Source organism: Streptomyces sp. NPDC050121, assembly GCF_044460385.1.
Lineage (GTDB): Bacteria > Actinomycetota > Actinomycetes > Streptomycetales > Streptomycetaceae > Streptomyces > Streptomyces soliscabiei.
On record NZ_JBITJV010000033.1, the window covers coordinates 1 to 57671 of the forward strand.

General features: G+C 70.1%; 44 protein-coding genes (1 of these 44 running past the window's edge). 19 read left to right on the plus strand and 25 right to left on the minus strand.

Annotated features, from left to right (window positions below):
• Positions 1–65: 65 nt before the first annotated feature.
• Positions 66–497: an ATP-binding protein gene (locus ACIBTS_RS36400; protein WP_399324965.1), complete on the minus strand. Its 432-nt coding sequence runs from the start codon at positions 495–497 to the stop codon at positions 66–68.
• Between the two features lie 153 nt (positions 498–650).
• On the opposite strand from ACIBTS_RS36400, the gene ACIBTS_RS36405 reads away from it, so the two are divergent.
• Complete coding sequence (locus ACIBTS_RS36405) at positions 651–1529, plus strand: helix-turn-helix domain-containing protein (protein ID WP_399324966.1); 879 nt, start codon at positions 651–653, stop codon at positions 1527–1529.
• Positions 1526–1732: a DUF397 domain-containing protein gene (locus ACIBTS_RS36410; RefSeq protein WP_399324967.1), complete on the plus strand. Its 207-nt coding sequence runs from the start codon at positions 1526–1528 to the stop codon at positions 1730–1732. Before ACIBTS_RS36405 ends, ACIBTS_RS36410 begins: the two co-directional genes overlap by 4 nt.
• A gap of 4 nt (positions 1733–1736) precedes the next feature.
• Here the strand turns inward: ACIBTS_RS36410 and ACIBTS_RS36415 are convergent, their stop codons facing one another.
• The 4 genes from ACIBTS_RS36415 to ACIBTS_RS36430 all read right to left on the minus strand — a co-directional run bounded on the left by ACIBTS_RS36415 (position 1737) and on the right by ACIBTS_RS36430 (position 8726).
• A complete protein-coding gene (locus tag ACIBTS_RS36415; RefSeq protein ID WP_399324968.1) occupies positions 1737–3332 on the minus strand; it encodes an N-6 DNA methylase in 1596 nt (531 codons plus the stop codon).
• The gene (locus ACIBTS_RS36420; RefSeq protein WP_399324969.1) at positions 3329–4333 is read right to left on the minus strand and encodes a hypothetical protein; all 1005 of its coding nucleotides are present in this window, start codon (positions 4331–4333) and stop codon (positions 3329–3331) included. The genes ACIBTS_RS36415 and ACIBTS_RS36420 overlap by 4 nt, the downstream gene beginning before the upstream one ends.
• Before the next feature lie 446 nt (positions 4334–4779).
• Positions 4780–8397, minus strand: coding sequence for a DEAD/DEAH box helicase family protein (locus ACIBTS_RS36425; protein ID WP_399324970.1), 3618 nt, complete (start codon positions 8395–8397; stop codon positions 4780–4782).
• Between the two features lie 134 nt (positions 8398–8531).
• On the minus strand, positions 8532–8726 hold the full coding sequence (locus ACIBTS_RS36430; protein ID WP_319342521.1) for a hypothetical protein: 195 nt from the start codon (positions 8724–8726) through the stop codon (positions 8532–8534).
• Between the two features lie 181 nt (positions 8727–8907).
• Between ACIBTS_RS36430 and ACIBTS_RS36435 the strand changes: the two genes are divergently transcribed.
• Complete coding sequence (locus ACIBTS_RS36435; RefSeq protein ID WP_399324971.1) at positions 8908–11043, plus strand: prolyl oligopeptidase family serine peptidase; 2136 nt, start codon at positions 8908–8910, stop codon at positions 11041–11043.
• 169 nt (positions 11044–11212) lie between these two features.
• On the opposite strand, the gene ACIBTS_RS36440 is transcribed toward ACIBTS_RS36435, so the two are convergent.
• Genes ACIBTS_RS36440 through ACIBTS_RS36460 form a run of 5 tightly spaced genes read right to left on the minus strand, consistent with a single transcriptional unit; the run spans position 11213 to position 16825 of the window.
• The gene (locus ACIBTS_RS36440) at positions 11213–12286 is read right to left on the minus strand and encodes an ABC transporter ATP-binding protein (RefSeq protein WP_399324972.1); all 1074 of its coding nucleotides are present in this window, start codon (positions 12284–12286) and stop codon (positions 11213–11215) included.
• Complete coding sequence (locus ACIBTS_RS36445; protein ID WP_399324973.1) at positions 12279–13277, minus strand: ABC transporter ATP-binding protein; 999 nt, start codon at positions 13275–13277, stop codon at positions 12279–12281. Before ACIBTS_RS36445 ends, ACIBTS_RS36440 begins: the two co-directional genes overlap by 8 nt.
• A gap of 7 nt (positions 13278–13284) precedes the next feature.
• Positions 13285–14268, minus strand: coding sequence for an ABC transporter permease (locus tag ACIBTS_RS36450; RefSeq protein WP_399324974.1), 984 nt, complete (start codon positions 14266–14268; stop codon positions 13285–13287).
• On the minus strand, positions 14261–15184 hold the full coding sequence (locus ACIBTS_RS36455; protein WP_399324975.1) for an ABC transporter permease: 924 nt from the start codon (positions 15182–15184) through the stop codon (positions 14261–14263). The genes ACIBTS_RS36450 and ACIBTS_RS36455 overlap by 8 nt, the downstream gene beginning before the upstream one ends.
• 6 nt (positions 15185–15190) lie before the next feature.
• Positions 15191–16825 (minus strand): ABC transporter substrate-binding protein, encoded by a 1635-nt coding sequence (locus ACIBTS_RS36460; RefSeq protein WP_399324976.1) that lies wholly within the window; start codon positions 16823–16825, stop codon positions 15191–15193.
• Between the two features lie 572 nt (positions 16826–17397).
• Between ACIBTS_RS36460 and ACIBTS_RS36465 the strand changes: the two genes are divergently transcribed.
• The 6 genes from ACIBTS_RS36465 to ACIBTS_RS36490 all read left to right on the plus strand — a co-directional run bounded on the left by ACIBTS_RS36465 (position 17398) and on the right by ACIBTS_RS36490 (position 24509).
• The gene (locus ACIBTS_RS36465; protein ID WP_399324977.1) at positions 17398–18426 is read left to right on the plus strand and encodes an ABC transporter permease; all 1029 of its coding nucleotides are present in this window, start codon (positions 17398–17400) and stop codon (positions 18424–18426) included.
• A gap of 82 nt (positions 18427–18508) precedes the next feature.
• Positions 18509–20275, plus strand: coding sequence for an ABC transporter substrate-binding protein (locus tag ACIBTS_RS36470; protein WP_399324978.1), 1767 nt, complete (start codon positions 18509–18511; stop codon positions 20273–20275).
• Positions 20276–20401: 126 nt separating this feature from the next.
• Positions 20402–21382 (plus strand): ABC transporter permease, encoded by a 981-nt coding sequence (locus ACIBTS_RS36475; protein WP_399324979.1) that lies wholly within the window; start codon positions 20402–20404, stop codon positions 21380–21382.
• Between the two features lie 50 nt (positions 21383–21432).
• The gene (locus ACIBTS_RS36480) at positions 21433–22470 is read left to right on the plus strand and encodes an ABC transporter ATP-binding protein (protein WP_319676310.1); all 1038 of its coding nucleotides are present in this window, start codon (positions 21433–21435) and stop codon (positions 22468–22470) included.
• A 26-nt stretch (positions 22471–22496) separates the two neighbouring features.
• The gene (locus tag ACIBTS_RS36485; RefSeq protein WP_399324980.1) at positions 22497–23561 is read left to right on the plus strand and encodes an ABC transporter ATP-binding protein; all 1065 of its coding nucleotides are present in this window, start codon (positions 22497–22499) and stop codon (positions 23559–23561) included.
• Positions 23562–23720: 159 nt separating this feature from the next.
• Entirely contained in the window at positions 23721–24509 is a 789-nt protein-coding gene (locus ACIBTS_RS36490; RefSeq protein ID WP_319676986.1) for a BTAD domain-containing putative transcriptional regulator, read from the plus strand.
• A gap of 53 nt (positions 24510–24562) precedes the next feature.
• Here ACIBTS_RS36490 and ACIBTS_RS36495 read toward each other — a convergent pair whose 3' ends face one another.
• Complete coding sequence (locus tag ACIBTS_RS36495) at positions 24563–27979, minus strand: AfsR/SARP family transcriptional regulator (protein ID WP_399324981.1); 3417 nt, start codon at positions 27977–27979, stop codon at positions 24563–24565.
• A gap of 348 nt (positions 27980–28327) precedes the next feature.
• The gene (locus tag ACIBTS_RS36500; protein WP_399324982.1) at positions 28328–28834 is read right to left on the minus strand and encodes a DinB family protein; all 507 of its coding nucleotides are present in this window, start codon (positions 28832–28834) and stop codon (positions 28328–28330) included.
• Positions 28835–28932: 98 nt separating this feature from the next.
• Here ACIBTS_RS36500 and ACIBTS_RS36505 point away from each other — a divergent pair, with 98 nt between their 5' ends.
• Positions 28933–29745 carry a class I SAM-dependent methyltransferase gene (locus ACIBTS_RS36505; RefSeq protein WP_399324984.1) on the plus strand — a complete coding sequence of 271 codons (813 nt, stop codon included), beginning with the start codon at positions 28933–28935 and terminating at the stop codon, positions 29743–29745.
• Between the two features lie 16 nt (positions 29746–29761).
• Here the strand turns inward: ACIBTS_RS36505 and ACIBTS_RS36510 are convergent, their stop codons facing one another.
• The 3 genes from ACIBTS_RS36510 to ACIBTS_RS36520 all read right to left on the minus strand — a co-directional run bounded on the left by ACIBTS_RS36510 (position 29762) and on the right by ACIBTS_RS36520 (position 35375).
• Complete coding sequence (locus ACIBTS_RS36510) at positions 29762–30835, minus strand: ABC transporter ATP-binding protein (protein WP_399325027.1); 1074 nt, start codon at positions 30833–30835, stop codon at positions 29762–29764.
• 187 nt (positions 30836–31022) lie between these two features.
• Positions 31023–32930 (minus strand): translational GTPase TypA, encoded by a 1908-nt coding sequence (gene typA / locus ACIBTS_RS36515; protein ID WP_319676097.1) that lies wholly within the window; start codon positions 32928–32930, stop codon positions 31023–31025.
• A gap of 162 nt (positions 32931–33092) precedes the next feature.
• Positions 33093–35375 (minus strand): ABC transporter family substrate-binding protein, encoded by a 2283-nt coding sequence (locus ACIBTS_RS36520; RefSeq protein ID WP_399325028.1) that lies wholly within the window; start codon positions 35373–35375, stop codon positions 33093–33095.
• Between the two features lie 284 nt (positions 35376–35659).
• Here ACIBTS_RS36520 and ACIBTS_RS36525 point away from each other — a divergent pair, with 284 nt between their 5' ends.
• From ACIBTS_RS36525 to ACIBTS_RS36540, 4 genes are read left to right on the plus strand one after another with little or no spacing between them, the layout of a single operon-like run.
• A complete protein-coding gene (locus tag ACIBTS_RS36525) occupies positions 35660–35950 on the plus strand; it encodes a hypothetical protein (protein ID WP_319342554.1) in 291 nt (96 codons plus the stop codon).
• A 20-nt stretch (positions 35951–35970) separates the two neighbouring features.
• Entirely contained in the window at positions 35971–36804 is an 834-nt protein-coding gene (locus ACIBTS_RS36530) for a hypothetical protein (protein WP_399324985.1), read from the plus strand.
• A 32-nt stretch (positions 36805–36836) separates the two neighbouring features.
• Positions 36837–38774, plus strand: coding sequence for a fumarate reductase/succinate dehydrogenase flavoprotein subunit (locus tag ACIBTS_RS36535; RefSeq protein WP_399324986.1), 1938 nt, complete (start codon positions 36837–36839; stop codon positions 38772–38774).
• Entirely contained in the window at positions 38771–39541 is a 771-nt protein-coding gene (locus ACIBTS_RS36540) for a succinate dehydrogenase/fumarate reductase iron-sulfur subunit (RefSeq protein WP_319676094.1), read from the plus strand. Before ACIBTS_RS36535 ends, ACIBTS_RS36540 begins: the two co-directional genes overlap by 4 nt.
• Here ACIBTS_RS36540 and ACIBTS_RS36545 read toward each other — a convergent pair.
• Positions 39522–39863, minus strand: a complete 342-nt coding sequence (locus tag ACIBTS_RS36545) for a hypothetical protein (RefSeq protein ID WP_399324988.1) — start codon at positions 39861–39863, stop codon at positions 39522–39524. The two genes, ACIBTS_RS36540 and ACIBTS_RS36545, sit on opposite strands and share 20 nt — an antisense overlap.
• A 92-nt stretch (positions 39864–39955) precedes the next feature.
• Complete coding sequence (locus tag ACIBTS_RS36550) at positions 39956–41197, minus strand: hypothetical protein (RefSeq protein ID WP_399324989.1); 1242 nt, start codon at positions 41195–41197, stop codon at positions 39956–39958.
• A 213-nt stretch (positions 41198–41410) separates the two neighbouring features.
• On the opposite strand from ACIBTS_RS36550, the gene ACIBTS_RS36555 reads away from it, so the two are divergent.
• Positions 41411–42919, plus strand: a complete 1509-nt coding sequence (locus tag ACIBTS_RS36555) for a hypothetical protein (protein ID WP_399324990.1) — start codon at positions 41411–41413, stop codon at positions 42917–42919.
• Between the two features lie 102 nt (positions 42920–43021).
• On the opposite strand, the gene ACIBTS_RS36560 is transcribed toward ACIBTS_RS36555, so the two are convergent.
• The 6 genes from ACIBTS_RS36560 to ACIBTS_RS36585 all read right to left on the minus strand — a co-directional run bounded on the left by ACIBTS_RS36560 (position 43022) and on the right by ACIBTS_RS36585 (position 49937).
• Positions 43022–45670, minus strand: coding sequence for a SpoIIE family protein phosphatase (locus ACIBTS_RS36560; RefSeq protein ID WP_399324991.1), 2649 nt, complete (start codon positions 45668–45670; stop codon positions 43022–43024).
• Positions 45671–45939: 269 nt separating this feature from the next.
• Positions 45940–46368, minus strand: a complete 429-nt coding sequence (locus ACIBTS_RS36565; RefSeq protein ID WP_399324992.1) for an ATP-binding protein — start codon at positions 46366–46368, stop codon at positions 45940–45942.
• Positions 46369–46523: 155 nt separating this feature from the next.
• Complete coding sequence (locus tag ACIBTS_RS36570; RefSeq protein WP_319342567.1) at positions 46524–46934, minus strand: NUDIX domain-containing protein; 411 nt, start codon at positions 46932–46934, stop codon at positions 46524–46526.
• A gap of 30 nt (positions 46935–46964) precedes the next feature.
• Positions 46965–47198, minus strand: a complete 234-nt coding sequence (locus tag ACIBTS_RS36575) for a hypothetical protein (RefSeq protein WP_399324993.1) — start codon at positions 47196–47198, stop codon at positions 46965–46967.
• A gap of 518 nt (positions 47199–47716) precedes the next feature.
• Entirely contained in the window at positions 47717–48469 is a 753-nt protein-coding gene (locus ACIBTS_RS36580) for a GntR family transcriptional regulator (protein WP_334577471.1), read from the minus strand.
• Positions 48470–48674: 205 nt separating this feature from the next.
• Positions 48675–49937: a DUF4190 domain-containing protein gene (locus ACIBTS_RS36585; RefSeq protein ID WP_399324994.1), complete on the minus strand. Its 1263-nt coding sequence runs from the start codon at positions 49935–49937 to the stop codon at positions 48675–48677.
• Positions 49938–50042: 105 nt separating this feature from the next.
• Between ACIBTS_RS36585 and ACIBTS_RS36590 the strand changes: the two genes are divergently transcribed.
• The 4 genes from ACIBTS_RS36590 to ACIBTS_RS36605 all read left to right on the plus strand — a co-directional run bounded on the left by ACIBTS_RS36590 (position 50043) and on the right by ACIBTS_RS36605 (position 53565).
• Complete coding sequence (locus tag ACIBTS_RS36590; RefSeq protein WP_399324995.1) at positions 50043–51218, plus strand: serpin family protein; 1176 nt, start codon at positions 50043–50045, stop codon at positions 51216–51218.
• Positions 51219–51287: 69 nt separating this feature from the next.
• Entirely contained in the window at positions 51288–52232 is a 945-nt protein-coding gene (locus ACIBTS_RS36595; protein ID WP_399324996.1) for a kinase, read from the plus strand.
• Between the two features lie 193 nt (positions 52233–52425).
• On the plus strand, positions 52426–52995 hold the full coding sequence (locus tag ACIBTS_RS36600; RefSeq protein WP_399324997.1) for a TetR/AcrR family transcriptional regulator: 570 nt from the start codon (positions 52426–52428) through the stop codon (positions 52993–52995).
• 33 nt (positions 52996–53028) lie between these two features.
• Positions 53029–53565, plus strand: a complete 537-nt coding sequence (locus ACIBTS_RS36605; RefSeq protein ID WP_399324998.1) for a hypothetical protein — start codon at positions 53029–53031, stop codon at positions 53563–53565.
• A 46-nt stretch (positions 53566–53611) separates the two neighbouring features.
• Here ACIBTS_RS36605 and ACIBTS_RS36610 read toward each other — a convergent pair whose 3' ends face one another.
• Together ACIBTS_RS36610 and ACIBTS_RS36615 are read right to left on the minus strand one after the other, a co-directional pair.
• A complete protein-coding gene (locus ACIBTS_RS36610; protein ID WP_399324999.1) occupies positions 53612–56251 on the minus strand; it encodes a glycosyl hydrolase in 2640 nt (879 codons plus the stop codon).
• Between the two features lie 473 nt (positions 56252–56724).
• Positions 56725–57671 carry the 3' end of an RICIN domain-containing protein gene (locus ACIBTS_RS36615; RefSeq protein WP_399325000.1) on the minus strand. The gene runs 2245 nt beyond the window's last position, so 947 of the gene's 3192 nt are visible here — the last part of the coding sequence; its start codon lies off the right edge, out of view — the gene reads right to left on this strand; the stop codon is at positions 56725–56727.

Genomic DNA, 57671 nt, shown 5'->3' on the forward strand with positions numbered 1-57671 from the left:
GCTCCGGGTAAGTCATTCGGCCCAGGAATACTCTCCGAATTCCTCCCAGCTCAGCCGGGAATACATCAAGGCGCTTCCATGGCGCACTCGGCCCAGACCGTTTTGCGCGGACGCAGTCCGGGGGTCACGCCCCAGCGGTCGGCGAGCGCCTCGACGAGGACCAGCCCTCGGCCGGACTCGGCGTCCGGGGCGAGTTCCTGAGGGCACGGCAGACGATCGCCGTGGGTGTCGGTCACCTCAATACGCAGGGTGCTCGCGATGACGTATAGGTCGAGACGGAAGTCCCGGCCGGGCACACGGCCGTGAATGGCCGCGTTGGCCGCGAGTTCCGCGACGATCTGACGTGCCGGGTCCAACGGGATTCCCCAGGAGCGCAGTTGCTCAGCGGCGAGCAGACGGCCGAGGCGGGCCCCGCGGGGCGTTGGAGACAGCCGCACGCTGAAGTCACGGACGGGGCGGTCGGGTCGGACTTCGGGGGCAGCGGATTCTTGGATCACGTCACCCAGAGTGGCCGCATCCACTTACCGTGAACAGTGACGACGTTGTTGCGTACGGTGACTGTCCGGCGCTGTCCGGACGTGTGCGGGCTGTCTTGGACCACCGTGCGGGCAAGGGCGTCGCGGCACGTTCGTACGACGGAGGGGTGCGGAATGACACAGGTGGACGACGAGGCGGTACACCTCAAGGGCGAGGCGGACGAGCCGGGTTGGGAGGTGGACCCGGACGACGACTGGGGGCTCGCGATCGTCGCCACGGTCGGGCGGCAGTTGAAGCTGCGCCGCGAGGCGGTGGGGATGCGGGCGGGCAAGTTCGGCGAAGCCGTCGGGTACGGCGAGGACATGATCTACAAGCTGGAGAGCGGCAAGCGGATCCCCCGGCCGGAGTTCCTGGACAAGGCGGACGAGGTGCTGGCGGCGGGCGGGCTGCTGGCAGCGATGAAGGAGGACGTGGAGAAGGTCCGGTATCCGAAGAAGGTGCGTGACCTGGCGGAGCTGGAGGCGAAGGCCGTAGAGCTGCTCTCGTACGGCAATCACAACCTGCACGGCCTGCTTCAGACAGAGGAGTACGCATGGGCGTTGCTGAGAACACGGCGCCCTGTCACTCCGGAAGACCAGTTGGAACAAGCAGTGACGGCGCGCATGGCCCGAAAGGCGATCTACGATCGTTCGCCAGCCCCTGAACTCAGCTTCGTCCTGGAAGAGACGACGCTGAGGCGTCCGGTCGGGGGCAAGATGGTGTGGCGCAGGCAGCTCGAACATCTGCTGGTGATGGCGCAGTTGCGGAACGTCGAAATTCAGGTGATGCCGACGGACCGCTGGGACCACCCTGGGACGGGAGGGCGTATCCAGGTGCTGAAGTTCGGGGACGGTACGGCGGTTGGGCGCATGGACGACGAGTTCAACGGCCGTCCCGTCGACGACCCGAGGCAGCTCCGGATCCTTGAACTGCGCTATGGCATCATCCGGGCCGAGGCTCTGACCGCACGGGAGTCACTGGCCTTCATCGAGCGACTGGTGGGAGAAACATGATCCGCAAGGCCTCTGCCGGGGATTCAGAGCTGGTGTGGTTCAAGAGCAGCTACAGCGACAGCAGTAACCCCAACGACTGCGTCGAGATCGCCACGACCCCCGACATCATCCACGTCCGGGACTCCAAACACATCGTCGGCCCCCGCCTCCAGCTCTCGCCGGAGGCCTGGGCCGACTTCGTGCCGTTCGCGTCCCGGGGCTGACGGTCTACTCGACCTCGGTCTCCGGCACGTCGACCTCGCCGCCCAGAGAGCGGGCGATGGCCGTGAACTCGTTCAGGGCGGCCTGGAGGTCGCGGACGATCTCCTCGGCGATCACCTCGGGCGGCAGGCCGCTGTCGGCGTCTTCGAGGGCGGGGTCCTTCATCCACGTGATGTCGAGGTTGACCTTGTCGCGGGCAATCAGTGCCTCGTAGCTGAACTTCTTGAACGGCCCGTTCTCGTCCTCGGACTCCACCCGGGCCGACCGGGGCTCGCCGACTCCGTAGGCCGTCACGAAGTCGTCGAGGTGGGCACGGGTCAGCGGGCGCTGCTTGAGCGTGAAGTGCTGGCCGGTCCGGAAGTCGTAGATCCAGGTCTCGGTGGTGAGTGGCTTGCCGTCGGCGCGCGGGGGCTTCTTGTCGAAGAAGAGGACGTTGGCCTTGACCCCGCCGGCGTAGAAGATGCCGGTGGGCAGCCGCAGGATGGTGTGCAGGTCGAACTCGTCGAGCAGCTTGCGCCGGACCTTCTCACCGGCCCCGCCCTCGAAGAGGACGTTGTCGGGCAGTACTACGGCGGCGCGACCGTTGACCGCCGTGAGCGACATGATGTGCTGGAGGAAGTTCAGCTGCTTGTTCGTGGTCGTCGCCGTGAAGTCGTCGCGGTCGTACTGAATGTCCTCCCGCTCCACCTCGCCGTCCTGGCCGATGACCGTGATCGCCGACTTACGGCCGAAGGGCGGGTTCGCGAGGACGAGCGTGGCGTGCTTGCCGCTGGGCTTATCAGCGAGGGCGTCGCCTACATCGATGAGGCTCGGGCCGTCGCTCTTGCCGATGCCGTGGAGAAGCATGTTCATCGCGGCGAGGCGGGCAGTGGCGGTGACGAGTTCGTTGCCCCAGATCTTGCGACCCTCGTCGTAGGCCTTCCGCTGGTCCAGCGACATCGTCTTCATGTGATGGTCGCGAATGTAGGAGTACGCGGCAATGAGGAAGCCGCCGGTGCCGCAGGCCGGGTCCGTGATGGTGTCGTCCGGGCCGGGCCTAGTGACATCGATCATGGCGTCGATGAGCGCGCGGGGGGTGAAGTACTGGCCGGCGCCGGTCTTGGTGTCCGAGGCACCCTTGTTGAGGAGACCCTCGTAGGCGTCGCCCTTGAGGTCCGTGCCGGTCATGGACCAGTCTTCACGGCCGATCAGCTCGACGACCAGTTTCTCCAGAAGCGCCGGCTTGGTGATCCGGTTCTGGGCGTCGGCGAAGATCGTGCCGATGGTGGTGCCGGGCTTGTTGCGAAGGTGTTCGAGGGTGTCGCGGTAGTGCTTCTCCAGGGCCGCGCCGCGCTTGCCGACGAGTGACTTCCAGTTGTAGTCGGCGGGCACGATGGCGCTCATGTCCTGGCCGTCCCACGGATCGTTCTCGATCTCGTCGACCATCTTGAGGAAGAGCAGGTAGGAAAGCTGCTCGACGTACTCGATGGTGGACATGCCATTGTCACGGAGGACGTTGCAGTAGTTCCAGAGCTTCGAGACGAGCGTGTTCGTCTGCGCAACGGCCTTGGCCGTCTTCGCACCCGACTCGCTCACGGGCTGCTGGTTGTCTGGGGCGGTCACAGGTCGAACTCCTGCTGGACGGCGAGGGAGGGGGCGGGGGTGGGCTCTGGGACAAGGTCGGCGGGGGCAGCGGCTCGCGTTACGCTGGCGTTACTAACCGTGGCCTTTCGGATGCGCTTCGCTTTCGACTGGCCGACACTCTCGGCGACGATGCGGGTCAGAACGGCTTGGGCAGGTTCGTCATCCGGATCCTGGGAGGCCAGTTTGCCGCTGAAGGCCGTACGCAGGAGAGCATTACGGAGGCCGACGGATCGCTGTCGGGCACTGTCGAGTTCACGCGAGATACGAGCAACGCGGTCAAGCTCGTCCCGTACCTCGTCGACCATGCGCGCCTGTTCGTCAAGCGACGGTACGGGGACGGGGAACCCTTCGATCGTCGCCTGGTCGATCTTGGGCATCGAACCGGCCAGCCCCTTCGCACGAGCCTTGAAGTAAGCACGCCCTCTATGGCTCTGTAGGACCAAGGTTGCGAATTCTGGGAGCACTTCTTCGTTTACGCGAACACGGATGAGCAGGTCGGGAAAGATCGCCCAGTCGTCGGGGCCTTCGTACATCGCAGTCGTACCCACGAGATCCGGGGTGTTAGACCTTTGGACGAGAATGTCTCCTCGACTCAACCAAAGGTCACGCACGCGGTACGGGTCGGCGACGGTCAGCTTTGTGTTGCCGTTGCTGAAATCTCCCTGGGTCACCGCGGTGAGATTGAGCGTCCGGATACCGGATGGATCAGTGGTCGCCTTGGCGGAATGCCCATTCCGCAGCGGCTCCCTCAGCAACTCACCGAGAGGTTTCGCTGCAAGATGGTCCACTCTTGACAACACACTGGTCAGCGTCGCTGACTCAAGGCCTTGCGCCCGACGCCACCCGGCATTCACGCTCGCTACGGCAGCATCCAGCCGCGACAACTGCTCTTCGAGAGCCTCTCCGATGCGATGCTGCTCCGCGAGCGGCGGTAGCGCGACCGGCATCCTCTGCAGCGCCTCTTGCGAAAGGTTGCGCATCGCATCCTTTGTGCCGCTAGCCTTGGCTTCGATATAGGCCCTAGCTTCGGGTGAGCGCAAGAAGTGAACGAGCCACCGTCTACTGACATAATCGCCCGGAACAAGCCGCAAGCTTTTATCTGAAAGAAGCAGCCTGGGTCGACAGGCTCCTACAAGAACTGGGGCTCCAACATACGCCTTCGTATTCGCCCTGCTCAGCAGAATGTCACCCGAGCGAATCTCGTAGGCGGGGTCAAATTCTCTACCCTCAGGAACAGCCTTATTCTCGGTAGCGTCAAAACTTCCCCAGGTCATGGCGCTCACCTTGATGATGCCCCACTCATTCGGCTCGGCGGGCCGCGGTTCACAGGTGAACGACTTACCAGCTTCGATGCGCCGGAGTAGGTCTCCTACCTCGGCCCACGCCCACCCCGCCGGAAGTGCCCTCTCCCCGTCCACGCTCACGCTCACGCCAGTTCCTGATTCAGCTCATCCAACAGTTCCAACGCCTTGTCCTTGTCGCCGAACGCCTTCATGAAGCCCCGGCCTCCACCACGCTCAGTGAAAGGTGCGTGTCCAAAGTCCCCCGGCTCGATGCCAATGTCGTTGACAATGGCGTCCTTTATCCGCTCAAGCCACCACACCTGCTCCTCGGTGAACTCCACACCCGCCTGCTCCTGTCGCAGCAGCCAGCCCTCGAAGCGCTCCTCGACCACCGTACGGTACGGGCGCAGCTCGTCGTCCGCGCCGAGCTCGTAGCGGATGAGGCGCATCAGATCGCCAAGGCCAGCCTCCTTGCCGGGGCTCGCCGCCGCCTTGCCGAGCTCGTCGTAGAGGCCCCACAGGACACCCGTCGTCCACGTCCGGTTGGTCGCCCGGATCCTGCCCGCGAGCTCCTTCAGCGCGTCCCTCGCCTCGCGCGGGCTGACACGGACACCGCTACCGAGCGCCACGCGAATCGCCGCGTTCTCGTCCCGCTGCTCCCGCTCCAGCAGCGAGTTCCATTCAGCCAGCTCCTTGCGAGCCCGCTCCGAGCGCGGTATCTCCCGCATCTCGGTGATCCCGACCTCGGTCGTCTCGTCGTACGTCAGGTCCTGCTGGTGACGGATCTCAAGGATCAGCTTGCGCAGTTCCGGGTTGGCGGTCAGCGGGGCCACCGCGTCCTGGACCAGCTTCTTGGCCAGCTCGGGGCCACCCTCGTGGCGAGCTCGGTCCTGGGTGTCCACGTCCACCGCGTCGGTGATCCGGCGCGACAGGTCGGCCAGGCTGACGCCCCCGGAGGTCTGGGCCAGGAGGCCCTTCTCCTCATCGCCGAGCTGCCGCTCGATGCGGGCGAGGCGACGCGCCAGCGTCTCCGCCTCGTCCGCCGTCAGCGACAGCGTTCCCGCCTTATCGAGGAGTTTCGCGAGCGAGACGCTCTTCTCCCCCGCCGGGATGAGCGGCCGGGCGTCCACCAGCGGGGAGTCCGTGACGCCCACCGCGTCGATCAGGACGAAACGGTCCTTCGTCAGGTCGGGCGCAGCGTCCGGCGTCACCGCCTTCAGCTCGTCCGCGTCGATCGAGCGGGCGCCCCGGCCCTTCATCTGCTCGAAGAGGACCGGGCTCTTGATCGACCGGAGGAAGATCACGCATTCCAGCGGCTTCACGTCCGTACCCGTGGCGATCATGTCGACCGTCACCGCCACCCGCAGTCTGGGCGAGTTGCGCAGGTCGTTGATGAGCGCGTCGGGGTCGTCCCCGTTCTGCCGCGATCGGTACGTGATCTTCTTCGCGAAGGCGTCGCCCCGGCCGAAGACCTCCTTGACCTGCTTCAGCACTTCCTCCGCGTGGTCGTCGCCCGCCGCGAAGACCAGGGTCTTGGGGATGTCCGCACGCCCCGGGAACCACCGCTCCCAGTTGTTCCTGTACGTCGTCAGGACAGCCCGGATCTCGTCTGCGGTGATCACCGTGCGGCCGAGCTGCGCAGTCGTGTACTCGAAGTCCTCGTCGAGCTCTTCGTAACGCTGAGCGCGCGTCTGCCGGTCACGGATGCGCACAGTCGTGCCCGCCTCGATCTTCGCGCCACCGTCCTCCCGCAGGGTCGTGTTCAGGCGCACGATGTCGAAGTCGACGTTGACGCCGTCGGCCACGGCCTGCTCGAACGTGTACTTCGACACCATGTTGTTGTCGAAGAAGCCCTTGGTCTGGCGGGTGGGTGTGGCCGTGAGGCCGACCAGATGGGCGTCGAAGTACTCCAGGACGCCGCGCCACAGGCCGTAGATGGAGCGGTGGCACTCGTCGATGACGATCACGTCGAAGGACTCGATCGGTACGTCGGGGTTGTACTCGACCGTGACCGGCTCATCCGCCGCGTAGGTCTCGTCCAGGTTCGAGACCTTCTTTTCCTCACCCGAGTCGGCGGCTGCCTCGTTCGACTCCGGCTCGTCCGTCTCCGGCCCGTCCGCCAGCTCCTCGCCCTTGAGTAGCGCGTACATGCGCTGGATCGTGGAGATCACGACTGCGGACGTGTCCTGGAGCCCGCTGCGGCCCAGCATGTCCACGTTGTAGAGGTCGGTGAGCTTACGGTTCTCGTCGGGCGTGCGGTACTTGTCGAACTCCGCGTGGGCCTGGCGGCCGAGGTTGTTGCGGTCCACGAGGAAGAGGACCCTGCGGGCACCCGCGTGGCGCAGCAGCCGGTACGTCTCTGTGACGGCCGTGAACGTCTTGCCCGCGCCCGTCGCCATCTGGATGAGGGCACGCGGCCGGTCGACGGCCAGAGAGCTCTCCAGGCCCGTGATGGCCTCGACCTGGGCCATGCGCAGGCCGTGGGTCTCCAGAAGCGGCATGCTCGTGCGGAGGGCGGCGCGGAAGGTCGGCGTGCCCGGCTCCTCGTCCGCCCGCTTCATCCACGCGGCGATGGTCTCGGGGCGATGGAAGGCGAAGACCTCGCGGGAGCGCGCTTCGGGGTCGACGCGGTTCAGGAAGTACGTCTCCGCGCCCGTGCTGACGTAGCGGAACGCGAAGGGTTCCTCCCGGCGCCAGACAGCCATCGCGTGCTCCTTGAGCACCCCGGCCGCGTACCGCTCGTTCTGGGCAAGGGCGCCGGCGAGCGCGGTGCCCTCGCGCTTGGCCTCGATGACGCCGACGATCTTCCCGTCGACGTAGAGGACGTAGTCGGCGCGGCCGGTGGCCAACGTGAACTCTTCGATGGCGACGCCCTTGCCCGCCAGCGGGTTGGCCTCGGACTTGCTCTGGATCAGCCAGCCCGCCTTGGTGAGCATCGCGTCGATCTTCTTCCGCGCCTGCACCTCGTTGAGCGGGGCGGGGCGTTGCGCGCGTTCGACGATGGCCTCGCGGGCGGCGGAAGCGACCTTGCGGGGCTGGAGCCGCTCGCGGTCGTACTGCTGCTGGTGAGCTGCACGCAGGTCGGCGACCTGGGCCTGCAGCTCTTCGACCTGGGCGGCATACGCGGACTTCGACTGCTGCGTACTGGCGATGAGCGCTTCGGCCTCGGCCCGCGCACGACGCTCTGCCTCAAGGCGGTCGCTGGTCTCGGAGAGTTTGACGCGCGACTCGGCCAGCGCACGGCGATGCCCTTCCAGCGCTTCCTGAAGCTCCGCGATCTCCTCGGGGTCGACGGACGGCACATCGGCCGGAAGCGTCGGCGGGACGAACGCGGACACTGTGCGCGTACCGCCCATGGCCCGGTCGAAGAGGTCGCCCAACTGCCAGCACAACTTCAGCGCTTCGAGGGCCTTCGTCGTGTCGAAGAGGTGGTTGTGCGCGGCGTCGTTGCGGCCCCGGCGCAACTGGTCGAACGCCTGACGGCTCCAGCCGACGAGTACGCCCGCCCGCGTGAGCGCGTTGAGACGGTCGAACTGGGTCGTGCCCTCGACCCGTGTGCCGGTGCGGGTGACGAACTCCTCGGCCAGCACCTCACCGAACTGCCCCGCGCTCACGTAGGCGGCGTTCGGGTTGGTCAGGACGGTGAGCTCTGCCTGTGAGCCGTAGATGGCGAGGAGGGGCTGGTAGCCGTACAGACGCCCGAAGTTGGGCGAGGCCTTCGCCAGCTCCCGCAGCCGATCGTCAGCGTTGTGTCCGTTCACGTGCCCCCGCTCAAGCCCTGCACTTGTCCCAGATCCGTCAAGCTTACGGATCTGAGCGCGGGGAAGGCGCGGAACATGGCGACCAGCATCGAGCTCCGGTCAACCGACCACCGGAGCCCACGCGTTCGCCCGCGTCAGAACTTGATGCTGCTGATCATGCTCGCCACGCTCGTCGTCAGATCGTTGATCGTCCCCGCCATGGTCGAGGAGGCGAGGTAGAAGCCGAGCAGGATGCAGACAACCGCGTGACCGCCCTTCAGGCCTGACTTCTTGATCAACAAGAAGACGATGATCGCCAGCAGCACCACCGCCGAAATCGAGAGTGCCACGGCGGCTCACCTCCAAGAACCCGGGAACGTGGGGGCAAAAACAGAACAAGGGAACTTGTAAATCCATACATCAGCCAGCAGGTTCATACCCACACAGCGCTAGTGATCATAACTATGTGTGGGTGCGCATCTCGCGGCGCACAGCCGCACAAGGGGGTCGCATGGCCAATATGGTCGGGCCATGACGACCGAGTCCGACTCCTTCCCCCGCCGGCACGCCCGCACCCAGCGTTTCACGCTCGGCGCGCCGCGTTCGTTCACCGTCGCTCCCGACGGCTCCCGTGTCGTGTTCCTGCGCTCCGACTCCGGGACGAAACGGGCGAACTCCCTGTGGGTGCTCGATCCGGCGGACGGGACGGAACGCCCCGCCGCCGACCCGGCCGCCCTCCTCGGTGGCGCCTCCGAGAACCTCTCGCCCGAGGAGCGGGCGCGTCGCGAACGCAGTCGCGAGGGGGGTGCGGGGATCGTCGGCTATGCCACCGACGAGGCCGTCGAGTTGGCGTCTTTCGCCTTGTCAGGGCGGCTTTTCACGGCCGAGCTGCGGGCCGGGACGGCGCGCGAGATCAGCGTTCCGGGGCCGGTGATCGACCCCCGCCCGTCCCCCGACGGACGGCTCGTCGCGTACGTCGCCGGGGGTGCCCTGCGGGTGGTGGGGGCCGAGGGCGAGGACGACCGGGCGGTGGTGGAACCGGAATCGGACACGGTCTCCTATGGATTGGCCGAGTTCATCGCGGCCGAGGAGATGGGGCGTTCGCGCGGGTTCTGGTGGGCTCCGGAGTCGGACCGACTGCTGGTCACGCGTGTGGACGACACGCCGGTGGAGCGGTGGTGGATCTCGGATCCGGCCCAGCCGAAACGTGACCCACAACACGTACCCTATCCGGCTGCCGGGACGGCCAACGCTGACGTACGGCTGTTCGTGCTCGGCCTCGACGGGGTGCGCACGGAGGTCGTCTGGGACCGTGCGCGGTACCCGTATCTGGCGCGAGTGCACTGGTCAGGGGCGGGGGCGCCGCTGTTGCTCGTACAAGCGCGCGACCAGCGGAGTCAGTTGTTCCTGGCGGTGGACACCGACTCCGGGACGACCCGGATGGTGCATGCCGACGAAGATCTGATTTGGCTGGATCTTTTCCCTGGGGTGCCGTGCTGGAGTCCCTCGGGGCAGCTGGTCCGGATCGCCGACGAGGGCGGCGCCCGGGTCCTCACGGTCGGCGAACGCCCGCTCACCGGAGCCCAGTTGCACGTGCGCGCGGTGCTGGACGTCACGGCCGACGACGTGCTGGTCTCCGCCTCGGCCGGGGAGGGCGCGGCCGTGCCGGAGATCGGCGAGGTGCACGTCTACCGGGTGAACGAGCTCGGCGTGGAGCGCCTCTCCCAGGAGCCCGGCGTGCACTCGGCGGTGCGCGCGGGGCACGTGACCGTGCTGGTGTCGGCGACGCCGGACCGGCCGGGGAGCGTGGCGCGAGTGCTGCGGGACGGGAAGCCGGCGGCGACGGTTCGGTCGTTTGCGGACGATCCCGGCCTGACTCCCCGCGTGATCCTCACCGAGGGGGGCGCACGACGGATCCCGTGCGCCGTGCTTATGCCTACGGACTACCCCGGTGACGCCTCGTCCGGCGCCGCCGGCCCCCTGCCCGTCCTCCTGGACCCCTACGGCGGCCCGCACGGGCCCCGCGTCCTCGCCGCGCACAACGCGCATCTGACCTCGCAGTGGTTCGCCGACCAGGGCTTCGCGGTGGTCGTCGCCGACGGGCGGGGCACGCCGGGCCGCTCCCCCGGCTGGGAGAAGGCGATCCACCACGACTTCACGGTCAGCCTCGACGACCAGATCGAGGCGCTTCAGGACCTGGCCAGGAGTCATCCCCTCGACCTGTCCCGGGTGGCGATCCGCGGCTGGTCCTACGGCGGCTGGCTCGCGGGCCTCGCGGTGCTGCGCCGCCCCGACGTGTTCCACGCGGGCATCGCGGGCGCGCCGGTCACCGACTGGCGGCTCTACGACACCCACTACACCGAGCGGTACCTCGGCGACCCGGCCACCTCGCCGGAGGCGTACGCGAAGAGCTCGCTCGTCACCGACGAGGGGCTCTCCTCCCCCGCCGAGCCGCACCGCCCGCTGATGATCGTGCACGGCCTGGCCGACGACAACGTGGTCGTCGCCCACGCGCTGCGGCTGTCCTCCGCGCTGCTGGCGGCGGGCCGCCCGCACGAGGTGCTGCCCCTGTCGGGCGTCACCCACATGACCCCGCAGGAACAGGTCGCGGAGAACCTGCTGCTGCTCCAGGTGGACTTCCTGAAGCGGTCGCTGGGCCTGCATTAGGCATCCAAGGCGCCCGGGGCACGGGCAACGGGCCGGGGCTACATGGCGCGCCCCGGCCCGTTTACGGCACCCGCACGGCCGTACGCTGTTCAGCCTGACGCGTCCGTATATCGGAATCGGGTCAGCCAAGTTGCCTGCGTGTTAACGCGGTTGATGTGGCTTTGTGTGTCTATGGCGCTGCGTCGCCGTGCTCGTCCGTCGTCCCGGCCGGTGCTTCCTCCGGCGGGACCACCCGGATCTCCTCCGCGAAGTGGCACGCCGAGTCGTGTGCGGCGGGGCCGGTGACGAGGCGGAACTCCGCGGGGACCGCGAGGGCCGGCGCCTCCAGGGCGCAGCGTTCCCGCGCCTTCCAGCAGCGGGTGCGAAAGCGGCAGCCGGAGGGGATGTTCGTCGGGGAGGGGACGTCGCCGGTCAGGATGATCCGCGTCCGCTGCTCCCGCGCCGCCGGGTCCGGGACGGGGACCGCGGAGAGCAGGGCCTGGGTGTAGGGGTGGGTCGGATGGTCGTAGATCTCCTCGTCCCTGCCGATCTCCACGATGCGGCCGAGGTACATGACGCCGACCCGGTCGGAGATGTGACGGACGATCGACAGGTTGTGGGCGATGAAGAGGTAGGCGAGGTCGAACTCGCTCTGGAGCCGGTCCAGCAGGTTGATCACCTGCGCCTGGACCGACACGTCCAGCGCGGACACCGGCTCGTCGGCGACGATCACCTCAGGGCGCAGGGCCAGCCCGCGGGCGATGCCGATGCGCTGGCGCTGGCCGCCGGAGAACTGGTGGGGGTAGCGGTTGATGTACTCCGGGTTGAGGCCGACGACGTCGAGGAGGTCCTGGACCCTTCTGCGCCGGTCGCCCTTCGGGGCCACCTCCGGGTGGATCTCGTACGGCTCCCCGATGATGTCGCCGACGGTCATGCGCGGGTTGAGGGAGGTGTACGGGTCCTGGAACACCATCTGGATGTTGCGGCGGACCGCCCGCAGGGCTCTGCCCGACAGCCGGGAGATGTCCTCGCCCTTGTAGCGGATCCGGCCCTCGGTCGGCCGCTCCAGGTTGACCAGCATCTTGGCGACGGTGGACTTGCCGCAGCCGGACTCCCCGACGATGCCGAGGGTTTCGCCCCTGCCGAGGGTGAAGTCGACGCCGTCGACGGCCTTCACCGACCCGACCTGCTTCTTGAACAGGATGCCCCGGGTGAGCGGGTAGTGCTTGTACAGCCCGCTGACCTCGAGAATCGGCTCAGCCATGCAGGCACTCCCGCCAGAAGTGACATGCGCTCGTGCGGTCCGCCCCCGACTCATCGGCCTCCGACCCGTCGACGTCGTACAGGGGCGGTACGTCCGTGCGGCACACGTCCTGGGCCATCGGGCAGCGCGGGTTGAAGGCGCAGCCCGGCGGGATGTGCAGGAGGTTGGGCGGCAGGCCCTTGATGGCGTAGAGCTCCCGGCCCTTCTGGTCCAGGCGCGGGATGGAGTCGAGCAGGCCGCGGGTGTAGGGGTGGGCGGGGGCCTTGTAGATGTCGTGGACGGGGGCCGACTCGACGATCCGGCCGGCGTACATGACGGCGATGCGGTCGGCGACGTCGGCGACCACGCCGAGGTCGTGGGTGATGAGGATGAGGCCCATGCGGTACTCGCGCCGCAACTCCGCGAGCAGGTCCATGACCTGGGCCTGGACCGTGACGTCGAGGGCGGTGGTGGGCTCGTCGGCGATGATGAGCGCCGGTTCGAGGGCGAGCGCCATCGCGATCATGATGCGCTGGCGCATGCCGCCGGAGAACTGGTGCGGGTAGTCCCTGACCCGCTCCTTGGCGGCCGGGATGCGGACGTGGTCCATCAGCTCCACGGCCTTGGCCCGCGCGTCCCTGCGCGACATGCCCCGGTGGACGACGAACATCTCGCCGAGCTGGTCGCCGACCGACAGCACGGGGTTCAGGGAGGACAGGGCGTCCTGGAAGATCATCGCCATCTCGGCGCCCCGGACCTTCCTGCGCTCGTCCTCCTTGAGGGTGAGCAGGTCCCGGCCCTGGAAGTGGATCTCGCCGCCGGTGATCCGTCCCGGCGGCGTGTCCAGGATCCCCATGACGGCCTGCGCGGTGACGGACTTCCCGGACCCCGACTCTCCGAGCACGGCGAGGGTCTCGCCCGCGTCCACGCCGTAGCTGACGCCGTTGACGGCCCGGGCGATCCCGTCCCGGGTACGGAACTCCACGTGCAGGTCGCGTACTTCGAGCAGCATCCGGCGCTCACCTCAGCTTCGGGTCGAGGGCGTCGCGGACCGCGTCGCCGAGCATGATGAAGGCCAGGACGGTGAGGGCGAGGGCGCCCGAGGGCCAGAGCAGGGCGTGCGGGGCGTTGCGGATGTAGGGGGAGGCGGCGGAGATGTCGATGCCCCAGGAGACGGTCGGCGGTTTCAGGCCGACGCCCAGGTAGGACAGGGTCGCCTCCAGTGCGATGTACGTGCCGAGCGCGATGGTCGCGACGACGATCACCGGGGCGACCGCGTTCGGGGTGATGTGACGCAGCAGGAGGCGGGAGTTGGTGGCGCCGAGGGCCCGGGCGGCCTGGACGTAGTCGTTCTGTCTGGCGGTGATCACCGAGCCGCGGGCGATGCGGGAGATCTGCGGCCAGCCGAGCAGGACCATGAAGCCGATCACCGGCCAGACGGTGTTGCTGGTCACCACGGAGAGGAGGACCAGGCCGCCGAGGACGACGGGGATGGCGAAGAAGATGTCGGTGGTCCGGGACAGGAACGAGTCCCAGGTCCCGCCGAAGAAGCCGGCCAGTCCGCCGAGCACGCTGCCGAAGAGGGCGACGCCGAGCGTGGCCAGGACGCCGACCGTGACGGACGTACGGGCGCCGTAGACGGTGCGTGTGTAGACGTCGCAGCCCTGGCCGTCGTAGCCGAAGGGGTGGCCGGGCTGGGAGCCCTCCTGGGCCTTGGCGAGGTCGCACTTGAGGGGGCTGCCGGAGGCGATGGCCGAGGGCCACAGGGAGATGAAGACCAGGAAGAGGATGACCAGGGCGGAGATCAGGAACACCGGGTTGCGGCGCAGGTCGCGCCAGGCGTCCGACCAGAGGGAGCGGGCCTTCTCGGCCGGTCCGGCGTCCCGCGGCCCGCCGCCGGGCGGTCTCTCGAGGGTCTCGCCCTCCGCCGCGGCCAGGTCCATCGCGCCGCCCATGCCGGTGCCGGCGATCGCGCCCTGCGGTTCGTACGGCTGCTCAGGCATAGCGGATCCTCGGGTCGAGTACGGCGTACAGGAGGTCGACGAGCAGGTTGGCGACCAGGAAGACCAGGACGAGGACGGTCACGAAGCCGACGACGGTCTGGGTGTTCTGGCGGAGGATGCCCTGGTAGAGCTGGAAGCCGACGCCGTGGATGTTGAAGATGCGCTCGGTGACGATCGCGCCGCCCATCAGGGCGCCGATGTCGGTGCCGATGAAGGTGATCACGGGGATGAGGGAGTTGCGCAGCAGGTGCCGGATGACGACCCGGCGGCGCGGCAGGCCTTTGGCCACGGCCGTGCGGACGTAGTCGGAGCGCCTGTTCTCGGCGATCGAGGTGCGGGTGAGGCGGGTGACGTAGGCCAGGGAGACGGAGGCCAGCACCAGGCCCGGCACGATCAGCTCGTCGAAGGTGGCCTCGGCGGAGACGGACGGTTTGATCAAGCCCCACTGGACGCCGAGCAGCAGTTGCAGCAGCAGGCCGGTGACGAAGGTGGGGACGGAGATCACGACGAGGGTGAGCAGGAGGACCCCGGTGTCCACGGGGCGGCCGCGGCGCAGGCCCGTGACGACGCCGAGGGCGATGCCGATGACGATCTCGAAGAGGATCGCGACGACCGTCAGCCGGATGGTGACCGGGAACGCCGTCGACATCAGCTCGGTGACCGGCTGGCCGTTGAACGCCGTACCGAAGTCTCCGGTGAAGACGTTCCCCATGTAGGTCAGGTACTGCTGCCAGACCGGCTTGTCGAGGCCGAACTCCTTCTTCAGTTGGGCGGCGGTGGCCGGGTCGCACTGCCGTTCGCCGCACAGTCCGGCGATGGGGTCGCCCATCACGTTCACCATCAGGAAGATCAGCAGCGTGGCGCCGATGAACACCGGGATCATCTGCAGCAGACGCCGGATCACATACCGGCCCATGGCGGGTCAGCTGACCTTGATCTCGTTGTAGACCGGGACGGAGAACGGGTTGAGCTTCACGTTCGAGAGCCGCTGCGAGTAGCCGGCGCTGCCGTTCTGGTACCAGAGCGGGATGGCGGCCATGTTGTCGCGGACGACCTCCTCGGCCTTCTGGAAGGTCTGCACCGCCTTCGCCGCGTCGGTCTCGGCGTTGGCCTGGTTCACGAGGGTGTCGAAGTCCTTGTCGGACCACTTGCCGTCGTTGGAGGAGGCGTTGGTGTAGTAGAGCGGCTGGAGGAAGTTCTGGATGAGGGGGTAGTCCATCTGCCAGCCCGCGCGGAACGGGCCGCTCATCTTGTGGTCGCCGATCTGGTTGCGGAAGTCGGCGAAGGTGCCGACCGGGTTGCCGACGCAGGCCTTGTCGTTGCCGAGGGCGTTGTTGATGGAGTTGCAGACCGCGTCGACCCACTGTCTGTGGGATCCGGTGTCCGCGTTGTATGTGATTTTGACCTGGCCGCCGGGGAGGCCGCCGCCCTCCTGGATGAGCTTCTTCGCGGCGGCGGGGTCGTAGTCGCAGGCGTCCCCGCACAGGCCTTCCTTGAAGCCGCCGTCCTTGCCGAGCACCGGGGAGGTCCAGTCGGTGGCGGGGGTACGGGTCTTCTGGAAGATCGTCTCGGTGATCTGCTTGCGGTCGATCGCGCGGGAGAGGCCGGTACGGACCTTGTCGGAGCCGCTCTTGTTCCAGGCCTTGTCGTAGTAGGGGAAGGCCAGGGTCTGGATGATGCCGGCGGGGGTGTTGAGGTAGCGGTCGCCGAGGTCGTTCCTGACGTTCTTGAGCTGGGCCGCGGGCACGTCGTCGACCAGGTCGAGGTTGCCGGCCATCAGGTCGGTGTAGGCGGTGTTGTTGTCGGTGTAGACCTTCAGGGTCACTCCGTCGTTCTGCGCCTTGTCGTCGCCGGGGTAGGCGTCCCACTTCTTCAGGGCCATCTGGGAGCCCTTGGTGTAGGAGTCGATCGTGTACGGGCCGTTTCCGATCGGTTTCTTCAGCCAGTCGGCGTGGTCGGTGAAGAAGGACTGGGGCAGGGGGGCGTAGGCGGCGTAGCCCAGGGTGTCGGGGAAGGTGGAGAACTTCTGCGTGAGCCGGACGGTGAACGTCCTGGCGTCGACGACCTTGAGCCCGGAGAGGGTCTCCGCGGTCTGCTTGCCGCCGCCGGCCGGGTGGGTCCTGGTGTAGCCGTCGACGTACTCGAAGAAGTACGCGTTCTTCTGGTTGTTCTTCAGGCTCGCGCCGTAGTTCCAGGCGTCGACGAACGATCTGGACGTCACTTTCTCGCCATTGCTGAACGTCCAGCCGTCCTTGACGGTGATCGTGAAGTTCTGGGAGTCCGTGGTGTCGATCTTCTCGGCGAGCATGTCCTCGGCCTTGCCGGTCTCCGGGTTGTACCGCTTCAGGTTGCGGAAGATCATGTCGAGGACCTTGCCGCCCTGCACCTCGTTGGTGTTGGCGGGTTCCAGGGGGTTCTGCGGGTCTCCCCAGGAGGAGCTGAGCACCGCGCCGCCATCGCCGCCTCCGCTGCCGCTCCCGCCGCCTCCGCAGGCGGTGGCCGCGAGCGCTGCCGCCGCCGCGCAGGCGGCCCACCTGGCGTGCGTGGCTCCACGCATGGATGCCTCCTCATTGCCGCGCTTTTACCTGAGCGCTGTGCCGTCAGCACCTGAGCGCCGATCTGCCCGATCCACCTGATCCGTTAACGGTCAATATCAACTCAAAAGGCCCACAACGCACACGGACCGCGCCCAACGGACGGTAGACAGGGGGCTATTCGGGGGATGACGCAAGAGTGGCGACGACAGACAGCAGGTTCCTGCTGGGGGGTCGAAAAGGATCTACTGCGCAGGTCACAATGGATCTCCGGCACGGTGCGCAACGGAACCCCGCCATCCGATGCCGAACCGTTGGATTGTGACCCCGAGATGTACGCATTCCGACACCCAGGCGACCGGATATCGAACTCGTTGCCCGATTCGCGCAGTTGGCCCGAATTTGGACACGGGACGATTACGGCGCGCTACACGCGTAGCTACGGTACGGTCAAGTCCAGGCAAAGGAAGTAAAGAGAAGACCAAGGCAGACCAGAATTTATTGACCTTGAATGAATTACGTTGAAAAAGTCCCGCGTAGCCCGTAGGGGAGTGCCCTGCGGAGTCATCAGACCCTCCCTTGGGCCAGGAGCACCATGACCCCCCCAACTCCATCAGCGGCTGCCCCGCTTGAGGTGACCGACGAGAGCGTCGAGAAGTCGACCACTTCTGACGCTCCGAAGGCCAACGAGAGCCGGTCTCCCGGGCAACTCGCCTGGCGCCGTTTCAAGCGAGACCGTACGGGCGTCATATCCGCGTTCGTCGTGATCGCCTTCTTCGTGGTGTCGCTGTGCGCGCCGCTCATCGCCAAGGTCTACGGCAAGGACCCGTACACGACGTACGGGATCGACACCCCGGGCCTGCTCGGCGACAACGGCTTCCCCACCGGGGCCAACGGCGGCATCAGCGGCGAGTTCTGGTTCGGCATCGACCCACAGCTCGGCCGCGACGTGTTCACGTTCCTGCTCTACGCGATCCGCAACTCGTTGCTCATCGCCACCGCCATCACGGCCCTCGTCGTGATCATCGGCGTGGTCGTCGGCGTGACCGCGGGTTACATCGGCGGCAAGACGGACTGGTTCCTCGGCCGGGTCATGGACATCCTGCTGGCCTTCCCGTCCCAGCTCTTCTTCGTGGCCTTCACCCCGGTCGTGATCGCGCTCTTCGTGACCCCCGAGGAGAACACCCCGGTCTGGCTCACGGTCGCCTCCCTCATCGGCCTGCTCACCGTCTTCGGCTGGGCCGCCATCGGGCGTCTGCTGCGCGGCCAGGTACTGGCCCTGCGCGAACGGGAGTTCGTCGAGGCAGCCAAGGTCACGGGCGCATCTCCGGCACGCATCATCTTCAAGGAGCTGCTGCCGAACCTGTGGACTCCGATCCTCATCCAGGCGACCCTCAACCTGCCGCTGATGGTCACCACGGAGGCGGGCCTCGCCTTCCTCGGCGTCGGTCTGCAGGACCCGACCCCCGACTGGGGGCTCATGATCGGATACGCCGCGACGTTCTACCAGGACGACATCACCTTCCTGCTCTTCCCGGGCCTGACGATGGTGATCTTCGTACTGGCGTTCAACCTGCTCGGCGACTCGGTACGCGACGCGCTCGACCCGAAGACCAAGCGCTGACTCCGGCTCTTTTCAGGACCACGGCAACGACGCCGGGGTGCCGGACCCTCTCTCATCAACTCACTTCCCTAGGCAGGATGCGATGTCCTTTTCGCGCAGAAACTTCCTGATAGCCACTGGCGTTGCCGCCGCGTCGAGCTCCGTGCTGACCGCGTGCAGCAGCGGCGACTCCAGCAGCAACACCGGCTCCACCGGCAAGCAGGAAGCCGCCCAGGCCAAGGCCACGGTGGTCAAGATCGGCACGGCGGAGGACTCCAAGGGCCCGGCCCCCGAGGTCCCCGGCGCGAAGAAGGGCGGCAAGGTCTCCCTCCTCAACGACGACGACTTCTCGCACCTCGACCCGCAGCGCATCTACTACGCCTGGAACTCGCTGGCCGCGATCGTCATCTCCCGCACGCTGACCGGCTACAAGATCGGCGACGACGGCTCCATGACCCTGGTCGGCGACCTCGCCACCGACGTGGGCACCATGAAGGACGCCGGCAAGACCTGGTCCTTCACCCTGAAGGACGGCATCAAGTGGGAGGACGGCTCCGACGTCACCGTCGATGACGTCCGCCACGGCTTCGAGCGTGCCTTCGCCAGCTTCATCACCGAGGGCGCCGTGTACGTCCAGCAGTGGCTGACGGGCAGCTCGGACTTCCGCAAGTCCTACTCCGGCCCCTTCACCGGCAAGCACCTGAAGTCCATCGAGACCAGCGGCAAGACCATCACGTTCCACCTCTCCGAGGCGCGTCCGGACTTCAACTACGTCGTCGCGATGCACTCCTACGCGCCCACCCCGGTGAAGAAGGACACCCAGCAGAACTACGACAAGAAGCCGGTCTCGAACGGCCCCTACAAGATCAAGTCGCACGTCACCGACAAGTCGATGGTCCTGGTCCGCAACGAGAACTGGGACCCGGCCACGGACTCGATCCGCAACGCCTACCCGGACGAGTTCGACTTCACCTTCGGCATCGAGCAGCTGACCGCGATCGACCGTCTGCTGGCCGACTCCGGCCCCGACCAGTACGCCGTCTCGTGGCGCACCATCCCCAGCGAGCGCATCGCCAAGGCGACCACCCAGGCCAAGGACCGCGTCTTCGAGGGCCTGGGCAACGGCGTCAGCGTCTACTGGATCAACACCACCCGCATCACGGACATGAAGGTCCGCGAGGCGATCATCAAGGCCTGGCCGACGGCCGCCATCCGCCAGCTGCAGGGCGGCACCCACCGCGGTGACTACGCGACCGGCATCATGAGCCCGCTCGTCGCCGGCTACGAGTCGCAGGACGTCTGGGGCAAGCTGAAGAACCCGGCGGGCGACCCGGCCGCCGCGAAGAAGATCCTGGAAGAGGCCGGCAAGACCGGCGCCAAGGTCGTCTACGCGTACCAGAACGACCCGGTCCAGGCCAAGATCAAGGTCGTCATCGAGCAGGCCCTGAAGAAGGCCGGCTTCGAGGTCGTCACCAAGCCGGTCGACTCCACCACCTGGTACGACGAGACCGGCAAGATCGCCAACCCGTTCGACATCTACTGGGGTGGCTGGGGCTCCGACTGGCCGACCGGCTTCTCGGTCTTCCAGCCGCTGTTCGACAGCAAGGTCATCGCCGACGGTGGCCAGAACTACTCGCACCTCAAGGACCCGGCCGTCGACGCCGCCATCAAGGCCGCCACCGCCGAGCCCGACCAGACCAAGGCCAACAAGATGTGGGCCGCCCTGGACAAGCAGGTCACGGAGACCGGCGCCTTCATCCCCGACGTGTACATGAAGCGCATCTACATGCACGGCTCCAAGCTCGGCAACGTGAAGATGGACCCGAACTTCGACGGCTGCATGCTCTACAAGCTGTACGTCAAGGCCTGATCCATCCCCTGAGCGGTGGGGGCGGCCGTGAGGCCGCCCCCACCCTCGGCTCTCGTCCTCCGGGCCTCCCGGTCACCCCGGCCCGGCCCGATCCGCACGACGGCCCTCCCAGGAAAGCCACTCCCCATGCTTCGCTTCCTCGTCCGCCGAGTCCTCGGCGCCGTGATCACGCTGTTGATCATCAGCGCGGTCACGTTCATGCTCTTCTACGCGGTGCCGCGCGACCCGGCCCGGCTGGCCTGCGGCAAGCTCTGCACCAAGGAGACGCTTGAGCTGATCCGCCACAACATGGGGATCACGGACTCGCTGCCGGTGCAGTACTGGCACTGGCTCACGGGCATCTTCCTGGGCCGTGACTTCCCGGGCTTCGGTCACTGCGACGCGCCGTGCCTGGGCTACTCGTTCGTCAACCGCGAGCCGGTGCTCTCCACGGTCTGGAGCCGCTTCCCGACGACCTTCTCCCTGGCCATCGGCTCGTCCGTGGTCTTCCTGATCTTCGGCGTCGGCATGGGCATGCTCGCCGCGGTGAAGCAGGGCCGCCCCACCGACAAGATCGCCTCCAGCGCCTCGCTGATCGCCTCGTCGATGCAGATCTACTTCGTGGGCACGCTGGGCCTGTACTTCTTCGTGTACCAGTGGCACATCCTCGACCAGCCGTCGTACACGGACTTCACCGACAACCCGGCCAGCTGGTTCACCGGACTGATGCTGCCCTGGCTGGTCCTGGCGCTCATCTGGACCGCCAACTACACCCGTATGACACGCTCCCAGCTGGTCGAGACGCTCAGCGAGGACTACGTCCGCACCGCCAGAGCCAAGGGCATGTCCCGGCGCAACGTCTTCTTCCGCTTCGCCTGGCGCGGCGCGATGGGGCCGATCGTCACCATCTTCGGCATCGACATGGGCGTCCTCCTCGGCGGCGCGATGATCACCGAGAAGACCTTCAGCCTCCAGGGCATCGGCATGCTGTCCGTGAAGTCCGTACAGACGAACGACCTGCCCATGCTGCTCGGCGTCATGATCATCACCGCGTCCTTCGTGGTCCTCGCCAACATCGTGGTCGACGCCGTGTACGCCCTGATCGACCCGCGCATCCGCCTCGCCTGACCCACCCGTCCGCCGGCTACCCCCGCATCACCCCCCTCTGGAGCGTCCCCGTGACGAGCACCGATCAGCAGCCCTTCCTGTCCGTCAAGGACCTGAAGGTGCACTTCTCGACCGAGGACGGCACCGTCAAGGCCGTCGACGGCCTCTCTTTCGACCTCGTTCGCGGCAAGACGCTGGGCATCGTGGGTGAGTCGGGGTCCGGCAAGTCGGTCACCAACCTGACCATCCTGGGCCTGCACAACCCGGACAGCACCCACGTCGAGGGCTCCATCGTCCTCGACGGCGAGGAGCTGAACGGCGCCGCGGAGAAGACCCTGGAGAAGCTGCGCGGCAACAAGATGTCGATGATCTTCCAGGACGCGCTGGCCTCGCTGTCGCCGTACCACACCATCGGCAGGCAGATCGGCGAGACGTACCGCAAGCACACGGGCTGCTCCAAGCAGGAGGCCCGGGCGCGTTCGATCGAGATGCTGCGGCGGGTGGGGATCCCGCAGCCGGAGACCCGGGTGGACGAGTATCCGCACCAGTTCTCCGGCGGTATGCGCCAGCGCGCGATGATCGCGATGGCGCTGGTCTGCGACCCCGAGCTGCTGATCGCCGACGAGCCGACCACGGCGCTCGACGTGACGGTCCAGGCGCAGATCATGGACCTGCTCAAGGACCTCCAGCGGGAGTTCGGCACCGCGATCATCTTCATCACGCACGACCTGGGCGTCATCGCGGACATCGCCGACGAGGTGCTGGTGATGTACGGCGGCCGGTGCGTGGAGCGCGGCACGAAGCGGGAGGTGCTGCGCGACCCGCAGCACCCGTACACCTGGGGTCTGCTCAGCTCGATGCCGAGCCTGGACCACCCGGTCGACGTGCCGCTGAACCCGATCCCCGGGTCGCCGCCCTCGCTGCTGAACCCGCCCTCGGGCTGCCGTTTCCACCCGCGGTGCGCGTTCGCCGAGAAGGTCGACGGGGGCCGGTGCGTCACGGAGCAGCCGCTGCTGCAGATCACGGACGGCCGGGGCTCCGCCTGCCACCTCACCGCCGACCAGCGCGCCGAGTACTTCTCCGACCTCGCCGGCAGCGCGGCGAACTGACGTACAAGAGACGGGATTTCATCACCATGAGCAACACCACCCCCCTCCTGGACGTCTCCGGGCTCACCAAGCACTTCCCCATCAAGGGCGGCTTCCCGATCCGGCGTACGGTCGGCGCGGTGCAGGCCGTCGACGGGCTGGACTTCCAGGTCGCCGAGGGCGAGAGCCTGGGCCTGGTCGGCGAGTCCGGCTGCGGCAAGTCGACGACGGGCCGGCTGATCACCCGGCTGCTGGAGCCGACCGCCGGCACGATCTCCTACCGCGGCCAGGACATCACCCACGCGGGCCGCAAGGCGCTCGCGCCGATCCGGTCCGAGATCCAGATGATCTTCCAGGACCCGTACGCGTCGCTGAACCCGCGCCAGACGGTCGGCAAGATCGTCTCCGGCCCGATGGAGATCAACGGCATCAACCCGGCCGGCGGGCGCGAGGCGCGCGTGCGCGAGCTGCTGGAGATCGTGGGTCTCAACCCCGAGCACTACAACCGCTTCCCGCACGAGTTCTCCGGCGGCCAGCGGCAGCGCATCGGCGTCGCCCGGGCGCTGGCCCTCGAACCCAAGCTGATCGTGGCCGACGAGCCGGTCTCCGCGCTCGACGTGTCCATCCAGGCGCAGGTCGTCAACCTGCTCCAGAAGGTGCAGCGGGACCTGGGCATCGCGTTCGTCTTCATCGCCCACGACCTGGCCGTCGTACGGCACTTCTCGCAGCGGGTCGCGGTCATGTACCTCGGCAAGATCGTCGAGATCGCCGACCGCGACGAGCTGTACGGCAACCCGCGCCACCCCTACACCCGGGCGCTGCTGTCCGCCGTGCCCGAGGCCACGGTGCAGGACGAGGGGACCGCGGGCCGGGAGCGCATCCGCCTGGTCGGCGACGTGCCCTCGCCCATCAACCCGCCCTCCGGCTGCCGCTTCCGCACCCGCTGCTGGAAGGCGACGGACAAGTGCGCGAGCGAGGCCCCGCCGCTGGTGCAGGTCGAGGGCAACAAGTCCGGCCACCTGACGGCCTGCCACTACCCCGAGACGGCGGACGCCCCGCCGGCCGAGGTGCCGGCCCCCCGCCTCACCAAGGACCCCGAGACGGCGGCCTGACCCACCCCCCTTCCAGCGGCCGAAGGCCCGCGCCCACCCGGCGCGGGCCTTCGCTCGTTCCTCCTGAGTCCAGCCGTGCACGAACCATGCGCCACCCGAACACGGCGCGCGCACAGTGGTGACTCGAGTGGTTCGAGGTACGGGGTACGGGGGTTTGTCATGGAAATCCAGCTGCTGGGGTGTGTCGAGGCGCGGGCGTGGTCCGGTGACAAGATGCCGCTGCCGCACGGCACCAAACTGCTGCTGGCGGCGCTGGCGTGGACCCCCGGTGCCTTCGTGGCCGACGAGACGCTGATCGAGCGGGTCTGGCAGGAGCGCCGGCCCCAGCATCCGCGGGACGCGCTGTACATCCAGGCCACGCGGCTGCGCAAGGCGCTGCGGGCCGACGGGCAGCAGGACGAAGGTTTCGAACTGGCCCGCAAGCGGGGCGGGTACGTCCTCGCGATCGACGAGGAGCGGGTCGACACCGCGCGGTTCCGCGGCCTGGTCCGGCAGGCACAGCAGACCGCCCGCACCGGGGACACCGACACCGCTCTCGGCCTCTACGCGCGGGCCCTGGAGCTGTGGCGGGGCGAGCCGCTGTCGGACGTGCGCACGGCCTGGGCGGAGTCGGCGCGGGTCGCGCTGCGGCGCGAGCACCGGGAGGCGCTGGTCGGCAGCACGGAGCTGTCCCTGCGGGCCGGACGGCACGACGAGTGCCTGCCGCAGTTGCAGTGGCTGGCCGAGATGCACCCCTTCGACGAGAAGGTCGCGGGCCTGCTGATGCTCGCCCTGCACCGGGGCGGCCGCCAGGCGGACGCGCTGGACTGCTTCCAGCTGCTGCGCCTGCGGATGGTCGACCTGCTCGGGTGCGAGCCGGGCCCGGACCTGCGGTCGCTGCAGGAACGCATCCTCGCCCGCGACCCCCGGCTGCGGCTCGGCAGCGCGTACGCGACGTCCGCCCGCTGACGGCGGCGAGGCGGGGGCCCCCGCTCGAACGGAGATGAGAGTGGGGGAGGGTGTCAGCCGTCGAAGTGCTCGGTGAGGTAGAGAGTCAGCCGGGACTCCGCGTCCGGCGGAAGGTCACGGTGCCGATGCCGATGCGGAACTGGGGTGTCGGACGGCGGGTGGGTGGCCAGGGTTTGGTACAGGGTTTGTGCTGCTGTTCGGGCCTTGTGCGCCTGGCCGGGGGCGCCGTTGGCGGCGTGGGCGGCGGCCAGGGCGTCGGTGGCGCGGGCGTGCAGGAGGCGCTGGCCGGAGGTGCGGGCGAGGTCGACCGCACGGGTCGCGGCGGTGCGGGCGTCGGCCGGGGAGCCGGTGTCCAGGAGGGTCAGGGCGGCCGTGAGGTGGACGCGCGGGAGGGTGAGGGGGTTTCCGTCGGTGGCGAGGCCCTCGGCGCGCTCCAGGCAGTCCAGGGCCTCGGCGGGGCGGCCCTGGGCGCGCGCCAGGTCGGCGCGGGCCAGCAGCACCTCGACGAGGCCCGCGCGGTGACCGGTGCGCTCGGCGATCTCGAAGGCGGCGTCGAGGTGTTCGGCCGTCTCGTCGGCCTGGCCCGCGCGCAGTTTCACGGAGGCGATCCCGACCAGGCTGTCGACCTGGCAGTTGCGGTTCTCCACCCGGCGGGAGACGGCGAGGGCGTCCTCGAAGGCGAGCAGCGCGCGGTCGTCCTGGCCGGCGTCGGCGCGGACCCGGCCGAGCGCCTCCAGGGCGACCGCCTCGGTGTAGGTGGAGCCGGAGTCGCGGGAGACGAGGAAGCAGGTGCGCAGCGCCGCCGTCGCCTCGTCGAACCGGGCCTGCCGCTGCAGGATCTGGGCGAGGCTGACGAGCGCCATCGCACGGTTGTGGTGGGCGGTGTCGCCGATCAGGTCGAGGGCCGCGCACGCCGCCTCCTCGGCCGCGTCCAGGCGGCCCAGGGCGAGGTTCAGCGACGCCGTGTTGATCAGCATGATCTCTTCGTTCTTGACGTTGCCCAGGGTGCGGTAGAGCGCGAGGGCACGGTCGTAGCAGGGCAGCGCGCGGCGCAGTTCGCCCAGCAGCTTGAGGGTGACGCCCTTGCCCTGGAGGCTGCCGGCCTCGCCGTACGCCCAGCCGGCCCGGCGCGCCAGCACCTCCCCCTCCTCGTACTCCGCCAGGGCGCCCCGCAGGTCGCCGTTGCGCCAGCGGGCGCTGCCCAGGGACAGGCACATGGCGGCCTGGCCGACCTCGTCCCCGCCGCGCTGGGCCACCTCCCGGGCGAGGGTGGCCAGCCGCATCCAGTCGGACAGCGGACGACGGTGGTGGAACAGGTCCTGGAGGGCGTCCACCAGCCACCACACGTAGGGCGCGGGGCCGTGCTCGGCGGCGTGCCCGATCGCGGCGGCGATGTCGTCCCACTCCGCGTCGAACCAGGCGTACGCCTCCTCGGTGGTCGCGAACTCCCGTGGCAGGGAGCCCTCGACGGCGCCGGGCCGGGTGCGCATGACGTACAGGCCGGCCGTGGCGGCGGCGTTGACGACGCTCTGGAGGTAGTGGTCGAGGACGCGCGTGACGGACGCGGCCCGCTCCTCGGGGGCGTCCTCGGCGGCCGTGCGGTCGCGGGCGTACTCGTGCACGAGGTCGTGCCAGGCCGGGCGGCCGAGCTCGACGTCGCGCAGCAGGTGGACGCGCTGGGCCAGCCGCAGCAGGTCGGCCAGCCGCCGCTCGTCGAGCCCGGCACCGGCGGCGGCCGCCGTGACCGACCGGCCCGTGCCGGGCAGCGCGCCCAGACAGCGGAAGGCCCGGCGGGCTTCGTCCGGCAGCGCCCCGTACGACAGGTCGAGCGCGGCCCGTACGGCGACGGACTCCTCGCCCTCGACATGCAGCCGGGCCAGCCGGCCCCGGTCGGCGAGGTCGCGGACGTAAGCGCGGATACTGCCTGGCCGGTCGCCGATCCAGGAGCCGGCGACGCACAGGGCGAGCGGCAGCCGGTCGCAGAGCTCGACCAGCCGGGCCGCCGCCTCCGGGTCGGCTGCCACGGCCTCCGGGCCGACCGCGCCGCTGATCAGCTCCAGTGCGGCGGCGCTGTCGAGGACGTCGCAGGAGACCCGGTAGGCGCCGTCCAGGGTGACCAGGCCGCTGAGCTTGTCGCGGCTCGTCACCAGCGTCAGCGAGCCCGCCGAGGCGGGCAGCAACCGCCGTACGTACGACGCGTCGGCCACGTCGTCCAGGACGACCAGCACCCGGCGCTCCGCGAGCAGCGTCCGGTACAGCGCGGTCTGCGCCTCGGGGCCCAGCGGAATGTCACGCGGGGCGCAGCCCAGGCCCTGCAGCAGCAGCGGCAGGGCCTCCTCGGGGGTCATCGGCTCGGCGTTGTCGAAGCCCCGCATGTCGAGGAAGAGCTGGCCGTCGGGGAAGCGGTCGGCGACCCGGTGGGCCCAGTTCAGCGCGAGGGCGCTCTTGCCGACGCCCGCCGGCCCCACGATCAGGGCCAGCGGTTCGGCGGTGCGCAGACAGGAGTCGAGACGGTCGAGTTCCCGCTCGCGGCCGACGAAACGACGGGGCGTGGGCGGGAGTTGACGCGGCACCGGCCGCTCGGCCCCGACCCCGGCCTGCTGCGCCGCCCCAGCGGCGCCTGAGCCGCCCCGGCCGACGGCGCCACCCCCAAAGACACCCCTGCCGAGGACACGACTGCCGGAGACGCCGCTGCGGGCGGTACTACCGCCGCCCGAGACGCTGCCGCCGCGCAGCAGGCGCTGTTGCAGGTCCCTGAGGTCGGCCGAGGGCTCCATGCCCAGTTCGTCGACCATGCGCCGACGCAACGCCGTGAACAGCTCCAGGGCCTCGGCGCTGCGGCCGTCCAGGTGCAGGGCGCGCATCAGCAGCCCGTGCGGGCGTTCGCGCAGCGGGTGGGCGGCGGTCAGCCGGAGGAGTTCGGCGATGGCCTCCCGGTGCCGGCCGGTCTCGATCTCCGCCTCGGCCATGCCCTCGCGGGCCACGAGGTGCAGTTCGCCGAGGCGTTGCCGCTCGGCCTCGCGCACCGCGACCTCCGACAGGTCTGCCAGCGGCTCGTCCCGCCACAGCGCGAGGGCCTGTTCGCCGCAGCGCCGGGCTGTTCGCCACTCGCCGTCGGCCGCGGCCCGCGAGCCGTCCCGGATGAGGTTCTCGAAGGCCAGCAGGTCGAGCTCGTCCGGTCCCGCATGCATGACGTACCCGGGCCGCCTCGTGGTCAGCAGCTGCGTCCCCGCCGGACCGAGGGCACGCCGCACCTCCGCCACGAGGGCCCGTACGCGGGCCGCGCCGGCGCCGGGCGGGCGGTCGTCCCACAGACACTGAATCAGCCGGTCGACGGAGACGACGTGGTTGGCGTGCAGCAGGAGCACCGCGCACAGCGCACGTTGCCGGCCGGTGAGCACGACGGCCCGTCCGTCGATCTCGACGTCCAGGGGTCCGAGCAGGCGGAACCGGGGCCGTGGGGAGAGCATTCACAGAACGTAGTCCAGGGGCGACGGCCGGGCAACGCCGACCTTCGCCAACGGGAACGGACGGACCTTCGGTGGGCGGGATCCGGCCACCACCGGGCCCGGTCGAGGTGCGGCAAGGGGCGGCACCGGTACGAGGCGAAGCGGGGCGGACGCCGCGTGTCCCCCGTCGGCCGCCCGCCCCGCAACACCAGTCTCCGCGAGCCGCCTTTCCGCTCTCTTTCAGCGGTCTTTCATCCGTCTTTCATTGGGCTTTCGCCGCCTGAACCGGCCCAGGACGTGCCCGGGTCGCGCCCGGGACGTGCCCGGACTTGCCCGGATCTGCCCGGACTCGCCTGGGACGGGACGGGTCTAGACGCCGGTGCTGCCGTCGATCATCTCGCGCAGGATGTCGAGGTGGCCGTTGTGCCGGGCCGTCTCCTCGATCAGGTGCAGATGGATCCAGCGCAGGTCGACATGGCGGCCGTCGCGGGACGCCCGCCGCGCCTTGGTGTCCAGGTCGTGACCGGCGACCAGTTTGCGGTACCGCTCGGCCTGTTCGGCGTACTCGTCGAGGAGTTGGGCGAGCGGGAAGTCGACGGCGATGCGCATCTCGCGGTCGGGGTCCTCGTCGGTCCACGGTCCCTCGTCCTCCTCGCCGAGGAACACGACCTGGAACCAGTAGTACTCGACCCAGCGCAGATGGTTGACCAGGCCGCTCGGGGTCATCAGCGGCGAGCCGGGCAGGGGCGCCGTACGGGCGTCCGGGGCGGAGAGGTCCTCGCACTTGGCGCGGACGGTGTCGCGGGCGTAGTCGAGGAGGGTGGTGAGCTGGGTGCGTTCGTCCCACGCGGTGGGCATGTCGTCTGTTCTCGTCATCGCGCAGAGCATGTCCGGTCGCCTGTCCGCTTGTCGAGGCGAGCGGCGACGCGATGGATCTTGTCCTGTGTCGTACGCGGGTGTGGCAGACTGCCGCGGTGGTCGATCATTCGTTCGCGGACCTCGCACTCGCCGCGCTGTACGACAGCCTCAATCCATGGGGCCCGGACGACGACTTCTACCTGGGCCTGGTGAGCTCCGCCGACGCTGTGCTCGACGTCGGCTGCGGCACGGGCCGGCTCCTCGCGCGGGCCGTGGCGGACGGCCACCCGGGTCGCCTCACCGGCCTCGACCCGGCGGCCGCGATGCTCGTCCAGGCCCGGCGACAGGCGCCCGGCGTTCAGTGGCTGCTGGGCGACCTCCGCACCCACCGGTGGAACGGCGAGTTCGACCTCGTCGTGATGAAGGGCCACGCCTTCCAGGTGTTCCTGGGCGACGACGAACTGCGTACCGCGCTGGGGGCCGTACGGTCCGCCCTCGGCGCCGGCGAACGGTTCGTGTTCGAGACCCGCAACCCGACCGCGCGGGACTGGGAGACCTGGACCCCGGACCGGGTGCGCGAGGTCACCGACGCCGACGGCCGTGTCGTACGGGTCTGGCACGAGGTCGAGGACGAACCGTCCGGCGACCGGGTGACGTTCACGACGACCTTCGACTCGCCCGGCTCCCCCGGCTCCCCCGGCTCCCCCGGCTCCTCCGGCTCGCCAGGCTCCCCCGGTGCCTTGGGCCGCCGCGTCAGCCGCAGCACGCTCCGCTTCCTCACCGCCGAGGCCCTGGCCGGCTTCCTGACGGAGGCGGGACTGCGGGTGGTGGAGCAGTACGGGGACTGGGACCGGGGCCCGTTGACCCCGACCAGCCCGGAGATCATCACCGTGGCGACGCCTGCGTACCCCGGCCCGTCCGGCGCCTGAGGACGAACGAAGTCCTCTACCCCAACCGGGGCTTGATCTCGTCGACGAAGATGGTCCGCTTCTGTTCCGCCGTCAGATGGCAGGCCGAGGCGCGGTCCGGGGCCAGGAGGGGTCGCTCGGTGACGCAGCGGCCTGCGCCCACCCGGTCCCGGAAGGCGCAGCGGGGGTGGAAACGGCAGCCGGGCGGCGGGGTGAGCAGCGACGGCGGGGCGCCGGGGATGGGGGCGAGCGGGGCGTCCGGGTCCGCGCCCAGCCGGGGCATGGAGTTCAACAGGCCCCAGGTGTACGGGTGTTGCGGTGAGCGCAGCACCTGCTCGGTTGTCCCTCGTTCGACCGCGCTGCCCGCGTACATCACCATGATGTCGTCGGCCACGTCGGCGATGACGCCGAGGTCGTGCGTGATGAAGATGATCGCGGTGCCGGACTCCTCCTGGAGTTCCTTGAGCAGGTCGAGGATCTGCGCCTGGACGGTCACGTCGAGGGCCGTGGTCGGTTCGTCGGCGATCAGCAGGTCGGGGTCGCAGACCAGCGCCATCGCGATCATCGCGCGCTGGCGCATACCGCCGGAGAACTGGTGCGGGTAGTCCTTCGCCCGCTCCCGGGGGTGAGGGATGCCGACCTTGCCGAGCATCTCCACCGCGCGTTCCCAGGCGGCCTTCTTCGAGGCGCCCCGGTGCTTGCGGTACGGCTCGGCGATCTGCCGGCCCACGGTGGAGTACGGGGAGAGCGCGGTGAGCGGGTCCTGGAAGATCATCGCGACCTTGTCGCCGCGCAGCCGCTCCAGCTCCGACTCCCGGGCCGTGGTCAACTCCTGTCCCTCCAGCAGGATTTCGCCCTCGACAGCGGCGAACATCGGGTTGTGCAGTCCGAGGATGGTCAGGTTGGTGACGGACTTCCCGGATCCCGACTCGCCGACGATGCCGAGGGTGCGTCCGCGTTCGAGGTCGAAGGAGAGTCCGTCGACGGCCCGGACGACACCGTCCTCCGTGCTGAAGCTGACGGACAGGTCCCGCACCGAGAGGAACGCGTCCGCACCGGCCGGGACGGGCTGCCGGGAGTTTCCGGACTCCTCGTCTTCCCCGTACTCCATGGTGACAATGCTCACGCCAACCCCCTGACGACAGTCCCGGGAAAGGCCTAGCACAGCCGTACGCGCGAGTCGATGAAGCCGGGGCGATGAGGGCCGTTCGCGAAAAGCCCGGGTGCCCCCTCGCGGGGGCACCCGGGCTTTTCGCGTGCGGCGGCGGCCGCGGACTGCGCCCGCCTGCCTGCCTGGATCAGCCGTGCTTGGCGCGGCTCGCGGTCCGGGCGCGGTCGCGCTGGTCGAGGACGACCTTGCGGATGCGGACGGCCTCCGGGGTCACCTCGACGCACTCGTCGTCACGGCAGAACTCCAGCGACTGCTCCAGCGACAGCTTGCGCGGCGGGACGATCGCCTCGAACGAGTCGGCCGAGGAGGACCGCATGTTGGTGAGCTTCTTCTCCTTGGTGATGTTCACGTCCATGTCGTCGGAGCGCGAGTTCTCGCCGACGATCATGCCCTCGTACACCTCGGTGCCGGGGTCGGTGAACAGCACGCCGCGCTCCTGGAGGTTCGTCATCGCGAACGCGGTGACGGCGCCGGCGCGGTCGGCGACGAGCGAGCCGTTGTTACGGGTCGTCAGCGTGCCGAACCACGGCTCGTGGCCCTCGTGGATGGAGTGCGCGATGCCCGTGCCGCGCGTACCGGTCAGGAACTCGGTACGGAAGCCGATGAGACCGCGGGAGGGGACGACGAACTCCATGCGGACCCAGCCCGAGCCGTGGTTGGACATGTTGTCCATCCGGCCCTTGCGGACGCCCATGAGCTGCGTGACGGCGCCCATGTGCTCCTCGGGCACGTCGATCGTCATGCGCTCGACCGGCTCGTAGACCTTGCCGTCGACGTCCTTGGTGACGACCTGCGGCTTGCCGATGGTCAGCTCGAAGCCCTCGCGGCGCATCTGCTCGACCAGGATGGCCAGCGCCAGCTCACCGCGGCCCTGCACCTCCCAGGCGTCGGGGCGCTCGGTGTCCAGGACCCGGAGGCTGACGTTACCGACCAGCTCGCGGTCGAGGCGGTCCTTGACCTGACGGGCGGTGACCTTGCGGTCCTTGACCGCGGCCTTGTTGTCGGCGCCCTTGCCGGTGCCGCCACGGCCGACCAGCGGCGAGGTGTTGGTGCCGATGGTCATGGAGATCGCCGGCTCGTCGACCGTGATGAGCGGCAGCGCGATCGGGTTCTCGGGGTCGGCGAGGGTCTCGCCGATCATGATGTCCGCGATGCCGGCGACGGCGCAGATGTCACCCGGGCCGGCCTTCTCGGCGGGCTTGCGGGTGAGCGCCTCGGTCATCAGCAGCTCGGTGATGCGCACGTTGGACATCGTGCCGTCACGCTTGATCCAGGTGACGGACTGGCCCTTGCGCAGCTCGCCCTGCTCGACGCGCAGCAGCGCGATACGGCCGAGGAAGTTGTCGGCGTCCAGGTTGGTGACGTGCGCCTGGAGCGGAGCCTCCTCGTCGTACTGGGGGGCCGGGACGTGCGACAGGATCGTGGAGAAGAAGGGCTCCAGGTTGTCGCTGTCCTTGGGGACCGTGCCGTCCTCCGGCTTGGTCAGCGAGGCGACGCCGTCGCGCGCACACGCGTAGACGATCGGGAACTCGATCTGGTCCTCGTCGGCGTCGAGGTCGAGGAAGAGGTCGTAGGCCTCGTTGACGACCTCGTCGATGCGCGAGTCGGGCCGGTCCGTCTTGTTGATGCACAGGATGACGGGCAGGCGGGCCTGCAGCGCCTTGCGCAGCACGAAGCGGGTCTGCGGCAGGGGGCCCTCGGAGGCGTCCACCAGCAGCACGACGGCGTCGACCATCGACAGACCACGCTCGACCTCACCGCCGAAGTCGGCGTGACCGGGGGTGTCGATGATGTTGATCGTGACGACGTCCCCCCCGTCCTTGGGGTGGTACTTCACCGCCGTGTTCTTGGCGAGGATCGTGATGCCCTTCTCACGCTCCAGGTCGTTCGAGTCCATCATGCGGTCGTCGAGCGACTCGGCGGCGTGCGCGGCGAAGGCGCCGGCCTGCTTGAGCATGGCGTCGACCAGAGTCGTCTTGCCGTGGTCGACGTGGGCGACGATGGCTACGTTGCGAATGTCGTGGCGCGTGGCCATAAAGCGGCGTTCTCCCGGAGTGTGAGGGCGACCCTGCTGCGTACGTCTGTGTTACGCGGGCCCTGCCGGGCTTGACACGCCACGGCCTCACCCCATGGTACGTGGCCCGGCGGGGAAGGGCTTCCGCAGGGCCACACGGTTCATTCGACGATCACCTCGCGCTCACTTCTTCGAGAGGCTCGCGGAGGTCTTCGCCCCCTTCTTCAGGAAGCCCATGTCCTCGTAGACGGGGGTCTGGAAGCCGAAGGCGCCCGCGTTGACCACGTTCTTCCGGACGGCCGTGAGCTGGGGGCGCTGATAGAGAGGAATCGATCCGGCAGCCGCCCAGATACGGGAGTCGGCCTTGCGGATCAGGGACCGCTCCTCGTCCGCGTCCAGGGTCGCGAGAGCCTGGTCGAACAACTGATCGACCTGGTCGGTGCCGACCCGTGTGTAGTTCTGCTCCACGCTCAGCGAGCCGTCGGCGGCCGGCGCCGGCTTGGCGTAGATCGGCCGGGCGTCGGTGGCGGGGAAGGCGGACGCGGGCCAGGAGTACAGGGCGAGGTCGTACTGGCCGGAAGCAATGTGGTCCTTGAAGTAGCTCTCGTCCGAGACCTTGATGATCTCGGTCTGGATGCCGACCTTCGCCAGCATCCTCGTGATCCGTTCGGCGACCGTCGCCAGCGACTCCGATCCCGGCCCGGACGGCAGCACGAACCGCAGGCTGAGGGCCTTGCCGTTCTTGGCCAGCGCCTTCCCCACGGCCGCGGCCGGCGCGGCGGTAGCCTCCGGCGCGGCGGTGCCCTTCGGGGCCGGGGTGCCCTTCGGGGCGTACGCGCCGGGGACCGCACCCTGGTGCGGCTGCTTGTACTGCTTGCCGTCCTGGGCGAGCTGCCGCCCGTCATCCTCGTCCTTGAGGGCGTGCCGCTTCTCCTCGCGGCCGGTCTCGGCCGGCGGCTTGTTGTCCTCGCCGACGATGTACGTGCCGTCGTCACCGCCCGGGGAGTCGCCGTCGGCCTTCTTCTTCGCGCCGGCCGCCTTCGCACCGGCCGCCTTCTCGCCGGCCGCCTTCTCGCCCTTCGCGCCGGCCGCCTTCTCGCCCTTCGGCTGCTCCTTGACCGGGCCGCCGAGCACCCAGCCGGCGTCCGCGAGCAGCGCCTGCGCCTCGGAGGTGTCCTGCCCGCCCAGCGCCCCGCTGTTGTCGGCGTACGCCTCCTGCCCGGCCAGGGCCAGGTGGCTGCCGACGGGCTCCGCGGGCAGGCCCAGCGGCTTCAGCACGAGCTTGGCCAGTTCCTTGCGGTTCAGCGCGCGGGCGACGGCCCGCCGCACCCGCTCGTCCGCCAGCGGCCCGTCCGCGCCGTTCAGCGCCAGCTGCGTGTACGCCGGCTCCAGCGATCGGCGCACCTCGAAGTCGCGCAGCGCCTTCTGCTGCCGCTCCCACTGCGCGATCGCCCTGGTCAGCTCGGTGGGGGCGCCGGCCTCGCCCTCGGCCAGCTCCTCGTCCAAGCCGTGGGCCAGGGCCCAGGAGCGCAGCGCCTTCGCGGCGGTGCGCCCGCCGCCGGGACCGGCGAGCGGTCCGGCCGTGCCGTTCGCGGCGCCCTCGACGCGCTGCGCGCCTGCCGCGTCGATCTCGGCCAGATCGAGCTTCCCGGCGGCCAGCTCGGACGCCCGCTCGTTCCTGGGGACGGCCGTCAGCACGATCTCGGAGAGCTTGGCCGGGTGCCCCCACCAGCGGGGGTTGCGGGTGAGGCGCACCTGGGCCGCCTTGCGGTCGATCTTGTTCACGAGGAACGGCCCCGCGGTCACCTTCAGCTTGCCGCGCGCCCCGTCGTTGAAGGCGTCGGGCGTGCCCATGACGTCCTTCGGGTACAGCGGCGAGAACAGCGACCGCCAGTCGGCGTAGGGGCGCTTGAAGGTGACCCGGACCTCCAGGTCGTTGGCGCCGCGCTCGATCTTCTCGATGCGGTCGTAGCCGGCGTTGCGGGCGGTCCAGTAGGCGCTGTCCTTGCCGGACAGGGCACGCCACTGGGCGGCGAAGTCGGCGGCGCCGATCTCCCGGCCGTCGCTCCAGACGGCCTGCTGGTTCAGCCGGTACAGCACGACCTGCTTGGGCTCGGTGTCGACGACCTTCGCGGACTCCAGGTAGTCGGCGTCGCGCCGCGGCCGTCCGTTCACGTCCAGCCGGTACATCGCGGGCAGCACGGCCTGGGCGACCCGGGTGGTGGTGGCGTCGGCGTCCGACTGGAAGGCGTTGAGGGTCTCCGGCACCGTGTCCACCGCCCAGCGCAGCGTGCCGCCCTCGGCGACCCGGGCGCGGGCGGCCGGGGCGATGTCCTGGCGGGCCAGGGGCTTGCCGGCCTCGTCGGCGGAGCCGCAGCCGGCCAGCAGGGGCACCGCGAGCGCACCCGCGGTGAGGAAGACGACCGAGCGCCGAACCGCGCGCGGGCCGACGCCGTCGTGGGAGATCGACATCTCTGGTACCTCCGGGGAGCCGCTGCCGGTGCGTTCTGATCACATTTGGCGGTATTTTGGAGTTGATCAGATCTACGGCTCACTGAAGAGGAAAGGGTTCGCCTGCCGGAAGCGACACGGCGGCGGGGCGCTCCAAGGTCACTCGTGCGGAGCAACACACCCCTTCCGCATCCGCCAATCGCTGCACACGCCTTCACATCGACCGGTGTGACGCGCAACACTCGCAGGCGCATGAACGTTGCCGTCCCGGGCTGCGGCCCACGGAAGCGAGGTACGTCATGTCCGTGCACGACGACCTGACATCGGTCCAGCGCTGTCTCGACGACCTCTCCCGGTCCGTCGGCCGCCTGGAGCAGCAGCTGGGCAGCGGTGGTCTGGAGATGCGCCGCGTGCGCACCGACGCCGACCATCTGCGGGAGAGTCTCGCGCTGCTGCGCGAGGCGGCCGCCCAGCCGGCCGCGGCGCGCAAGCCCGAGCTCGTCACCATCCCCGACACCCCGTACGACGACTCCCTGTGGATCGACACCGACGACGAGGGACTCGGCGCCCGGGACCGACACGCACCCTGACCCGACCGGAGAGTCCTGAGTTGGCCACTGGTACGGAACCTCCACCCACCGACCCCCATCCCCCGAGCGGCGTACGCGGCGCCGGCCGCGCCGCGATCGCCGCGCCCCATCTGCGGACCGACCGCTGGTGGCTGGCCCCCGCCGCCACCGCCGCCGGTCTGCTGGCGTTCATCGCCTACTCCACCTGGCGGGCCTTCGCGAACGCGGACTACTACGCGGCGCCGTACGTCTCGCCGTTCTACTCCCCGTGCCTGGCGGAGAACTGCCGGCCCATGCACGCGGGCCCCAACGCGGACGTCTTCGGCGGCTGGTGGGGCGTCTCCCCCGCGATCATCATCCTGATCTTCCCGCTCGGCTTCCGGCTGACCTGCTACTACTACCGCAAGGCCTACTACCGGGGCTTCTGGGCGTCCCCGCCGGCCTGCGCGGTGGCCGAGCCGCACAAGAAGTACACCGGTGAGACCCGCTTCCCGCTGATCCTGCAGAACATCCACCGGTACTTCTTCTACGCGGCGATCGTCGTGGCCGGGATCCTGACGTACGACACCGTGCTCTCCTTCCGCGACGAGCACTACGCGTGGGGCCACATGGGCCTGGGCACCCTGGTCTTCCTGCTCAACATCACGCTGATCTGGGCGTACACGATCTCCTGCCACTCCTGCCGGCACATCGTCGGCGGCAAGCTGAAGCACTTCTCCAAACACCCGGTGCGCTATAGGGCGTGGCAGTTCGTCGGCAGACTCAACGCCCGCCACATGCTGCTGGCCTGGGCGTCGCTGGTGAGCGTGGCGCTCGCCGACTTCTACGTGTATCTCGTCGCGTCCGGTGTCTTCGACGATCCGAGGTTTTTCTAGATGCTGCCGAACCTGATGAGTGGGGCCTGCTGATGTCCGTGGTCGACCGCCAGGAGTGGGACGTCGTCGTGGTCGGGGCGGGAGGCGCCGGGCTGCGGGCCGCCATCGAGGCCCGCGAGCGCGGCGCCCGCACCGCCGTCATCTGCAAGTCGCTGTTCGGCAAGGCGCACACGGTGATGGCCGAGGGCGGCATCGCGGCGGCGATGGCCAACGCCAACGAGCACGACAACTGGCAGGTCCACTTCCGCGACACCCTGCGCGGCGGGAAGTTCCTCAACCAGTGGCGGATGGCCGAGCTGCACGCCCAGGAGGCCCCGGACCGGGTGTGGGAGCTGGAGACCTGGGGCGCCCTGTTCGACCGCACCAAGGACGGCCGGATCTCGCAGCGCAACTTCGGCGGCCACGAGTACCCACGCCTCGCGCACGTCGGCGACCGTACGGGCCTGGAGCTGATCCGCACCCTCCAGCAGAAGATCGTCTCCCTCCAGCAGGAGGACTTCAAGGAGACCGGCGACTACGAGTCCCGGCTGAAGGTCTTCCAGGAGTGCACGGTCACCCGGGTCCTGAAAGACGGATCGAGGGTCAGCGGCGTCTTCGCCTACGAGCGCGAGAGCGGCCGTTTCTTCGTCCTGCAGGCGCCCTCCGTGGTGATCGCGACCGGCGGCATCGGCAAGTCCTTCAAGGTGACGTCGAACTCGTGGGAGTACACCGGCGACGGCCACGCGCTGGCCCTGCTGGCCGGCGCCCCGCTGCTCAACATGGAGTTCGTGCAGTTCCACCCGACGGGCATGGTCTGGCCGCCGTCGGTGAAGGGCATCCTCGTCACGGAGTCCGTCCGCGGGGACGGCGGGGTGCTGCGCAACTCCGAGGGCAAGCGGTTCATGTTCGACTACGTCCCCGACGTCTTCAAGGAGAAGTACGCGGAGTCGGAGGAGGAGGGCGACCGCTGGTACGAGGACCCGGACCACAACCGGCGACCGCCGGAGCTCCTCCCGCGTGACGAGGTGGCCCGCGCGATCAACTCGGAGGTGAAGGCGGGCCGCGGCTCCCCGCACGGCGGAGTCTTCCTCGACGTGTCCACGCGCATGCCGGCCGAGGTCATCCGCCGCCGGCTCCCGTCCATGTACCACCAGTTCAAGGAGCTGGCGGACGTCGACATCACCGCGGAGGCCATGGAGGTCGGGCCGACCTGTCACTACGTGATGGGCGGCATCGCGGTCGACTCCGAGACGGCCGCCGCGCGCGGCGTGCCGGGCCTGTTCGCGGCCGGTGAGGTGGCCGGCGGCATGCACGGCTCCAACCGGCTCGGCGGCAACTCGCTCTCCGACCTGCTGGTGTTCGGCCGCCGGGCGGGCCTGCACGCCGCGCAGTACACGGCGGCCCTCGGCGCGGGACGCCCGGCGGTGGCCGACGCACAGGTCGACGCTGCGGCCGCGGAGGCGCTGCGGCCGTTCTCCGCGGAGGGCCCCGCCGCCCCCGACGGCGGCCCGCCCGAGAACCCGTACACCCTCCATCAGGAACTCCAGCAGACCATGAACGACCTGGTCGGCATCATCCGCCGCGAGGGCGAGATGGAGCAGGCCCTTCAGAAGCTGGCCGAGTTGCGCGTACGGGCGCGGCGGGCCGGAGTCGAGGGGCACCGGCAGTTCAACCCGGGCTGGCACCTGGCGCTGGACCTGCGCAACATGCTGCTGGTCAGCGAGTGCGTGGCCCGGGCGGCCCTGGAGCGCACGGAGTCGCGCGGCGGCCACACCCGCGAGGACCACCCGACGATGGACCGCAGGTGGCGCAACGTCAACCTGCTGTGCGCACTGGCGGACCTCTTCGGCGATGCGGAGTCGACGGACCCCGTCCAGGGCCGGATCACCCTCACCCGCGAGACCACCGAGCCCATCCGCCCCGACCTGCTCGCCCTCTTCGAGAAGGAGGAGCTGGTCAAGTACCTCACCGAAGAGGAGCTGTACGAATGAGCAGCTACGACGCCCACTTCAAGGTGTGGCGGGGTGATGTGCGCGGCGGCGGCCTGGACGACTTCAAGGTCGAGGTGAACGACGGGGAGGTGGTCCTGGACATCATCCACCGTCTCCAGGCCACCCAGGCGCCCGATCTCGCCGTCCGCTGGAACTGCAAGGCGGGCAAGTGCGGGTCGTGCTCGGCGGAGATCAACGGTCGGCCCCGGCTGATGTGCATGACCCGTATGTCGGTCTTCGACCGCGCGGAGACCATCACCGTCACCCCGCTGCGCGCCTTCCCGGTGATCCGCGACCTCGTCACGGACGTCGGGTTCAACTACCAGAAGGCGCGGGAGGTGCCGGCGTTCGTGCCGCCCGAGGGGGTCGGGCCCGGCGAGTACCGGATGTTCCAGGAGGACGTGGACCGTCCGCAGGAGTTCCGCAAGTGCATCGAGTGCTTCCTGTGCCAGGACACCTGCCATGTGGTCCGCGACCACGAGGAGAACAAGACGGCGTTCGCGGGTCCCCGCTTCCTCATGCGGGTCGCCGAGCTGGACATGCACCCGCTGGACGCGGCCGAGGAGTCCGGCGTCGACCGCAAGCGCACGGCCCAGGACGAACACGGCCTCGGCTACTGCAACATCACCAAGTGCTGCACGGAGGTCTGCCCCGAAGGCATCAAGATCACGGACAACGCGCTGATCCCCCTGAAGGAACGCGCGGTCGACCGTAAGTACGACCCGCTGGTGTGGCTGGGGTCGAAGATCAGGAGGCGGCCTTCGTAGACGTCGGGGGCGGCAGGGGCGTGCGGCCGGGACGCCGGGCGCGGATCTGGATCAGCAACCCCACCATGAACACGACCCAGCCTGCCCACGCGACATAGGCCGACACGCCGTGCGGGGGACCGGACAGCGGACCCACGAACATCCACACCGTTGCTCCGGTCGCGGCGATCAGCGATCCCCAGCCCCACAGCCGCGGCCTGAGGACCCTCGACCTGCCCCACGGCGCGACCCAGCCGGTCGTGACACCCGCCACACCGCCCGCGGCCAGAACCGTGACGGCGAGTGCGGCCACCCCCACCAGAATCCAGTGCATGGCGCTCATGATCGCAGGCCCTCCACCGCCCGCGAGAACCTTTGACCCGACGATGGCCCGGCCGAGGCCCGGACTTGGGAAAGCGCCGCTCGGCGCCGCGCCTACCGGACCCATCCCTCCTCGTACGACGTCCAGTCGGTCTCCGACGCCGCGAAGTCGACGTACGCCGCGACGCCGAAGTTCGCGCGGTCGGCGTCGGTGCGGGACAGGCCCAGGCGGACGCCCCGGACGGCGGCGGCCACGGTCTCCGCGTGCGCCCAGTGGCCGAAACGGTTCTCCCGGTAGAAGGGCAGACCCATCAGGAGGTCGGTGGAGTCCGGGGTGACCTCCAGGGCGAGGGAGGTCTGCTGGGCGACGTAGCCGCCGTAGGTGCTCTGCAGCGGCTGCATGGTGTCGTACGACATCACGGCGATCTGGTCGACGCGGCGGGCGACCTGGCCGAAGAACCGCTGCGACCACCACTTGGGGTGGCCGGTGGTCGCGCCCCAGAAGGAGTGGAAGCCGGGCACCGGGTCGATCTGGTGGGCGGCGACGGAGAGTTGGGCGTTCGCGGCGCGGGTCACGGCGCGCAGGGAGTCGAGGAGGGTGAGGTAGTCGGCGTCGTCGGAGTGGAGGGGTTCGAGATCGAAGTGGGCGCCCTGGAAGCCGGCGGCGAGGATCTCGCGGGTCGACCGGACGACGGCGGCGCGGGTCTCGGCCCGCTCCAGCCGCATGCCGTCCGGGCTCTCACTGGCGAGCACGTCGCCGAGCCAGGCCTGGACGCGGAGCCCCGGCGCCTCCCGGTGCACGGCGGCTATGAACCACCGCGCGTTGGCGTACGCGGACGCGGGGAGCGTGCCGTTGTGCTCCAGGGGGCCGGCGTGGACGTACAGGTCGCGCATCCCGGTGTCCCGCAGCCGGCCGGCCAGCGCCTTGACGTCGGCGTCGGTCTTCCGCCCGTCGACCCAGGCGTGTCCCAGCCAGATGGCGTCCTTGCCGCGGGTGCGGGTGCCGTCGGCCGGGTCGCCCATGTAGTTCACCCGGAGAGCCGCCTCGGCGACGAGAACCGGGCCGAGCAGGACCAGTGCGACGACGAGCGCGACGCGGCGCAGCCGCCGCCCACGCCGCCCGCGCCGACCTCCTGCCTCGGCTTCGCCGTCACCGGGCGGCCCCGCCGAGACGCCCGCGCCGTCGGCGGGGGTGGTTGCCTGCTGCGACTCCTGCGGTTCTTCCCGCTCCTCGTGTTCTTCCCGCTGCTCCTCCGTTGCCTCCGCCACGTCGGTCCCCGCCGGCGCCTCCGCCGCGGGTTCCTCACCCGTCTCCGCGTTCCCGTCCGGCCCCGTCCGCCCCGGTGATCGTTTCATCGCCGGTCCCCCTCCGTGTCGTTCTGCCCCACGGCCCCCGCCTCGGGTGCATCCCGGTCGCGTGGCCGTATTCGCGGCCATACGCTCCCAAATGTGACCTCTTCCTCCTCGCTTCGAGGCCGAACGCGGCCCGCCGGGTCGCACATATCCGTGCGGGTGGCCCATGCCGTGCTGGGTGGCGCGCTTGGGGTCGTGTGGCTGGTGTTGCCGGGGATGACGTCCGGTGACGACGCTCCGGTTGCGATCAAGGAGCCGGTGCCCGCCGCGAGCGCCGTCGCGGCCGACGAGGACGAGACGTCCACCGTCGATCTGGTGCTCCCGCTCGTCGCGGTCGGCGCGGTGGGCGTGGTCGCCGGATACGGGTACGTGCGCCGGGTCCGTCGCGCCCGGGAGCGGACCACGCCCGGCAGGGCCGGCAGCCCGCCGCCGAAGGCGTCGCCGCCGCTCACCGCCCGCGACGAGCAGTCCCGCGGGGCGCTGGTCGAGGCCGACAACCGGCTCCGCGCGGCGCGCACCGAACTCGGCTTCGCCGAGACGCTGTTCGGGGCGGAGGCCGTCGTGGGCTTCCGCAGGGCCGTCCGCGAGGCGGAGTCCGAACTCGCCGCGGCGTTCCGGATGCGGCAGCGGTACGACGAGGGGGTGCCGGCGGAGGAGGCGGCCCGGGGGCACGCGCTCGCCGGGATCATCGGGCGGTGCGAGGAGGCCGGACGGCGGCTGGACGCCGTGGCCGACGCGTTCAGTGAGCTGCGGGGGCTGGAACGAGGGACGGATGAGGCGCTGGGGACGCCGGGGGCGTCGGAGGCGTGGGGCGCGTCAGGGGTGTTGGGGGCGTTGGGGGTCGCCGAAGGCAGGTTCCGGGAGCTGACGGGGCGTGCGGGGGTCGCTGAAGCCGTCCTCGCCGGGCTACGGGCCCGGTACGCGCCGACCGCGACCGCCTCCGTCACCGGCAACGTCGAACAGGCCAAGGACCGGCTGGTGTTCGCCACGGTCCGGCTCAACCAGGCCCGCCAGGCGGCCGATTCGGGCCGGCCGGAGCCGGCGGCGCGGCATCTGCGTGCCGCCGAGGGCGCCGTCGACCAGGCGGCCGTCTTCGTCGAGGGCGTCGACCGGCTGGCCACGGAGCTACGGTCGGCCGAGCAGACGATCCCGGCCGCGCTCACGGGCGCGGAGGCCGAACTGTCCTGGGTTCGGGCCGGAGAAACCGCCCACGGCCCCGCCGGCACACCGCCGGGCGAGCTGCACGCCCGGCTGGCGCATGCCGACGCCGTGCTGGACTCCGTACGGCAGGAGGTGACGGGAGGGCAGCCCTACGATCCGCTCGGCGTGCTGCGCCGGATCGTGCGGGCGACCGCGCCGGTGGCCTCCGGGCGGGCCGGGGTGCTGCCGGCCGCCGCGCTGATCACCGCCCGCACCGCCACCGCCGCCGCGGCCGACTTCGTGGCGACGCACCGCGGCGCGGTCGGCGCTACCGCCCGCACCCGCCTCGCCGAGGCGCAACGCCTCCTCGCGACAGGGGACCCCGCGGACCGCCCACCCGCCGACGCCCTCGCCCTGACGGCCCGCGAACTGGCCGAACTCGACGTGAGAACGCACGGCACCCCCTACCCGTCCGCAACGGCAGGCACCGGCGGCGCCGTCATCGGCGGCATAGTCCCACCCGACAACCCCGAGACCGGCACCCCCACAGGCTTCACCACCCCAACCGCCCCCACCCCCGGATAGGCCCCACACCGGCACAGCCACACACAAGCCGGCCGGGTTCGTCGGTTGCAGCCCGCGCGTGGTCGTCGTCGGCCGTAGCCCGGGCGTGGTCGTGGTCGTGGGTCAGAACAGGCTCAACAGGGCCTCTGCCGGGTCCGTCAGGCCTGTTTCGCCGTCGGGTAGGGGGAGTTCGAACCACACCGTCTTGCCGCGTGGGGTGCGGCGCGAGCCCCAGGCCGCCGAGAGGAGGCCCACGAGCTGGAGGCCCCGGCCGCCCTCGTCGGTGTCCCGGGCGCGGCGGCGGCGCGGCTGGACGAGGCCCGAGTCCCAGACCTCGCAGACCAGGGTGCGGTCCAGCAGCAGCCGGAGCCTGATCTCGCCCTCGCCGTACCGCAGCGCGTTCGTGACCAGCTCGCTGACCAGCAGTTCCGTCGTGTCGACGAGGGGTTCGAGGTCCCAGGAGAGCAGCTGGCCGCGCGCGTACTCGCGAGCCCGGCCCACGCTGCGCGGCTCGCGCGGCAGCGTCCAGTCGCCGACCGAGTCGGCGGGCAGGCCCTGGACCCGTGCCATGAGCAGCGCGATGTCGTCCTCGCCGTGGTGCGAGTCGAGGGTGTTGAGGACGTGGTCGCAGACGTCCTCCAGCGGACTGACCGGGTCCGTCAGCGCCCCGACGAACGCGTTGAGGCCCTCGTCCAGCGGATGGTCGCGCGATTCGACGAGTCCATCCGTGTAGAGCGCCAGCAGCGCGCCTTCGGGGAGTTCGACCTCCACCTCCTCGAAGGGCTCGCCCCCGACGCCGAGCGGCATGCCCGGCGGCACGTCCAGCATCAGCGCCGGCTCACCGGGTTCGACCAGGACCGGGGGCAGATGGCCCGCGTTGGCGAAGGTGCAGCGGCGGGTCACGGAGTCGTAGACCGCGTACACGCATGTCGCGAGGTACACCTCGGACAGGTCGGCCTCGCGGGGGCGGCGGGCGGCCCGGGTGGCCTGCTGGACGCCGCCCGGCGTGCCGAGGCCGCGCGCGATCTCGTCCAGCGCGGAGAGGACTTCGGCCGGTTCGAGGTCGAGCAGGGCCAAGGTGCGCACGGCCGTACGGAGTTCGCCCATGGCGACCGCGGCGCGCAGCCCGCGCCCCATGACGTCGCCGACCACCAACGCGGTGCGGTGTCCGGGCAGTTCGATGACGTCGAACCAGTCGCCACCGACCTCGCTGGGCCGACCGGTGGAGGCGTTGCCGGGGAGGTAGCGGCAGGCGATGTCGAGGCCCGAGGCGACCGGGTCGCCGGGCGGCAGCAGCGACCGCTGCAGTATCAACGCCCGCTCGTGCTCGCGCCGGTAGAGCCGCGCGTTGTCGATGCAGACCGCGGCCCGCGCCGCCAGCTCCACGGCGAGATCCCGGTCGCGGTCCCCGAACGGCTCGCTGCCCTTGGTCCGTGAGAACTTCGCCAGGCCGACAACGGTGTCGTGGGCGACCATCGGCACGGCGAGGGTGGACTGCACCAGGCCGCCCTCCTCGCCGGGGATGGCCTGCGGGCGTGCGGTGCGCAGGGCGTCCGCGCAGGGCGAGTTGAACGGGAAGTGGTGGACGGCGCCGACGGCGACGGGCGCGCCGGTGCCGACGAAGGGGACGTCGGAGACGGCGGAGGAGTAGGCGACCCTGCGCAGTTCGGCGCTGCCGTCGGCGAGGCCGGGCGGCGTCTCGTCGCCGGCCAGGAGACCCTGGTAGAGGTCGACGGTGGCGAGGTCGCAGAAACCGGGCACGACGACGTCGAGGAGTTCGCGCGCGGTCGTCTCCAGGTCGAGGGAGTTCCCTATGCGGGCGCCCGCCTCGTTCAGAAGGGCGAGATTGCGCCGTGCGGCGGCGGCCTCGCGGGCGGCGGCGCGGCGGGCGGTGTTGTCGGTGCCGAGCCAGGCGATGCCGATGGGGCGGCCGGAACCACTGTGCACGCGGTAGAGGTTGATCGACCAGTGCCGGCGCTCGTCGGAGCCCGGGACGAAGCCGGTGATGTGCATGTCCGTGATGGAGTCGCCGGTCTCCAGGACCCGGCGCAGGGTGGCGCTGACCCGGTCGGCCTCGGGCCGGGGCAGATAGTCGTGCACGCCCTTGCCGTGGTGGTCGTCGGGACTGCCGCCGAAGATGGAGGCGAACCGCTCGTTGGCGCGGCGGACCCGCAGCTCGGTGTCGATCAGCAGGAAACCGAACGGGGATTGGCCGAAAATCGACTGCGAGGCGGCGAGGTCGGTCTCGATGCTGCGGAGCGTGCGGACGTCGACGACGATGCACACGGCGGCCCTCTCGCCGTCCAGGCTGCGCGTCGGCATGACGTACACCTCGGCGAGGCCCCGCTCGCCGCGCCCGCCGCCGGGCACCGGGTCGGGCATCCGGAAGGGGACCACGCCGGTCCACTCGCGCCCGTCGAGGATCTCGGCCATCTTGCGCTGGCCGCGCTCGCGCAGGTCCGGGTCGACGAACGCCTCGATGGGGTCCATGCCGACGGCTCTGTCGGCGGGGATGCCGAAGATCTGCTCGGCGCGCAGACTCCACTGGTCGACGAGTCCGTCGGGGCCGATGGAGAACGAGGCGACCTTGATGTAGTCGTAGATCGAGCCGGGCGGACTGCTCTGCCACATGGCGTCACCCGGCGTCGCCGCCTCGCCCGACCCGTCGGCGAAGTCGCGCGCGGCGTCGGCGGCGAGCGCACTCGCGGCCCTCACCCTCGCGCCGCCCGACGGGTCCTCGGACTCCGTGGCCTTCGCTGGTATCTCGCTCACGCGAACCGTCCCCTCCAGCTCACCGCGTCCGGCACCGGTCACCGGCAGCGGCTGCCCGCAGTATCCAGCACTACGGGTCCGCACGACACGGTGTTCACGATCACAGCACGGTCCAGGCTTTTTTCGGACCGTGCCGCGTCAACACTTCCAGTCTTCTAACCAGCGGGCACGCCGTCGAACCACACCTTCCGGGACCGGTCTCGACCGGAGCCGGAGGGGGGACACGGCCACCCCGGCTGTACACCGGCTCATCCCCGCGAGACGGCGCGTCAACCCGGTACCGCGAGCTCGAACCAGACGGTTTTCCCGGCGTCCCCGGGACGGGTGCCCCACCGGCGCGAGGAGGAGGCGACGAGTTGCAGTCCGCGCCCGCTCTCGTCGTCGAGCCGGGCGACGCGCTCGCGGGGCGGGTCCGGCAGCGGGTCGGAGACCTCGACCAGCAGCACGCCCTCCAGGCCCGCGGGGCGCACCAGGCGGAGGCCGATGGGCCCGGTGGCATGCCGCAGGGCGTTGGTGACCAGCTCGCTGACCAGCAGGGCCGCGAGGTCGCCCAGGCTGTCGAGGCCCCAGTCGTGCAACTGGCTCCGGACGGCGCCGCGGGCGGTGCGCACCGCACCGGGGTCCGCGGAGAACGTCCATTCGGCGCGGTCGCCTTCGGTGTCGATCACGCCGATCACTTCCCAGGCCAGCGAGTACACCCATGTCCGGTTTCGTGGGTTTAATGGGCACATACCCGATATCTGCGAGGCGGTACCGCACACCACGGCGCACTGTGGCACAAACGGCGTACGAGCCACCCCGCTCCACGATCAACGCGCCCCCGCGCCTTCCAAAGAGGCGGAGCAGCCTCGGATCAGCGGGCTCGGGTGTTGAGTCTGGCGAGGGTTTCGCGTACTGCGGGTACGTCCTGGTCGAGCCAGTCGACGTGCCAGATCTCGTCCGGGGTGAGCCAGCGCAGGGCGTCGTGGTCCTGAAGGGGACGGGGGGCCGCGGAGCCGGGGCGCAGGCAGGCGGTCCACACCTGAAGGACGTAGGGAGGTCTCAGGGGCCACTCCCCCGGGACGCGCTCGACGGTCTCGGCGTCGACGCCGAGTTCCTCGCGCAGTTCGCGCACCAGGGCCGCTTCGGGCGCCTCGCCCTCCTCGACCTTGCCGCCGGGCAGCTCCCAGCGCCCGGCGAGTTCCTCGGGCGCGCTGCGGCGCGCGGCGAGCAGGCGGCCGCCGTCGAGCAGGGCGGCTCCCACCACCACGATCCGTTCCGTCATGCGGCGGAGCCTACGGGACCGTGGGATACGTCAGTTCAGGGTGCCGTCTCCGTGCTGCGCCTGGGCCTGGGCCTGTGCCTGGGATTCGCCCTGGCCCTGCCCTATGCGTTCGACCCAGTACAGCTGTTTGTGGCCGCGGCTGTCGAGGGTGTCCGCGATCCCCTGGGCCTCGGCCCGGGTGGCATATCTGCCCACGCTGTAGCGATTGCCGTTGTCGTCCTGCCGTATCACCAGCCAGGGCAGAGCGATGGTGCTGTCGTTCATCGCCCCCCACTCCCCCTTCTCGCCCCGGGCCGTCCGGATCCCGTACGCGGCACGCCGTGCGCCCCGCCTGCCAAGGAAACCGCAATCCGCATATGCCCGAGCGTACGCCTTACCTTTACGCACCGAACACGGCTTTGCACAAAGAGGTACGCAACCAGCCAAGACGCAGGGGGCGCACGGGACCGAGCGCGCCGTGCGCGCGCGGCGATGCGTCCGGTTGGCGGGGATCCGGGCGCCTACCGGGCGACCTGCGGGAACGGCAGGAAACGACCGGATTCCGACGGCGGTCGGGCAGCCCCGCGAGGCGCCGATACCGGGGGCAACTGCCGGAAGGGTGTGCGCCTCCCGGACGAATGCACTACCTCCCGGGCCGCGCTCCCGCCTCCACCGCTTCGCTTCCGCCACCGGTGGGCGACCCGCCACGCGCCGCGGCGGCCGAACCGGCCTTACTGGTCCCGCTGGCCTTACTGGTCCCGCTGGCCTCACTGGTCCCGCTGGCCTCACTGGTCCTGCTGGCCCTACTTCACCGGTAGGTGGTAGGCGACCTGGTAGCGGTCGGCCGGGATCACCACGTCGGCCGTCTCGACCGGGCGGCCGGAGGCGTAGTACGTGCGGTGGACGACCAGGACGACGTGTCCCGGGACGCCACCGAGCGTGAGGAGTTCCTCGGCCAGACCGGGCCGGGCGCCGACCTCCTCCGTGACGTTGTCGACGATGACGTCGATGGCGCGCATCCGCTCGACGACGCCCATGCCGCCGAGCGGACCCTCCTCGGGCAGCATGACGGGGGTGCGGCCGGTGACGGCTAGGGGCTCCCAGGAGGTGGACAGCATCATCGCCTCACCGGCCTCCCGGAAGACGTACTTGGTGCGCATCACGCGGTCGCCGACCTGGATGCCCAGCCGCTCCGCGACGTCGACGCACGCCTCGACCTGCTCGCTGCTGGACTCCCAGGTCCCGCGGTGGTGCCCCTCGGCCTGCTCCTGACGGAACGGCGTGGCGCCGCTGACGGGGCGGTAGCCGGAGCGGGCGATCCGGCGCGGCACGGGCCGCTCACGCACGTACGTGCCCGACCCGGAGCGGCCCTCGACGAGGCCCTCGGCCATCAGCACCTTGCGCGCCTCGAGCGCGACCGTGTCGGAGACGCCGTACTCCTCGCGGATTCTCGCCTGGGACGGGAGACGGGTGTGGGGTGGCAGCGACCCGTCGGTGATCTTCTTGCGAAGATCACCCGCGACACGCAGATACGCCGGCTGCTCACCGAATGTCACTGGCCACTCCCATCAGGTTGTACAGACAGCTACAGCCTGGCAACCGTGGGTTGTGCCATGCAAGCAAAGGCCAGAGAATCACTCGATGTGATGACATCTGCCCGGGAAACGCTTTACCCAGGCACTTTCTCCCCGCTATGGACGTAATCACACGCGTGAGCACACGCATGAGCACACACATGAGCACGCGTGGTCATACAGGCGATCACACATCCAGACCGCTGTCGCTGTCGCCCCGGCCCGCGCCGCCGCCTCCCCTCCCGCCGCCGTCCTCGTCGTACGTGGGCGGGGTCGTGGCCAGCCCCAGGGCCTTGCGGACGGTGACCGTGGAGCGGCCGTCGACGTACTTGTAGGCGGTGTCGTAGTGCGTGTAGAAGCCGTCCACCGTCGTGGCCTTCTCCGCCGCCGCCCACTCCTTGCCCGCGGCCCGCATGTCCTTCACCAGGGCCGCGAGGGGGGCGCGGGCCTTCGTGGACCAGGTGTGCGCGCCGAGCGCAGCCGCCTGTTCGTCGGTCGCGTCGCCGATGTCCCCGGCCCAGGTCCGGTTGCTCGCCAGGTCCTCCTCGGCGTATGCCTCCGGCTCCTCGAAGAGGACCTGGTCGACTGCGGTCATCGCCTTCAGGAAGGCCAGTTGGTCGGCGTCGAGGGTCGTCTCGTCGGTGCGCAGCGAGCCCGTCAAAGTGCCCTGCTCGTCCGTGTTGGCGAACACGCAGGTGATCTCGTGGTCGCCCCACTCCCAGCTCTCGGAGGTGGGCGTGAGGTAGTAGACGTCGACCTCGTCGGTCACCGCCCAGGCGTCCATCGCATAGGCGTTCTCCAGGTCGTAGCACTTGTCCTCGGCCACGTCGGTGACGCGGTCGTCGCCCGGGAAGTCGCTGCCGGACAGCGGGACCGTGGCGAACACCTCGGCGTCGTGCTCACCGGCGCAGGCCACCTCGTCGACGTCGTAGACGTCCTCGTCGAAGGTCTTGCCCGGCACGTCGAAGCAGTCGCCCTTGGCCAGCGCGAAGCTGGAGTTGGGGCGCGCGCCCTCCTTGAACCCGTCCCAGAACTCGGAGGCGCCGCCCGTGGCCAGCGCCAGGACCCACAGCGCGAGCCCCACGGAGGACAGGATCGCGCCCACGACCGCCATCCCCTTGCCGCGCTCCCCCCGCTTCTTGATCTGCACCAGCGCGATGATCCCGAGCACCAGACCCACGGCCGGTACGAAACAGAGGATGCCGAGGACCAGGGCGGCGATGGCCACCCCGTTGATCGCCGAAGGCCGCCCGAAGGGGGTGTACCCCTGCCCCCACACCGGGTAGGGCGCCGCCCCGTAGGGGGCCTGCGGATACGGTCCCGGCCCGGGATACCCGGGCGGGCCCTGCGGGGGCGGGGCGAAGGGGTCCTGCGGGTACGGACTCTGCGGCTGCGGAGGCTGGTACGGGTCCTGGGGCTGGTGGGGCCCGGGAGGCGGAGGTATGGACACGAGTACCGTGCTCCTGGTTTCGGACGGTCAGGCGGTTGTCGAAGCAGAACGACTGGGCGCATCGTAAGCGCGGCACGAGCCAAGTCGAGAGTGGGGGAGTCGGTCGTGAATACGACGATCCGGGCGGTGAACGGCCTCACCGCCCGGTGGGCGGGGGCCGTGGACGCGGGCGGGCGCGGCGCCGTCTTCTCGGCGGCGGGGGTGTGGCCGCTGCTCGCCTTCCTCGCGGACGGGGCGTCGGGCCCGGCGCGGGAGGAACTGGCCGGGGCCCTCGGTGTGCCCTCGGGCGAAGCCGCCGCCGCCGGGCGCGAGTTGCTCACCGCGATGGAGTCGACGCGCGGTCTCGACACGGCCCTGGGGCTGTGGACCAAACGCACCCTGGAGCTGCGGGAGGCCTGGGAGGCGGGGTTGCCGACCGGGGCGCACGGGGTGCTCACCGGGGACCTGGCGGCCGACGCCGGAGCCCTGGACGCCTGGGCGGTGAAGCGGACCGACGGGCTGGTGGAGCGGATGCCGGTCGTGCTGCGGGACGACACCGAGATGGTGCTGGCGAGCGCGCTGACGCTGCGGACCCGGTGGCTGCGGCCCTTCGACGAGGTCCCCCTGCGCAGCGCCCACTGGAACAGCCGCACCTTCCTCGGCCTGTCGCGCGAGACCCTGCTGCTGGACCGTATCGGCGTCGCGGACACGCCCGACGGGCACGTCACCGAGCTGAAGGTGTTCGGCACCGACGGCATCGACGTCCATCTGCTCCTCGGCGAGGAGGACATGACGCCGGGGCAGGTGCTGGGGGCGGGGGTGGGCCTCCTCGCCGGCCGGCACCCGGTCGTCCCCGGCCCCCGGCTCCCCTACGGGGAGGTCGGTCCGGGCCTGCGCGTCACGAAGGAGCGGTCCAGGACGCCCGCCCCGCCGACGCTCCACGTCACGACGGCGGCGTTCGGTGTCGCCGCCGACCACGATCTGCTGGCGCGCCACGAGCTGTTCGGGCTCACGGCCGCCCGGGACGCGGACCACGGCCACTTCCCCGGTATCAGCGCGTTTCCGCTGGCCGTCGGGTCGGCTCAGCAGTCGGCGACGGCGGAGTTCGGCGCGGAGGGCTTCCGGGCGGCCGCGGTGACGGCGTTCGCCATGGCGGCGGCCGGCGGGGTGCCTCAGCTCCGCTGGATCACCACGACGTTCAAGGCCCGCTTCGACCGCCCCTTCGGCTTCCTCGCCCTGCACCGCCACACCCGGCTGGTGCTGGCGGCGGGCTGGGTCACCGAACCGAAACCGTTCCCCTAGGGACCACGCGGGATCGGCAGACGGGAGGCGGGAGGGCGGACGGTGTCGTCGACGCGGACGGCCATCACCATGGCCGCAGACACGGGCACGGGCACAGACACAGACACGGGCACGGGCACAGACACGGGCACGGGCACGGCTCCCGTGCATCACGGCGAGCTGTTGCAGGGCGCGTTCACCGGTCCGTCGGGCGCTCCCGTGCGCGCCCTGGTCACGCTGCCCTGCCCGCTCCATATGACGCGGGCGACCTTCACTCCGGTCCCCGGCGGCGAGGTCACCGTCTCTCCGCCGTGGAAGGAGAAGGCGCGCCGGGCGGCCGAACTGGCCCTGGACGGACGGAAGTTGCGGACGGGCGGCCATCTCGACCTGGTCGGGGACGCGCCGCCCGGCCGTGGCTTCGGCTCCTCCACCAGCGACGTCCTGGCGGCGGTCCGGGCCGTGCGGGACGCGTGCGGCGCTCCCCTGACGGCGCGGGAGGCGGCCCGGCTCGCGGTCCGCGCGGAGACGGCCTCCGACGCGCTGATGTTCGAGGAGAGCACGGTGCTGTTCGCGCAGCGCGAGGGCACGGTCGTCGAGGACTTCGGGCACCGTCTGCCGCCGCTGCACGTCCTGGGCTTCGGCTCCCGCGCCGGCGACCACGGCGTGGACACCCTCGCGCTCCCCGCGCCCCGCTACGACAGCGCGGAGATCGCCCGCTTCGACCGGCTGCGTGTCCTGCTCCGCCGTTCCCTGCGCACCCAGGACGCGGCTCTGCTCGGCGCAGTGGCGACCCGGAGCGCGCTGCTCAACCAGCGGCACCTCCCCGTGCCGGGCCTCGACCGCCTCCTCGCCGCGGCCCGCGCCTGCGGCGCTCTCGGCCTCCAGATCGCCCACAGCGGCGACATCGCGGCCTTCCTGTTCGCCCCGGAACCCGCGGCAGTCCTGACGCCCCGCGCCACGCGCGCCCGTGAGCTGTTGCGCGGGGCGGGCGTCGAGGAGTCCTGGGAGTTCGACATCGGCGCCGGCCCGCGGTGATGCGCTACCCGCCGCACCAGAAGTGGGCTCACCCCCGGCTGCAAGTCCGACTACTGCCCCTCCGACGAGGACGTGAAGGAGACCCTGTACGTCCTGCCGGGCTCACCCGCGCGGGAGTACGCCCGGCATCCCACTGACCCAGCAGGGAAACCGATCCGTTTTTATTCTTCTGGAATCGAGTTAACCTCGCAGCATGACCACCGAGGCGAAGCCCAGCTCCCGCGAGCGGCTGCTGGAGGCAGCGGCCACACTCACCTACCGTGACGGTGTCGGCATCGGCGTCGAGGCGCTGTGCAAGGCGGCGGGGGTGTCCAAGCGTTCCATGTACCAGCTGTTCGAGAGCAAGGACGAACTGCTGGCGGCGAGCCTGGAGCACATCACCTCCGCCTACGTGGCGACGCTCCTGCCCGCGGCGGACGACGGCCGTTCGCACCGGGAGCGGATCATGCACGTCTTCGAGCAGGTGGAGTCGCAGGCGGGTGCGCCCGAGTTCCACGGCTGCCCGTACCTGGCCGCCCAGATCGAGCTGAAGGACCAGAACCACCCGGCGAGCCGGGTCGCCCATCGGGTCAAGGCGAACCTGACCGCGTTCTTCCGCTCCGAGGCCGAGCAGGGCGGGGCGAGCGACCCGAATCTGCTGGCGCGGCAGCTGATCCTGGTCTTCGACGGCGCCAGCGCCCGCGCGGGAATTGGAGCGGACAACCTGACCGGGCTCGTCGCGCCCACGGTGACCACCCTGCTCGACGCGGCGGACATGCGCTGACAGGACATCGAGAACGGGCCGGGAGGCACGGGAATGCGCTGGTGGGCCGGAGGCTGTGCGATCGCCGCGGTGACGGTCCTCGCCGCGTGCGGCACGACGGGCGGCGGCGGGTCGGCGGCCGGCGGCTCGTCGGGGAGTACGCCGACGGGGCCGCCGTCCGGCACACCGACCCACACGTCCGCGCCGCCGTCGCCCTCCGCGCCGTCCGTCACGCCCTCTCCCCCGGCCGCCGGCTGTGCAGCGGGACGGACAGAGGTCGCCGTAGCCCCGGGTGACCCGGTCCAGCGGCCGTTGTGCGTCCGGCCCGCGACGGTGGTCTCCCTGGTCCTGCGGCCCCGGTCGGACGACCGGCGGTGGACGGGCGTGCGGAGTTCCGCGCCAGTGTTCGTCCTGGTGTCCGGATGGCGGCTGGACGCGGACGGCACCGCCCACGCCACGCTGCGAGCCGCGGGCGCCCGGGGCGGCAGCGCCCGGATCACCGCGCTGGCGAAGGCGCCGGACATCGCGGGTGCGGCGAAGGCCGCCTTCACCCTGAACGTGAACGTGGTCCCGTACCCGCGGGAGGGGTGACCTCGCAGAACCCGGGGTCACCCCTCGCTTCACCGCACGGTGTGCGTCAGCCGCAGTCGCGCACCTGGACGGTGTAGATGCCGCGGCCGTGGGTGGCCGCGTACAGGGCCTTGCCGTCGGGGCTCAGCTTGAGCTGGAGCACGGCGACGGCCGGGAGAGCGCCGACCCGCTGCCACTTGGTGTGACCCGGGGCGCGGTAGACGACGCCCAGGTCGGTGGCGACGGCGAGGCCGCCGTTCGGGGTGACGACCGCGGAGTTGGTCGGCACGTCGGGCAGGTCGGCCGAGATGTCCTTCCAGGTGGTGCCGCCGTCGGCGGACTCGAAGACGTGGCCGACGCCCGCGCCGGGACCCTCGGTCCAGTGCCGGGAGAAGCCGTTGACGGCGAGGAAGACGTGGTCGGCGTTCTTCGGGTCGACGGCGAAGCCGCTGAGGTAGCGGTTGGGCACGGTGCCGTCCACGGGCAGGGTGATGTCGTGCCAGCCGGTGCCGTCCACGTTGCCGACGGAGATGCCGCGGGCGAAGCCCTGGTTGTTGCAGGGCCCGCACCAGGCCGCGTACACCTTGCCGCCCGATGCCGCCACGGCGGTCGCGGTGCGCCCGGCGCCGAGGTCGTACACGCTCTTCCACTCGTCGCCGCTGCGGATGGCGTAGCCGTGGGTCTGTACCCAGATGTGCCGGCCGCCCGCGATCCACGTCGAGCTGCTCTTCAGGTCGGCCGCGAGCGGGGCGATGAAGCGGGCCTCGCTGGTGGCGTTGTCGGCCGGGGCGACGTTGTACGAGGTCGCCTTGGTGGCGTCGTCGACCCAACCGCCGTTGTTCACCGCACAGTTCTGGGTGACCTGGATGGCGAGGTAGACGTATTCCTCGGCGATGTCGCAGCCGTTGGCCGGGTCGGTGAGCGTGTCGCCGCCGTCACCGCCGAAGTTGGAACCCATCACCTTGTCGTTGCTCCGCAGGATCGACTGGCCGTTGTCCTGCAGACCGCCGGTGACCGAGACGCCGCCGTGGTCGAGGTCCTTGCCGACGCCCACCGAGTAGTACTGCAGGGTGTCGATGGTGCCGTCGTTCAGCGAAGTCCAGTCCGTGGCGTGACCGGAGGCGTCCTGGGAGCCGTCGACCGGACGCTTGTAGACGCCGCCGTCGTTGCCGACGTAGACGAAGCTCTTGCCGTGGTAGCGGCCGATCGCGACCCCGTGCTGGTCGGAGTGCGTGGTCTGGTGACAGTCACCGGACTGCTTGGCCGGGTCGATGGACCAGCAGGGGAAGGTGAAGTTCCAGTACGGGCCCACGGTCGACCAGGTGGAGCCGCCGTCCTTGGTCTCGTAGACCTCCTCCAGACCCGCGTACACATGCTTCGGGTCGCTCGGGTCCACGGTGAGGAACTGGTTGTACCAGGCCTGCACGCCCGGCATGTAGCCGCTGGACGTCAGCGCCGAGCCGTCGGCGGCCAGGCCCTTGTAGTCGGCGATCCGCGTCCAGGGCCCGAACGGCGAGGCGGCGCTGTAGATGCCCATGAGGCCGCTGTCCGGGTTGGATGCCATCTGCTCGGGCGACTGGTCGACGGCGTAGTAGCGGGAGCCGTCGGCGGCGCGGGCGAAGGTGACCGTGCCGACGTTGTCGGCGTCGGTGGGCAGGTCGCCGAAGCCGCTGGCGATCCGCGTCCAGACGCCGCTGGAGTTCTTGGTGTAGAAGCCGTTGTAGTCGTCGCCGCTGCGCCAGCCGACCGCGAGGATCACCCTGGAGGGGTTCTTGGGGTCGATGGCGACGTCGTTGGCGATGTTCTTGTACGCGGCCGCGTCGTCGTGCGCCTTCGAACCGCCCGGCAGATAGTCGGGGTTGGGCGCGAACTCCAGCTTCCAGGAGCCCTTCAGCGACTTGACGGAGTGGCTCCACACGCCCGCGCTGGTCGCCGCCCACACCTTGCCGCCGCCGAAGCGGAGCTGGCGGATGGTGGTCGACTCCAGCTCGTCGCCGCCGACCCGGCTGCGGGCGGAGAAGGTGCCGTGGTGCGGGTCGGACAGGAGGTAGACGCCGCTGCCGAGGTAGGCGTCCGCGTTGGTGGTCGCCTCGCCGGTGCCCAGCCACAGCCGCCCGCCGCCGTCCAGCGCGAGCGCGCCGGTCGACTGCGAGGGCAGCCCGTCGCTGATGGGCTGCCAGTTTCCGCCGCCCTTCCTGGACCGCCACACGCCGCCGCCCGCGCTGCCCGCGTAGACGTATCCGTCGTCGTCGGCGGCGATCGCGGCCATCCGGCCGGTCACATTGCCCGAGCCGCCGCTGGAGTTGGAGTCGATGTCCCGGTAGCGGGAGTCGTCGGAGTTGTAGGGCAGGTCGGTGACGTTGCGCCAACTGCCGCCGGTGCCCGGCAGCTTGGTCAGGCGGGTCCAGGCGGCGCCGTACGCGCCGGGGGCGACGATGCCGGGCGAGGTGCGGGCCTCGGCGTACTGGTCGGCGCCCTCGGCTATCTCGTCCGCCTCGTTGCCGTCGTCCCCGTCCTCCCCCTTCAGACGGGGACTCATGGCGCCCACGGACTGCTCGCGTTCGGCGGCGAGCCGGGCGAGGGCCCGGGCTCCGTACGGACTCTTGCTGTTGCCGGACGCGGCGCCTGCGGGGGTCGCGACGAGGGCGGCGGATGCGGTGATGGCGCAGATCGTGAGCCATCGTCTCTTACGGGATGGTGCTGACACCAGATCCTCCGGAAACGGGTGGTAGTACAGCCGTTGGGGAGAACCCGATCACCGGCGGCGGAAGGCGTCCGGCATTTGGACGAGCCTTGACCGGCCTTGACCAGAACCTGTCACAACCGTCGGGGCAGGCGCCTCATCTGAAGGTACGCAGGGAAAGCACCGCGGCGAGGTGGTGTTCGGCGTGCTCGCGGCGGGCTGCCTCCAGATCAGGAAAGGACGATCAACAGCCATTTTGCGACGCCACGAATGGCCTGCAACCGGACCAACTTGCGGACAGCTGCGGTCCACACAACGGCCTGACCTGCTTTCTCGCAGGTCAGGCCGTTTGTCCACATCCAGTCTGCCCGCGGCCTGGCGCGAGCGAACTCGTTCAGCAGCCGGGCATGCGCGGTCACTGAACGAGTTCGACGGCGACTCTCCTGAGCTGCGGTACGGGTTGCGGGCCTCCGCCCTCCTCCGGAGTCGCCGTCAGCTCAGTCCTTGCCGGCGAGCCTCCAGATCTGGTTCTTCTTGGTGGTCAGGGCGCTCGCAGCGTCGCAGGTCCACTGGTGGACGAGGGCGCCGGGCGCGGTCGAGATGGTGCTGACGTCGACGCACTTGCCGCTGTGCACGGCGACGAGCTGGTAGTCGTGACTGTTGCCGAGCGCGGTCACCGGCCTGAGCGTGAAGCGCTGGTTGGTGCCGTTGAGGCAGGTCCACTGCTGGACGGCGGCGCCGTCGGCCGTGGAGAGCTGGCTGATGTCCAGGCACTTGCCGCTGTAGTGGTTGACGACGGTGTAGGTGTCGGTCGTACCGGCGACCGGGTGGAAGTCGAAGACCTGCTCCTGGCCGCTTCCGCAGGTGTTCTGCTGGTACTGGGTGCCGTTGGCGGTGGACTGGCCGGGGTTCTCGAGGCAGAGCCCGCTGTGCTGGGCGACGGCTGTGGAGGAGAACCCGGTCGAGGCGCCGATGTGCAGGCTCGTCGGTGCGAAGGAAACCTGGTCGAGGTGGGGCGCCGAGCTGGAGCGCATGGGCTGTCCGATGTCGCTGCCGCCGCCGGAGTAGACCACGCCGATGGTGGTGCCGTCCCAGTTGTACAGCTGCGAGGCGGTGAACTTGACGGTGTTGGCGCCCTTGGTGAGGGTGACGGGGACGGTGTAGTCCTGGAACTGGTTCCAGTGCAGGGTGCTGGCGAAGTTGACGCGGTTGGGGTTGCCGCCGTTGACGCTGACGTCGGCGTGCTCGGCGTACAGGTCGGGGTTGTAGTGGTTGGAGGGCAGTTCCTCGTTGTTGGCGAAGCGCATGGTCATGGCGTAGGTGCCGGCCGTGGGCGCGTTGACGTTGAGGGTGAGGGAGTTGGCGGTTCCGTTGCCGATGCCGGTGACGACGCCGCCGTTGGCCTGGTTGTAGGTGGTGTCGACGGCCGCGGTGCCGGTGAGGG

Excerpts from the sequence above, each read along its gene's own strand:
- ACIBTS_RS36405 (WP_399324966.1), top strand. The coding sequence starts at position 651 with ATGACACAGGTGGACGACGAGGCGGTACACCTCAAGGGCGAGGCGGAC.
- ACIBTS_RS36410 (WP_399324967.1), top strand. The coding sequence starts at position 1,526 with ATGATCCGCAAGGCCTCTGCCGGGGATTCAGAGCTGGTGTGGTTCAAG.
- ACIBTS_RS36420 (WP_399324969.1), bottom strand. The coding sequence starts at position 4,333 with ATGCGCAACCTTTCGCAAGAGGCGCTGCAGAGGATGCCGGTCGCGCTA.
- ACIBTS_RS36435 (WP_399324971.1), top strand. The coding sequence starts at position 8,908 with ATGACGACCGAGTCCGACTCCTTCCCCCGCCGGCACGCCCGCACCCAG.
- ACIBTS_RS36440 (WP_399324972.1), bottom strand. The coding sequence starts at position 12,286 with ATGGCTGAGCCGATTCTCGAGGTCAGCGGGCTGTACAAGCACTACCCG.
- ACIBTS_RS36445 (WP_399324973.1), bottom strand. The coding sequence starts at position 13,277 with ATGCTGCTCGAAGTACGCGACCTGCACGTGGAGTTCCGTACCCGGGAC.
- ACIBTS_RS36450 (WP_399324974.1), bottom strand. The coding sequence starts at position 14,268 with ATGCCTGAGCAGCCGTACGAACCGCAGGGCGCGATCGCCGGCACCGGC.
- ACIBTS_RS36455 (WP_399324975.1), bottom strand. The coding sequence starts at position 15,184 with ATGGGCCGGTATGTGATCCGGCGTCTGCTGCAGATGATCCCGGTGTTC.
- ACIBTS_RS36460 (WP_399324976.1), bottom strand. The coding sequence starts at position 16,825 with ATGCGTGGAGCCACGCACGCCAGGTGGGCCGCCTGCGCGGCGGCGGCA.
- ACIBTS_RS36465 (WP_399324977.1), top strand. The coding sequence starts at position 17,398 with ATGACCCCCCCAACTCCATCAGCGGCTGCCCCGCTTGAGGTGACCGAC.
- ACIBTS_RS36470 (WP_399324978.1), top strand. The coding sequence starts at position 18,509 with ATGTCCTTTTCGCGCAGAAACTTCCTGATAGCCACTGGCGTTGCCGCC.
- ACIBTS_RS36475 (WP_399324979.1), top strand. The coding sequence starts at position 20,402 with ATGCTTCGCTTCCTCGTCCGCCGAGTCCTCGGCGCCGTGATCACGCTG.
- ACIBTS_RS36485 (WP_399324980.1), top strand. The coding sequence starts at position 22,497 with ATGAGCAACACCACCCCCCTCCTGGACGTCTCCGGGCTCACCAAGCAC.
- ACIBTS_RS36490 (WP_319676986.1), top strand. The coding sequence starts at position 23,721 with ATGGAAATCCAGCTGCTGGGGTGTGTCGAGGCGCGGGCGTGGTCCGGT.
- ACIBTS_RS36495 (WP_399324981.1), bottom strand. The coding sequence starts at position 27,979 with ATGCTCTCCCCACGGCCCCGGTTCCGCCTGCTCGGACCCCTGGACGTC.
- ACIBTS_RS36500 (WP_399324982.1), bottom strand. The coding sequence starts at position 28,834 with ATGACGAGAACAGACGACATGCCCACCGCGTGGGACGAACGCACCCAG.
- ACIBTS_RS36510 (WP_399325027.1), bottom strand. The coding sequence starts at position 30,835 with ATGGAGTACGGGGAAGACGAGGAGTCCGGAAACTCCCGGCAGCCCGTC.
- typA (WP_319676097.1), bottom strand. The coding sequence starts at position 32,930 with ATGGCCACGCGCCACGACATTCGCAACGTAGCCATCGTCGCCCACGTC.
- ACIBTS_RS36525 (WP_319342554.1), top strand. The coding sequence starts at position 35,660 with ATGTCCGTGCACGACGACCTGACATCGGTCCAGCGCTGTCTCGACGAC.
- ACIBTS_RS36535 (WP_399324986.1), top strand. The coding sequence starts at position 36,837 with ATGTCCGTGGTCGACCGCCAGGAGTGGGACGTCGTCGTGGTCGGGGCG.
- ACIBTS_RS36540 (WP_319676094.1), top strand. The coding sequence starts at position 38,771 with ATGAGCAGCTACGACGCCCACTTCAAGGTGTGGCGGGGTGATGTGCGC.
- ACIBTS_RS36545 (WP_399324988.1), bottom strand. The coding sequence starts at position 39,863 with ATGAGCGCCATGCACTGGATTCTGGTGGGGGTGGCCGCACTCGCCGTC.
- ACIBTS_RS36550 (WP_399324989.1), bottom strand. The coding sequence starts at position 41,197 with ATGAAACGATCACCGGGGCGGACGGGGCCGGACGGGAACGCGGAGACG.
- ACIBTS_RS36555 (WP_399324990.1), top strand. The coding sequence starts at position 41,411 with ATGACGTCCGGTGACGACGCTCCGGTTGCGATCAAGGAGCCGGTGCCC.
- ACIBTS_RS36570 (WP_319342567.1), bottom strand. The coding sequence starts at position 46,934 with ATGACGGAACGGATCGTGGTGGTGGGAGCCGCCCTGCTCGACGGCGGC.
- ACIBTS_RS36575 (WP_399324993.1), bottom strand. The coding sequence starts at position 47,198 with ATGAACGACAGCACCATCGCTCTGCCCTGGCTGGTGATACGGCAGGAC.
- ACIBTS_RS36595 (WP_399324996.1), top strand. The coding sequence starts at position 51,288 with ATGGCCGCAGACACGGGCACGGGCACAGACACAGACACGGGCACGGGC.
- ACIBTS_RS36600 (WP_399324997.1), top strand. The coding sequence starts at position 52,426 with ATGACCACCGAGGCGAAGCCCAGCTCCCGCGAGCGGCTGCTGGAGGCA.
- ACIBTS_RS36605 (WP_399324998.1), top strand. The coding sequence starts at position 53,029 with ATGCGCTGGTGGGCCGGAGGCTGTGCGATCGCCGCGGTGACGGTCCTC.